Annotated in this window: 48 protein-coding genes and 1 pseudogene (2 of these 49 cut by a window edge); 19 read left to right on the forward strand and 30 right to left on the reverse strand. The window is 73.6% G+C overall.

Annotation, left to right across the window (positions count from 1 at the left end; genetic code table 11):
• The 15 genes and pseudogenes from BCD49_RS16870 to BCD49_RS16940 form a co-directional block, all read right to left on the reverse strand.
• A protein-coding gene (locus BCD49_RS16870) for a nucleotide disphospho-sugar-binding domain-containing protein (protein ID WP_007514285.1) crosses the window boundary here: on the reverse strand, window positions 1–783 show its 5' portion. The gene continues 366 nt to the left of window position 1, outside the view; 783 of the gene's 1,149 nt are visible here — the first part of the coding sequence; its start codon is at window positions 781–783; its stop codon lies off the left edge, out of view.
• 138 nt (window positions 784–921) lie between these two features.
• Window positions 922–1,251: an antibiotic biosynthesis monooxygenase family protein gene (locus BCD49_RS16875; RefSeq protein ID WP_007514286.1), complete on the reverse strand. Its 330-nt coding sequence runs from the start codon at window positions 1,249–1,251 to the stop codon at window positions 922–924.
• Window positions 1,248–1,715 carry an antibiotic biosynthesis monooxygenase family protein gene (locus BCD49_RS16880; protein WP_007514287.1) on the reverse strand — a complete coding sequence of 156 codons (468 nt, stop codon included), beginning with the start codon at window positions 1,713–1,715 and terminating at the stop codon, window positions 1,248–1,250. Before BCD49_RS16880 ends, BCD49_RS16875 begins: the two co-directional genes overlap by 4 nt.
• Window positions 1,715–2,449, reverse strand: a complete 735-nt coding sequence (locus tag BCD49_RS16885) for an SDR family NAD(P)-dependent oxidoreductase (protein WP_007514288.1) — start codon at window positions 2,447–2,449, stop codon at window positions 1,715–1,717. The genes BCD49_RS16880 and BCD49_RS16885 overlap by 1 nt, the downstream gene beginning before the upstream one ends.
• Before the next feature lie 141 nt (window positions 2,450–2,590).
• Window positions 2,591–3,991: a beta-ketoacyl synthase N-terminal-like domain-containing protein gene (locus BCD49_RS16890; RefSeq protein WP_116439405.1), complete on the reverse strand. Its 1,401-nt coding sequence runs from the start codon at window positions 3,989–3,991 to the stop codon at window positions 2,591–2,593.
• Complete coding sequence (locus BCD49_RS16895; RefSeq protein ID WP_071041658.1) at window positions 3,988–5,280, reverse strand: beta-ketoacyl-[acyl-carrier-protein] synthase family protein; 1,293 nt, start codon at window positions 5,278–5,280, stop codon at window positions 3,988–3,990. The genes BCD49_RS16890 and BCD49_RS16895 overlap by 4 nt, the downstream gene beginning before the upstream one ends.
• On the reverse strand, window positions 5,277–5,723 hold the full coding sequence (locus tag BCD49_RS16900; protein WP_007514291.1) for a cupin domain-containing protein: 447 nt from the start codon (window positions 5,721–5,723) through the stop codon (window positions 5,277–5,279). Before BCD49_RS16900 ends, BCD49_RS16895 begins: the two co-directional genes overlap by 4 nt.
• Window positions 5,720–6,214 (reverse strand): SRPBCC family protein, encoded by a 495-nt coding sequence (locus tag BCD49_RS16905; protein ID WP_007514292.1) that lies wholly within the window; start codon window positions 6,212–6,214, stop codon window positions 5,720–5,722. The genes BCD49_RS16900 and BCD49_RS16905 overlap by 4 nt, the downstream gene beginning before the upstream one ends.
• A gap of 223 nt (window positions 6,215–6,437) precedes the next feature.
• Window positions 6,438–6,686, reverse strand: coding sequence for a phosphopantetheine-binding protein (locus tag BCD49_RS16910; RefSeq protein WP_071041659.1), 249 nt, complete (start codon window positions 6,684–6,686; stop codon window positions 6,438–6,440).
• 647 nt (window positions 6,687–7,333) lie between these two features.
• Window positions 7,334–7,669, reverse strand: a complete 336-nt coding sequence (locus BCD49_RS16915; RefSeq protein WP_007514294.1) for a TcmI family type II polyketide cyclase — start codon at window positions 7,667–7,669, stop codon at window positions 7,334–7,336.
• Window positions 7,670–8,082: 413 nt separating this feature from the next.
• Window positions 8,083–8,271: pseudogene (locus tag BCD49_RS46400) on the reverse strand (LuxR C-terminal-related transcriptional regulator); the annotation flags it as partial.
• A gap of 1,278 nt (window positions 8,272–9,549) precedes the next feature.
• A complete protein-coding gene (locus tag BCD49_RS16925) occupies window positions 9,550–10,176 on the reverse strand; it encodes a GTP-binding protein (protein WP_071041661.1) in 627 nt (208 codons plus the stop codon).
• Window positions 10,157–10,528, reverse strand: coding sequence for a DUF742 domain-containing protein (locus BCD49_RS16930; protein ID WP_007514297.1), 372 nt, complete (start codon window positions 10,526–10,528; stop codon window positions 10,157–10,159). The genes BCD49_RS16925 and BCD49_RS16930 overlap by 20 nt, the downstream gene beginning before the upstream one ends.
• Before the next feature lie 130 nt (window positions 10,529–10,658).
• Window positions 10,659–11,078 carry a roadblock/LC7 domain-containing protein gene (locus tag BCD49_RS16935; protein ID WP_007514299.1) on the reverse strand — a complete coding sequence of 140 codons (420 nt, stop codon included), beginning with the start codon at window positions 11,076–11,078 and terminating at the stop codon, window positions 10,659–10,661.
• Window positions 11,078–14,062, reverse strand: coding sequence for a sensor histidine kinase (locus BCD49_RS16940; RefSeq protein WP_007514300.1), 2,985 nt, complete (start codon window positions 14,060–14,062; stop codon window positions 11,078–11,080). The genes BCD49_RS16935 and BCD49_RS16940 overlap by 1 nt, the downstream gene beginning before the upstream one ends.
• Before the next feature lie 918 nt (window positions 14,063–14,980).
• Here BCD49_RS16940 and BCD49_RS16945 point away from each other — a divergent pair.
• The 5 genes from BCD49_RS16945 to BCD49_RS16965 all read left to right on the forward strand — a co-directional run bounded on the left by BCD49_RS16945 (window position 14,981) and on the right by BCD49_RS16965 (window position 21,946).
• Window positions 14,981–15,913 carry a TetR/AcrR family transcriptional regulator gene (locus BCD49_RS16945; protein ID WP_157845318.1) on the forward strand — a complete coding sequence of 311 codons (933 nt, stop codon included), beginning with the start codon at window positions 14,981–14,983 and terminating at the stop codon, window positions 15,911–15,913.
• Window positions 15,914–16,296: 383 nt separating this feature from the next.
• Window positions 16,297–17,976 carry a FadD3 family acyl-CoA ligase gene (locus tag BCD49_RS16950; protein WP_007514307.1) on the forward strand — a complete coding sequence of 560 codons (1,680 nt, stop codon included), beginning with the start codon at window positions 16,297–16,299 and terminating at the stop codon, window positions 17,974–17,976.
• 162 nt (window positions 17,977–18,138) lie between these two features.
• Window positions 18,139–19,962, forward strand: a complete 1,824-nt coding sequence (locus BCD49_RS16955; protein WP_007514308.1) for a methyltransferase domain-containing protein — start codon at window positions 18,139–18,141, stop codon at window positions 19,960–19,962.
• A gap of 47 nt (window positions 19,963–20,009) precedes the next feature.
• Window positions 20,010–21,005 (forward strand): MarR family transcriptional regulator, encoded by a 996-nt coding sequence (locus tag BCD49_RS44135; RefSeq protein ID WP_198939445.1) that lies wholly within the window; start codon window positions 20,010–20,012, stop codon window positions 21,003–21,005.
• A gap of 221 nt (window positions 21,006–21,226) precedes the next feature.
• On the forward strand, window positions 21,227–21,946 hold the full coding sequence (locus BCD49_RS16965) for an MBL fold metallo-hydrolase (RefSeq protein WP_007514310.1): 720 nt from the start codon (window positions 21,227–21,229) through the stop codon (window positions 21,944–21,946).
• A 9-nt stretch (window positions 21,947–21,955) separates the two neighbouring features.
• Here BCD49_RS16965 and BCD49_RS16970 read toward each other — a convergent pair whose 3' ends face one another.
• Window positions 21,956–23,833 (reverse strand): helix-turn-helix domain-containing protein, encoded by a 1,878-nt coding sequence (locus BCD49_RS16970; RefSeq protein ID WP_071041662.1) that lies wholly within the window; start codon window positions 23,831–23,833, stop codon window positions 21,956–21,958.
• A gap of 176 nt (window positions 23,834–24,009) precedes the next feature.
• Between BCD49_RS16970 and BCD49_RS16975 the strand changes: the two genes are divergently transcribed.
• Window positions 24,010–24,819 (forward strand): SDR family NAD(P)-dependent oxidoreductase, encoded by an 810-nt coding sequence (locus BCD49_RS16975; RefSeq protein WP_007516119.1) that lies wholly within the window; start codon window positions 24,010–24,012, stop codon window positions 24,817–24,819.
• An 18-nt stretch (window positions 24,820–24,837) separates the two neighbouring features.
• Here the strand turns inward: BCD49_RS16975 and BCD49_RS16980 are convergent, their stop codons facing one another.
• Complete coding sequence (locus BCD49_RS16980; protein WP_027141251.1) at window positions 24,838–25,773, reverse strand: hypothetical protein; 936 nt, start codon at window positions 25,771–25,773, stop codon at window positions 24,838–24,840.
• Between the two features lie 227 nt (window positions 25,774–26,000).
• Window positions 26,001–27,047, reverse strand: coding sequence for an isopenicillin N synthase family dioxygenase (locus BCD49_RS16985; RefSeq protein ID WP_007516121.1), 1,047 nt, complete (start codon window positions 27,045–27,047; stop codon window positions 26,001–26,003).
• A 208-nt stretch (window positions 27,048–27,255) separates the two neighbouring features.
• Here BCD49_RS16985 and BCD49_RS16990 point away from each other — a divergent pair, with 208 nt between their 5' ends.
• Window positions 27,256–27,672, forward strand: a complete 417-nt coding sequence (locus tag BCD49_RS16990) for a VOC family protein (protein ID WP_007516122.1) — start codon at window positions 27,256–27,258, stop codon at window positions 27,670–27,672.
• Window positions 27,673–27,682: 10 nt separating this feature from the next.
• On the opposite strand, the gene BCD49_RS16995 is transcribed toward BCD49_RS16990, so the two are convergent.
• Entirely contained in the window at window positions 27,683–30,178 is a 2,496-nt protein-coding gene (locus BCD49_RS16995; protein ID WP_071041663.1) for a CoA transferase, read from the reverse strand.
• Between the two features lie 213 nt (window positions 30,179–30,391).
• The gene (locus tag BCD49_RS17000; protein ID WP_035931118.1) at window positions 30,392–30,889 is read right to left on the reverse strand and encodes a protein-tyrosine phosphatase family protein; all 498 of its coding nucleotides are present in this window, start codon (window positions 30,887–30,889) and stop codon (window positions 30,392–30,394) included.
• Between the two features lie 431 nt (window positions 30,890–31,320).
• On the opposite strand from BCD49_RS17000, the gene BCD49_RS17005 reads away from it, so the two are divergent.
• From BCD49_RS17005 to BCD49_RS17015, 3 genes are all read left to right on the forward strand, one after another.
• Window positions 31,321–32,661: a sensor histidine kinase gene (locus tag BCD49_RS17005; protein ID WP_007516126.1), complete on the forward strand. Its 1,341-nt coding sequence runs from the start codon at window positions 31,321–31,323 to the stop codon at window positions 32,659–32,661.
• Window positions 32,662–32,720: 59 nt separating this feature from the next.
• Window positions 32,721–33,578, forward strand: coding sequence for a DUF4097 family beta strand repeat-containing protein (locus BCD49_RS17010; protein ID WP_232794357.1), 858 nt, complete (start codon window positions 32,721–32,723; stop codon window positions 33,576–33,578).
• A gap of 298 nt (window positions 33,579–33,876) precedes the next feature.
• On the forward strand, window positions 33,877–34,524 hold the full coding sequence (locus tag BCD49_RS17015) for a hypothetical protein (RefSeq protein ID WP_083401513.1): 648 nt from the start codon (window positions 33,877–33,879) through the stop codon (window positions 34,522–34,524).
• On the opposite strand, the gene BCD49_RS17020 is transcribed toward BCD49_RS17015, so the two are convergent.
• Window positions 34,521–35,300, reverse strand: a complete 780-nt coding sequence (locus BCD49_RS17020) for a sporulation protein (RefSeq protein WP_007516129.1) — start codon at window positions 35,298–35,300, stop codon at window positions 34,521–34,523. The two genes, BCD49_RS17015 and BCD49_RS17020, sit on opposite strands and share 4 nt — an antisense overlap.
• Window positions 35,301–35,458: 158 nt before the next feature.
• Complete coding sequence (locus tag BCD49_RS17025; protein WP_007516130.1) at window positions 35,459–37,081, reverse strand: hypothetical protein; 1,623 nt, start codon at window positions 37,079–37,081, stop codon at window positions 35,459–35,461.
• A 231-nt stretch (window positions 37,082–37,312) separates the two neighbouring features.
• On the opposite strand from BCD49_RS17025, the gene BCD49_RS17030 reads away from it, so the two are divergent.
• Window positions 37,313–37,867, forward strand: coding sequence for a hypothetical protein (locus BCD49_RS17030; protein WP_007516131.1), 555 nt, complete (start codon window positions 37,313–37,315; stop codon window positions 37,865–37,867).
• A 28-nt stretch (window positions 37,868–37,895) separates the two neighbouring features.
• Here the strand turns inward: BCD49_RS17030 and BCD49_RS17035 are convergent, their stop codons facing one another.
• The gene (locus BCD49_RS17035; protein ID WP_027141252.1) at window positions 37,896–38,903 is read right to left on the reverse strand and encodes an aldo/keto reductase; all 1,008 of its coding nucleotides are present in this window, start codon (window positions 38,901–38,903) and stop codon (window positions 37,896–37,898) included.
• A gap of 186 nt (window positions 38,904–39,089) precedes the next feature.
• Between BCD49_RS17035 and BCD49_RS17040 the strand changes: the two genes are divergently transcribed.
• The 3 genes from BCD49_RS17040 (at window position 39,090) to BCD49_RS17050 (ending at window position 41,887) form a co-directional block, all read left to right on the forward strand.
• Entirely contained in the window at window positions 39,090–39,905 is an 816-nt protein-coding gene (locus BCD49_RS17040; protein WP_007516134.1) for a crotonase/enoyl-CoA hydratase family protein, read from the forward strand.
• Between the two features lie 105 nt (window positions 39,906–40,010).
• Entirely contained in the window at window positions 40,011–40,523 is a 513-nt protein-coding gene (locus tag BCD49_RS17045) for a hypothetical protein (protein WP_007516135.1), read from the forward strand.
• A gap of 179 nt (window positions 40,524–40,702) precedes the next feature.
• The gene (locus tag BCD49_RS17050) at window positions 40,703–41,887 is read left to right on the forward strand and encodes an amidohydrolase family protein (RefSeq protein WP_007516136.1); all 1,185 of its coding nucleotides are present in this window, start codon (window positions 40,703–40,705) and stop codon (window positions 41,885–41,887) included.
• Window positions 41,888–41,942: 55 nt separating this feature from the next.
• Here BCD49_RS17050 and BCD49_RS17055 read toward each other — a convergent pair whose 3' ends face one another.
• From BCD49_RS17055 to BCD49_RS17080, 6 genes are all read right to left on the reverse strand, one after another.
• On the reverse strand, window positions 41,943–43,259 hold the full coding sequence (locus BCD49_RS17055; RefSeq protein WP_007516137.1) for a vWA domain-containing protein: 1,317 nt from the start codon (window positions 43,257–43,259) through the stop codon (window positions 41,943–41,945).
• Window positions 43,256–44,473 (reverse strand): AAA family ATPase, encoded by a 1,218-nt coding sequence (locus BCD49_RS17060; protein WP_051467581.1) that lies wholly within the window; start codon window positions 44,471–44,473, stop codon window positions 43,256–43,258. The genes BCD49_RS17055 and BCD49_RS17060 overlap by 4 nt, the downstream gene beginning before the upstream one ends.
• Window positions 44,474–44,648: 175 nt before the next feature.
• Window positions 44,649–46,007, reverse strand: a complete 1,359-nt coding sequence (locus BCD49_RS17065) for a hypothetical protein (protein ID WP_007516139.1) — start codon at window positions 46,005–46,007, stop codon at window positions 44,649–44,651.
• 122 nt (window positions 46,008–46,129) lie between these two features.
• On the reverse strand, window positions 46,130–46,555 hold the full coding sequence (locus BCD49_RS17070; RefSeq protein WP_007516140.1) for a GNAT family N-acetyltransferase: 426 nt from the start codon (window positions 46,553–46,555) through the stop codon (window positions 46,130–46,132).
• Between the two features lie 113 nt (window positions 46,556–46,668).
• Window positions 46,669–48,450 carry an N-acetylglutaminylglutamine amidotransferase gene (locus tag BCD49_RS17075; protein ID WP_071041665.1) on the reverse strand — a complete coding sequence of 594 codons (1,782 nt, stop codon included), beginning with the start codon at window positions 48,448–48,450 and terminating at the stop codon, window positions 46,669–46,671.
• A 52-nt stretch (window positions 48,451–48,502) separates the two neighbouring features.
• The gene (locus BCD49_RS17080) at window positions 48,503–51,310 is read right to left on the reverse strand and encodes a carboxylate--amine ligase/circularly permuted type 2 ATP-grasp protein (RefSeq protein ID WP_071041666.1); all 2,808 of its coding nucleotides are present in this window, start codon (window positions 51,308–51,310) and stop codon (window positions 48,503–48,505) included.
• A 433-nt stretch (window positions 51,311–51,743) separates the two neighbouring features.
• Here BCD49_RS17080 and BCD49_RS17085 point away from each other — a divergent pair, with 433 nt between their 5' ends.
• Window positions 51,744–53,138 carry a cation diffusion facilitator family transporter gene (locus BCD49_RS17085; RefSeq protein WP_007516143.1) on the forward strand — a complete coding sequence of 465 codons (1,395 nt, stop codon included), beginning with the start codon at window positions 51,744–51,746 and terminating at the stop codon, window positions 53,136–53,138.
• Here the strand turns inward: BCD49_RS17085 and BCD49_RS17090 are convergent.
• Window positions 53,118–54,059: a hydrogen peroxide-inducible genes activator gene (locus BCD49_RS17090; protein WP_007516144.1), complete on the reverse strand. Its 942-nt coding sequence runs from the start codon at window positions 54,057–54,059 to the stop codon at window positions 53,118–53,120. The two genes, BCD49_RS17085 and BCD49_RS17090, sit on opposite strands and share 21 nt — an antisense overlap.
• Window positions 54,060–54,172: 113 nt before the next feature.
• Here BCD49_RS17090 and BCD49_RS17095 point away from each other — a divergent pair, with 113 nt between their 5' ends.
• The 4 genes from BCD49_RS17095 to BCD49_RS17110 form a co-directional block, all read left to right on the forward strand.
• Window positions 54,173–54,751, forward strand: coding sequence for a peroxiredoxin (locus BCD49_RS17095; RefSeq protein ID WP_007516145.1), 579 nt, complete (start codon window positions 54,173–54,175; stop codon window positions 54,749–54,751).
• Window positions 54,751–55,290, forward strand: a complete 540-nt coding sequence (locus BCD49_RS17100; protein ID WP_007516146.1) for a carboxymuconolactone decarboxylase family protein — start codon at window positions 54,751–54,753, stop codon at window positions 55,288–55,290. The genes BCD49_RS17095 and BCD49_RS17100 overlap by 1 nt, the downstream gene beginning before the upstream one ends.
• A 292-nt stretch (window positions 55,291–55,582) precedes the next feature.
• Window positions 55,583–56,947, forward strand: a complete 1,365-nt coding sequence (locus BCD49_RS17105) for a PaaI family thioesterase (protein WP_007516147.1) — start codon at window positions 55,583–55,585, stop codon at window positions 56,945–56,947.
• A 251-nt stretch (window positions 56,948–57,198) separates the two neighbouring features.
• Window positions 57,199–57,671, forward strand: the 5' end (the start) of a protein-coding gene (locus BCD49_RS17110) for a FadR/GntR family transcriptional regulator (RefSeq protein WP_071041667.1). 529 nt of this gene lie beyond the right edge of the window; 473 of the gene's 1,002 nt are visible here — the first part of the coding sequence; the start codon lies at window positions 57,199–57,201; the stop codon falls past the right edge of the window.

Genomic DNA, 57,671 nt, shown 5'->3' on the forward strand with positions numbered 1-57,671 from the left:
GCCGAGGCGCTCGGCGAAGGCCGGCTCCACCCCGACGACGACCTCCGCGCCGAGCGCGGGCAGGCCGGCGGCGAGCTCGCCGAGCACGGCGACGAAGTCGCGGAACCGCATGTGCGGCACCAGGCTGCCGAAGGTCAGCAGGATGCGCGGCCCGCTCCGCTTCGCCAGCGCCCAGTCGGGCAGGACGCCCGGGCCGTTGTAGGGCACGTACCGCGACGGCAGGCCGTCGGGGTCCTCGTCGCCGGCGATGCTCGCCGGGGCGACCTTCACCACCGCGTCCGGCTCCGGCAGGCCGTCGAGGCCGAGCTCGGCGAGTTCGCCGGCCAGCTCCTGGGCGGTGAACGGCAGGCTGCGCGGCAGCGAGGTGATGCCCCAGTTGTGGCGCACCCAGGGGATGCCGCGCAGGGCGGCGACCAGCGGGCCGGCGATCTCGCTCGGCTCGGCGACGACCAGGTCGGGGCGCCAGCCATCGATGATCGCCTCGGTCGCCGGCAGGGTGCGGGCCGCGAGCCGGCCCCACGCCTTGCCGCCGGAGACCATCAGCTCGTCCGGGGTCGCCGGCGGCGGCACCGGCCGGCCCTCGCGGTCCACCATCATGATCTCGGTGAGGCCGAGYGGCGGCCCGGTGACGGCGACCGGGAGACCGGCGGAGGTGACCGCGTCGACCAGGCTCGCCGGCGTGGCGACCAGGACCTCGTGACCCGCGGAGCGGAAGGCGTGCGCGAGCGGGACCATCGGGTAGAAGTGGCCGTGCATCGGAACGGTGGTGAACAGCACCCTCATTGGGTTCCCCCTTGTAGATCGGTGGTGGTCAGCTCCCCGCGCGGGCGGGGCGGGCGCGCCGCGGCACGGGGACGAGCGCGCGGCGTCGTGATGGATGGCCAGGCTGGTGAACCGGCGGGATGCCGGCCAGCGGGCGGGTCAGATGGTGACGTCCGTGAGCCGGCCGGTAGCACCGTAGGCGGCGACCTCCTCGTAGATCACCGGCCGGCGGTCGGGGTCGTGCAGGGAGCGCAGCGGTGACGTGGTGGGCTTGTGCCTGGCGTCCTGCTCCCAGGCGACGAAGTCGGCCATGTTGGTCCACTCGCTGACGACGACGAACCGGCTGGGGTCGTGGATCGAGCGCATCAGGTGGTTGCCGAGCAGGCCAGGGGTGCCGACCAGCTCCGCACTGATCTGGTGGTAGACCTCCTCGACGGCCTCCGGCCTGTCCTCCGGCGCGGCGGCCCAGATCATGACTCGGACCTTCATGCGGCACCCACCGGCGTGCGCAGCGACTCCACGGCGGGGGTCTCGGCCTCGGTCGCCGTCGGGGCGGTGGCCGGGGCCGGGGCCGGGGCCGCGCCCGCGGCGCCGGGCAGGTAGGCCAGCAGGGCACCGCTGACCATGGAGCCGCGGGCCCGCAGCGGGTGCAGGATCTTCCGGTGCTCCAGGTGGCCAGGGGTGGCCTCGAACTCGCGGAACAGCCGCTCGTTCACCCAGTCGCTCACGATGTAGTAGGTGCTCGGCTCGTCGGCCGAGCGGACGAGCCACTGCCCGAGGTTCGCCGGGTGGCCGGTGACGCCGTCACCGATGCGCAGCCAGGTCCGCTCGAACTCCTCCTCGCGCCCCGGGTGGATGTGCATGGTCAGCATCACCCGGAACGGCAGGTCCGCGGCGGGTGGCCCCGCGCCGGGGCCCTCCGTCATCTCGGCGTCGTAGTCGCTTCTGGCCATCAGATACCTCCATCGACTGAGTAGTTGGCGCCGTTGACGTAGCTGGAGACGTCGCTGGCGAGGAACAGCACGACCGCCGCGACCTCCTCGGACGTGCCGAGGCGGCCAAGCGGGATCCGGCTGACGTAGCCCTGGCGGACCGCGTCGGGCATCCCGTTCGCGTGGTCGGTCTCGGTGATGCCGGGAGTGACCAGGTTGACCCGGATCCCCCGGGCGCCGAGCTCCTTGGCCAGGGACCGGGTCAGGCCGATCAGTCCCGCCTTCGCCGCCGTGTAGTGCGCGCGCAGCGGCACCCCGACGACGCTGCCGGAGCCGACGTTGACGACCGCGCCGGAGTCGCCCAGCAAGGGCAGCGCCCCCTGGGTGACCAGGTGGGTGACGGTCAGGTTGGTGGTGAGGACGGCGTTCCACTCGTCGAGCGGAAGCCGGTCGTAGGGGACATGGCTGATCGTGCCGACGTTGTTGACGACGATGTCGAGGCCGCCGAGGTGCGCGCCGGTCGCGTCGAGCAGCGCGGTGATCGCGGCCGGGTCGGCCGCCTCGGCGATCATGACCAGGTGGTTGCCCCCGGTCTCCTTCAGCTCGCGGCGCAGGCTCTCGGCCGCTTCACTCTCCTGTTGGTGACTGACGACGACGTGGGCGCCGGCACGTGCCAGGCCGAGGGCGACCGCGCGGCCGATGCCACGGGTCCCGCCGGTCACCAGCGCGCGCTTGCCAGCCAGGTCGGCGAACATTGGGCTCCTTGTCTCGGGGTCTGCGTCTGAGGCTGTGGAGAGTGCTCAGCCAGTCGTTGTCGGTCGGGCCGGTCGGGCCGGTCGGGCCGGGTGGTGCGAGGTTGTCGTGCGGGGTGGGTCGTGCGGGGTGGGTCGTGATCTTCAGGCGGGGCGGCGCAGGATGAGGACGCTGTTGAAGCCGCCGAAGCCTCGGGCGACGACCATCGCCACCCTGGCGGCGCAGGGCCGCGGCTCGCGGACCAGGTCCAGCCCGTAGGCGGGGTCCGGCTCGTCCAGGTTGCCGACGGCTGGCAGCACCCCGTCGCGCAGCGCGAGCAGCGCCGCCGCCGCCGCGAGCGCCGAGCCACCGGCGCACAGCCGGCCGAACAGGCCCTGCGGCGCGGTCACCGCCACCGAGCCCGCGCCGAACACGTCCCGCAGCGCCGCCGCCTCCAGCGCGTCGAGGTCGCGCGAGCCGGCGCCGTCGGCGAAGACGACGTCGACCTCGCCCGGCGCGACGCCCGCGTCCGCGAGGGCCCGGCGCATCGCGGCGGCGAGCCAGGCGGGGCTGGCGGCCRGGCGGCTGTGGTGGTGGGCGTCGTGCGTGGCGGCGTAGCCGGCGATCTCGCCGTAGACCTTCTGCGCGCCCCGCTCGGCGGCAGCGGCCGGGTGCTCGACGAGCAGCGTCGCGCCGCCCTCGCCGGGCAGGTAGCCGCCCGCGCGCACGTCGAACGGCTTGTACGCCAACCGTGGGTCGGCGGCGGTGCTGACCCGGCCGCTGGAGAGGTGGCAGGTCAGCGCGTACGGCGTCAGGCCCGACTCGGCGGCGCCGGCGAGCACGCTCGCCGTGCCCCGGCGGATCGTGCGCCTGGCCTGCGCGAGGCTGTCGATCCCGCCGGTGCCGTCGGCGACCACGACCCCGCTCGGACCCTTCAGGCCGTGGCGGATCGAGGTCTGGCCGGTGGTCGCCGCGTAGAACCAGGCGATCGACTGGTAGACCGACACCGCTGTGCGGCCCCGGGTGTGCAGGCGGGACAGCTCCTTCTGGCCGAAGTCGTTGCCCCCCGAGCCGGCCCCGAAGATCACCGAGGTCTCGTAGGGGTCCCGCGTCGCCGGGTCGTAGCCGGCGTCGGCGAGCGCGAGCCTGGTCGCCGCCATGCCGAACCACGTCCAGCGGTCGGTCTGCACGATGAACCGGTTGTCCAGGTGGTCGACCGGGTCGAAGTCAGGGACCTGGCCGGCGAGCCGGGCGGCGTAGGGGGACGCGTCGAACCGGGTGATCGGGGTGATCGCCAGCTCGCCGCGCAGCGTCGCCGCCCAGAACTCCTCGACGCCGACGCCACCCGGGGCGACCACGCCGAGGCCGGTGATGACCGGCCGGGCCAGCGGCGACTCCTCCCCCGCCGCCGGCCCCGTGCCTGGCGCCAGAACGGTGCCCGGGGTTCCCGCAAGATCGTCGAACGGGGTCCCTGCCGGATCGGCGAAGCCCGGGGTCCCTGCCGGATTGGCGAAGCCAATCTGGGAGGTCTGCTGGGAGGTCGTGATCTGGGAGGTCGGGGTCATGCCGCCCACCCCGGGGCGGTGAGCACGATCGCGGACTGGAAGCCGCCGAAACCGCTGCCGACCGAGAGCGCCACGTCCACCCTGTGGTCGCGGGCGATGTTGGGCACGTAGTCGAGGTCGCACTCCGGGTCGCGAGTGGTCCAGTTCGCGGTCGGCGGGACGACATCGTGCTCGATCGCCAGGGCGCACGCGGCGAGCTCGATCGAGYCGATCGCGCCGAGCGAGTGCCCGACCATCGACTTCAGCGAGCTGACCGGCACCTGGTAGGCGTGTGCCCCGAGCGACCGTTTGAAGGCGGCCGTCTCGTGCCGGTCGTTCTGCTTGGTGCCCGACCCGTGCGCGTTGACGTAGTCGACGGCGCTCGGGTCGACCCGGGCCTCGTCGAGGGCGAGCCGGATGGCCTCGGCCATCTCCCGGCCGTCCGGACGCAGGCCCGTCATGTGGAAGGCGTTCGAGCGGGACGCGTAGCCGCCGACCTCGGCGTAGATGTGCGCGCCACGGGCGACGGCCCGCTCGTACTCCTCCAGCACCAGGACGGCGCTGCCCTCACCCATGACGAACCCGTCCCGGCTCGCGTCGAACGGCCGGGAGGCGTGCTCCGGGTCGTCGTTGCGCGCCGAGGTCGCCCGGATCGCGTCGAAGCAGGCGATCGAGATCGGCGACAGCGGGGCGTCGGAGGCACCGGCGATCATGATGTCCGCCTCGCCGTCGACGATCAGCTGATGGGCGTAGCCGACCGCGTCGATGCCGGAGGTACAGCCGGTCGACACGACGAACGCCGGGCCGTGCGCCCCGAACCTCGTCGCGACCTCGGTGGCCAGACAGCTGGGAACCAGCGCGTGGTAGAGGAACTGGCTGCCGTAGCGCGGGTCGACCTCCCAGTAGCGGCCGCCGTCGCTGACCGCGACGTACTCGTTCTCCAGCCGGGTGGTCGCCCCGACGGCGCTGCCGAGGCTCACCCCGACGACCGGGCCGGCGCCCGGTACGGCGCCGTCCACGTCCTGGCTGGAGAACTCCAGGCCGGAGTCCGCGACCGCCTCGGCGGCGGCGACCAGCGCGAACTGGACGAACCGGTCGTTGCGAGCCACCTCGCGGGGACTCAGGCCCGCGACGAGCGGGTCGAAGTCGCACTCGGCCGCGACCTGGGAGCGAAACGGCGTCGGGTCGAAGAGCGACAGCCGCCGCGTCGCCGTGCGACCGTCGGTGATCATCGCCCAGAACTCCTTACGGGTGGTACCGCCCGGTGCCACCACACCGACGCCGGTGATGGCCGTGCGTCTGCGTGTCATGCGGTGCCCACGTGAGGATGCGGTGCCGCCGCCTGGGCGGCGGACAGTACCTCGGTGTCGACGTGCCCGAGGTCGGGCCGGGGCGCGAGCGGGCCGGAGCAGAAGACGAAGAACGCCTCCTCGGCGCCGTTGTTGACCAGCCGGTGCCGGGTCCCGACGGGGAGGTGGACACCGCTCTCGGCGGGCAGCAGGTACTCCTGCCCGTCAAGCTGGATCGTCACCTCGCCGCGCACGCAGAAGAGGAACTCCTCCGAGTACGGGTGCCAGTGCTCGGTGACGATCTCGCCGGGTGCGAGCGTCAGCGTGCCCATGAAGCCGGCCTTCGAGCCGACGGTGGCCGGCGACAAAATCGTGCGGATGTCACCGCCTCGGCGACGGTTGGCGGGGACGTCATGGATCGACTTGATCTTCGGAGCCGCGACCGTGGCGGTGGGCGGGGTCACCGGACGCTCCCGGCGGTGGCAGTGGCGGCGGCGGCGGACGCCTGGCGCGCGGCGTTCTCCACCTTCTCCTTGATGGCCGCCTGCTCCCGCGGGGTGTTGGTGTTGATGCGCACCACCATTCCGGCGGTGTCGACGGGCGCGGCCGGCTTCATGCGGAAGTCCTGAACCCAGCGCATCCGGGTGCCGGTGCCCTCCGGGAAGTACGTCCACTCGATGTGCATGAACTCGAACGGGCCGGTCTCGACGCGGTAGGCACGCACCCGGTGGCTGTCCGGGTCGAGGGTCCGCTCGGAGACCCAGCTCCACACCTGGCCGTTCTCGTCGGGATGCATCGTCAGCCGGAATTTGAAGGTGTTGTCCCTGGACTCGAGAATCTCAACAGACGCGTACTCGGTGAACAGACGGGGCCAGTTCTCCAGGTCGTTGGTGAGAGTCCAGACGGTTTCGATGTCCGCGTCGATCCAGATCGAGTTGTCGGTGTGCCCGTTCACGGGGGTCTCCTCGGGAGTAGGTACTGCCTCAAGGACGGTTGGGCTGGTTTCGCGGGGCATGGGCGCCGGGCCGGCCGGCCGCGCGCCTGAGCCGGCGCCGACGAGCGGGCAAGGGCCTGGTAGCGTCGATTCTTGGCTGGTGACTCTGGGGACCGCTGGTGACTCTGGGGACCAGGGCCGCCGGGTGCGCGAAGGAGGAGCATTTCGCGCACCCTTTGGGCCTCTAGCCGGCGGCGAGCGCGAGGTTCACGGCATCAAGGATGTCGGCCAGGGTGTAGCCGGGCGGCGGGTCGGCGGGCAGTTCCACCCMGCACGAGCCGAACACCTCCGACTGCAGTTGCAGGTAGGCCAGCGAGTCCAGGCCGATGTCCTCGAACGTGACATCGAGCGTCGCCGGCAGGTCGGACTCGGGAAGGCCGGCCTGGGTGACCAGGAAATCGAGCAGAGCGGCGGAGTCCCACTGCTGGGGCACAGTTATCCCTCCTCTGGAGCGTACCTATCCAAGGATTACCACTGACTATGGCCCGTGAGTACCCGAACCAGCGAACAATGTCGCCGCCGTCACTTTCCTGCCAACTCGCCGGGTGCTTGACCGAGAGTAGCGGCAGGTGGGGCCAATAAAGGGCGCGCAAAGACGCCCCGCGGCCACCGACCGGAAAGCAGGCAGCTTGATGCCAGGCACCAGGCGAATGCCGAATTGAAGGAGCAGCCGGCGGGAAGCCGTCGCGACCGATCCGCGCGCGTCTTCTCTCACCTTTGGCGAGAAGACACCCGCGGCATTCGGCGCCGGCCGGGCGGGGTGCGTGGGCCGGCGACCCGGCTACGAGCCCCGGTTGGTCCGGCCAGGGCTGGGAATGGTGACCCGGTCGGTGCTGAACGCACGCGGGTGGCGGGAGTGCTCCCACGGGCKCGAATGGTCAGGCGGCACCTGGGGTCACGAGGCCTCGGCGCGGGAGGTGGGCACCGCCGTCGCCGCGAGGCGTGGCGCGCACGGCGCTGGCGCCGCGCAGGGTGACGCGGCGCCAGCCGGGCTGGCACCGGACGGATCCGGCGCGGGTCAGCTGCCACCACGCGGCGGTGGCGGGCCGGCGGCCGGCGGCGGACCGCCACCGGGCACCGTCAACGGGCGGAGTCCGCCCTCCAGGTGTAGAAGCTCCTGGCCATCGCGTCCCGCGGGCCGCGCCACGTCGCCGGGTCGTACGCGGTGATGTACTTCGCCAGCTTGGTGTTGACGTCGACGAACAGCGGATGGTCCCGCACGTCGGCGAGCGGCGCCTGAATGCTCTCTTCCGCCTCGATGAGGTGGAAGTACAGCCCATGGAAGGCGAACAGCTCCCGGCGCGACACCCCGACGAGGTGGGGCAGCTCCCCGCCGTCGGACTCGGCAAAGACCTCCGCCACGGATTGCTCATCCGACGGGTTCATCCGAGCGACGATCAGCGTGCGGTGGCTCACCGCGCACCTCCCGCTGGGCACTGCGCGGGGGTACGCGGTTGGGTTGTCGACACTTTCTCTCCTCACAGCACTATCTATCGGTCGAGCAGGCCGAGCCGCGAGAACCGCTCCGATGGCCGGCGGCGCGGGGGCCGAGGCGGCCGTTGCGACGCTGACGAGGCCGATGTGCTGTTTGGGCCTGGCRCCGCGTCCGGTCCCGGATGCGGTGTCTCGCAGGAAGTCTGTGCCCAGCCGACCCGCTTCGTCCGGCGTTCCCGGACGCCCCCCCTTGGCAACTAGTTGCGCTGGCACACTGTTGCCACAACTAGTGCCCTTTACCCGGCGGTGTTACAACCGTCCTTACCCGGCCTGGCATCCACCGGGTCCTGCCCGCGCCACCCGCGCCAGCGGCGCCGCCACAACCAACCCCTGCGTTACAGCCAGCCCCGGCGCTTCGCCAGGATGCCGGCCTGGAAGCGGCTGCGGGCCTCCAGGCGGCGCATCAGGTCGGCGACCATCCGGCGGACCGTGCGCACGGAGACGCCGAGCGAACGGGCCGCCGACTCGTCCTTCGCTCCGTCGGCGAGCAACTGCAGCAGGAGCAGCTCCGCCGGCGACGGCGGTGCGTCGGCATCCGCGTCGCCCGACCGGTCGCCCAACCTGCCGTCGGGCTCCTCACCCGGCTCGTCCGACCAGTCGGAGTCGTCCTGGCCGCCGTGCCCGGCCTGCCCCGGCACGCCTCGCGGGTCGCCGAGCTGGCCGGACATCACGCCCGCGGCGGGCCGGGCGCCGGCCAGCGCGAGCTCGCCGCTCTCCTGGCCGAGGCCGAGGCCGCCCGCGCCGCCGGGACCGGAGGTCCTGGTAGCACCAGGGGTACCGGCCGGGCCGGCCGGGGCGCCGAACCGGTCGGCGTTCTCCCACAGCTGCTCGAACAGCGCGGTCGCCAGGCCGGCGAGATCCGTACCACGGACGACCATGGCGGCGAGGTCGGCACCGGGCGCCGCGCCGGCCGGCCCGGGGCCGCCCGGACCGGCCGCACCCGCGCCGCCCGTACCGCCGATGAGCCGCACGACGCCGACCCGGTCGTCGACGATCGTCAGGTCGACCGCCGGGTCGTCGGCGAGCCGGATCTCGGCGCCGGCGGCCACCACCTCGGCGAGATGCTCGACGGCGGTCGACCAGGCCAGCCCGGCCCGCGGCCGGGCGATGACGGCACGTATCCGCACGCCTCGGCGTAGGGCGGCGAGCTCCAGCGGCAGCAGGTCGGCGGCGAGCTCGGCGAGTGTCGCCCTGGTCCGCACCGAGACCACCTCGCGCTGCGCGGCGCCGACCATCCCGACGAGCTCCGTGCGCACCGCGGCGGAGCTCGCGACCCGGTCGAGCCCACCTCCGCCCGGCGTCTCCTGGCGGCTCGCGCGGAACTCCGAGACGAGCGCCGACACCTGTGCCTGCGCTCGGACGAGATGCTCGTGCCTGCGGATCAGCTGCTCGTGCTGGGACTGGATGAGCTGTGCCAGCGGGCCCTCGGGGTGGGCCGCCACCAGGCGGCCCGGCCGGTTCGGCAGCGCGACCAGCAGCGACAGCGCGACAAGCCGGTCACGCGACCGGGTGACCACCGCCACCGGCTGGCGCAGCGCGGCCGCGGCGCCCTCGACGCTGAGGCTCTCATCGCGCAGCCACAGGCGGTAGAGCGCCGCTGTGATGTCATCGAGCCCGAGAAGATCCAACAATGCCCCCTCCGCCCGCCACTCCGCGCCGCCCCCGGCGTATCCCTGCGCGCCGCGCCCCTCGCGCTCCCGGCGCCGGCCGGCAGCGACCGGGTGGACGGCCTGGCCGCGCGGGCCGGGCGACGGGTCGGCAGCCCCGCCGTCCGGCTGTGGCACCGGGCCGTCCACGGCCGGTCAGGTTCCGGCGAGGTCGCGCTCGCGGTTCTCCGCCGAGACCACGTCCAGCGCGTGCCGGACGAGGGACACCAGGGTCTGGCGGACCGACTCGCGCCGCCGGGCGTCGCACAGCACGACCGGCCGGTTCGGCTCGATGTCCAGCGCCTTGCGGACGTCCGCGATCTCGTACCGCTTGGCGCCGTCGAAATGGTTCAGCGCGAMCAGGAACGGGATGTCCCGTTCCTCGAAGTAGTCGATCGCCGGGAACGAGTCGGCCAGCCGACGGGTGTCGACCAGCACCACCGCGCCGATCGCGCCCAGCACCAGCTCGTCCCACATGAACCAGAACCGGTCCTGGCCCGGGGTGCCGAACAGATACAGGATCACGCTGTCCAGCAGGCTGATCCGGCCGAAGTCCATGGCCACGGTCGTCGTCGTCTTGCCGCCGATGGCCGACGTGTCGTCGATGCCGATGCTGGCGGCGGTCATCGCGGCCTCCGTCGTCAGCGGGGTTATCTCGCTGACGGAGCCCACGAAGGTCGTCTTGCCCACRCCGAACCCGCCCGCGATGATGATCTTAACTGGACTCGGGGCGGGTGCGGCGTCGGTTCTGGGCGGCCTCGCACTAGAGGGCCTGTAGTCCACTGAGCACCTTCTCGATCAGGGCCTGGTCAGGTCGGTTCGTGGGACGGGCCGGCCGGTGCACCGTGACGAGGCCCGCGTCGAGCATGTCGCCCACGAGAACCCTGATCACTCCGACCGGAATGTTCAACCGGGCAGAGATCTCCACGATGGACTGCAGCCGCAGGCAGAGCGCCGCGATGGCGCGCTGCTCCTGGTCGAGCGACGCGGCCGCCGCCCGTCCATGCGACGTGGTGGTGACCAGCGCAACCAGTTCGAGCGAGCCCTTGCTCGGTCTGGTGCGTCCCCCGGTGACCGCATAGGGACGCACGACCGGACCGGCCTCGTCGTCGAACCACTCCTCTTCTCGCGACACTCCGACTCTCCTCGGGATGTCCGTGCTGATCTTCAGGATGTCCGTGCTAACTGATACTTTTCCGCCGTCACCCGGGCGCCGTGGTGGCTATCTCAGTTCCCAGGTGAGAGGGAAGAGGTTCACTCGCGATTCAGATGGGTAGCGCCGCCTGCATCTCGGCGCGCAGCTCCGGAGTGAGGAACTCGCCCACCCGGGCAACCAGGAGGGCCATTTCGTAGGCGATCAGGCCAATGTCCGCCCCGGGGCTGGACAGGATCGCCAGACACGCACCGTCACCGACGGCCGTGACGAACAGGAAACCCTGCTCCATCTCCACGATGGTCTGCCGGACGCTCCCCCCACCGAAGAACCGCCCCGCGCCCCGGGCCAGGCTGTTGAAGCCCGACGCGACAGCGGCAAGCTGGTCCGCCGTCGCCCGGTCCATTCCCGCCGACGTGGCGAGCAGCAGACCGTCCGAGGAAAGCGCGATCGCGTAGGTGACCTCAGGCACCTTCTTCACGAGGTTGTTGAGCAGCCAGCTCATGTTCTCGGACGGCCCAAGCGGGCTCATCAGGTCACCTTCCTCTGATCGTCACCGTCACTGGAACCCTGCGCGTCCGCCAGTCCTCGGCCGAAGTTGGACTGGAAGGACGACATCATCGACCGGATTTCCTCCGGCGAGCGTGGCCCGGCCACCAGCGGCGGCGGGCTGGACTGCGCCGGACTGTCCCGACGCAGCTCGGGCGCCAGGTTCGCTCGGCGCGTCCGGCGCGGCAGCCCGACCTCGGTGGTCGGCTGCGGCGCGGCCTGGCCGGCCCGAGGCCCGCGGGTCCGGCCAGCTCCGCCCATCCCACCAGCGGGGGTGGCCGGGCCGAGCGAGTCCGCCGGAGCAGGCGGCGCCGGGAACAGCGGGCCACCGGGCTGGAGGTGGCGCGGCGAGGTCCGGTTCGGCAGGGCACCGAAGCGCGGGTCCGGCGCGCCGTCGGCGGGGTGCTGCGTCGGGGTCATGGGCGCCGAGTAGGCGGTGGGGAACGCCGGGCGCACGGTCGGGCCCGTCTCGGGCGCGGTCGGCGCGCCCAGCAGCGGCTCGCCCAGCAGCGGCTCGCCGAGCAGCGGGTCGTCCGGCGGCGGCACGACGGTGGTGACGGTGCGCCGCGGCCGGTCGGCGATGAACCAGCTGGACCGCACGGTGGCGAACACGGGCAGGTCGTCGAGCAGCGGCTCGTCGTCGCCCCGGGCAACCGGCCCGCCGAACATCGCCCGCGGGCCGGACTCGTCGCCCGGCAGCTCCGGCGGCACCGGTGGCATGGGGGTGGTCAGCGGCGGCGGGGCGGGAAGCTCCCCCGGGTCGAGCGTGCCCGCGGGCGCCGGCAGCGCGAGCGCCCCGGACGACACGCCCGCCGGCATGGCCAGCTCCGTGGTCATCGATCCCGGCTCGTCGGCCGCCAGCCCACGGTCGCCCGCCCGGCCGCCCGAGGTGGGACCGGCGTCCGCCGGCGGCAGGGCGAACATCCCGGCGCCGCGCCCGTTGGCGGTGCCGAGCTCCAGCGGCTCGTTGTCGCCCGCGAGCTCGCGGCCGCCCGCGCCGACGGCCGCGAGCTCGCGGCCGTCGACCAGGCCGCCGCCGGCGCCGACGGGAGTGAGGTCGTCCGGGACGGCGTCGTTCGGCCGCAGCAGCGTCCCCGGGATCAGGACGATCGCCATCGTGCCGCCGTAGGGCGAGGTGCGCAGCCGGACCTTGATGCTGTGCCGCTCGGCCAGCCGGCCGACGACGAACAGGCCCAGGCGCTCGGAGGTCGTCAGGTCGAACGGCGGCGGGTTCTCCAGCCGGTCGTTGAGGGACTTGAACTCGACTGGGCTCATGCCCAGGCCACGGTCCTCGATCTCGATGGCGAAGCCGTTGGAGACCTCGTGGCCGGTGACCTGTACCGGGGTGTGCGGCGGCGAGAACGAGGTGGCGTTCTCGATCAGCTCGGCGAGCATGTGGATGACGTCACCGACCGCGTGGCCGCTGATCGCGCCGCTGCCGACCGGCAGGACCTTGACCCGGGTGTAGTCCTCGACCTCGGCGACGGCACCGCGGATGACGTCCTTGATCGGGACCGGCCGGCGCCAGCCACGGGCGGGCTTGGAGCCGGAGAGGACGATGAGGTCCTCGGCGTGGCGGCGCATACGGGTCGCCAGGTGGTCGAGGCGGAACAGCTCCTCGAGCTCGTCCGGGTCGGTCTCCTTGCGCTCCAGCGCGTCGATGATCTTCAGCTGGCGGTGGATCAGCGCCTGGCTGCGGCGGGCGAGGTTGAGGAACGTGTCCCCGATGCTCTTGCGCATCGCGGCCTGCTCGACCGCGGTGCGCACGGCGACCTCGTGCACGGTGCCGAACGCCTCGGCCATCTGCCCGATCTCGTCGCGGGTGGTCGCCGGGACGGGGAACACCTCGTCCGCGAGGTCGACGGGCTCGCCGCGGTGCAGCCGTTCGACGACGTCGGGCAGGCTGTGGTCGGCGACCTCGAGCGCGCCCTCCCGCAGGCGGCGCAGCTGGCGGATCATCGGGCTCGCGACGAGCAGCGCGATGAGCACCGACAGCGCGAGGACGAGCGCGACAGCCAGCGAGTTGATCGCGGCCTGGCGGGTCGCCTGCGTCGAGATCCGGTCGGCGGTGGCGCCGAGGTCCGTGGCGATCCGGCGCTCGACGTCCTCCATCTTGGAGATCTTCTGCGCCGAGACGGTCAGCCAGGTCTCACGCTCGGTCGTCTGCCGCTGGCCGGTCATCAGCGCCTTGAGTACCGAGTCCCGCATGGTCGCGACGTTCCTGGCAAGCGGGGTGACCGTCGTCTCGTAGGCCTGGCGCTCGTCGGGCGTCGCCGTGACCATGAGCTGCGACAGCCAGCCGTCCTCGGTGCCGGCCTGGCCCTGGATCTGCAGGATCAGGTCCGGGTCGGACTGCTGCAGGAAGAAGATCCGGGCGATGTTGCCGCGCACCTGGGCGGCGGCCTCCTTCGCCCGCGAGATCGCCGTCAGCGTGGCTGCGCCCGAGATCAGGTCGGCGTTGCGGCTACCGGACGCGACCCGCGCGTCCAGCTCCAGCAGGTCGGTGATCAGGCCGTCGTAGTAGACGATGTCCTGCTGGAGATTGGCCTGCCTGCGATCCACCGTCTGGCGGTAGGCCGGCAGTTTGGAAAGCCGGTCGTCGATGCTCGCCAGCGTGCCACCCAGGCTGTTGCGCGCGCTCCCCGGCAGCTGCCGCGCGGCGGTGTTGTAGTCGCCGGCTGCTCGGTCGACGAGCGGACGGACATCGGTGAGAATCTGCTTGACGACGGCTGGCGGCGCCCCGTAGCCCGTACCGATGACGGTGTGCGAGCCATTTCGCTCGGTCTGCAGGGCGGCGATCAGGGCGTTCGCCTTGACGGCGAAGCCGGCGAGCGCCTTGGTTCGGTTCGCGGACGCGACGCTCTCGACGTTGCCGCGCACCTGTATAGCGCTGAGCACGGCCAAGGCCACCAAGGGGACGATGAGAATTACCACCAGCTTCGAGCGGATGGGCCAGTTCTGGAGCATCCGGTCCTCTCGTCCGACGCCCGACCTGCAGGGCGCCTTGGGTGCGGGCCACGTGTGGGGCGACTATGGGGGTGAACGGCGGGCCGCGCCGTCCGCGTAACTGTCGACTGGCCTCACCGGACGACGCGAGCGCACAGGTCGACCACGGTTTCGCGGTGGCCTCCCGGCCGCGTCGCATTGCCTGGAAGGTACGGGCAACTGTACTGACCCCCTGCATCCGCGAGATGACGGGGCATCGGCGAACGGCAACCGCGCGCACTGGAACGATCCAAATCGCATCGCTAGAACAACGGGGCACGGACACCGTTTTGCCAGTGGTGACCTGTCGTCACACACGGTAGTCCCCTTCGCCGGTCAACCATCTCACCCCCGACTCCGGCAGGACCGCCCAGGCGGCCACGAGAACGAACAAACCCGCAGGTCGAACAACGGAGTGGAATGGCGCGCCGTGGGTTCACGCCCCGCTCGGCCACCGTCTTCCCGATCGTCGCCGATCCGTACACGGGCTAATGAGCTTGGCCGCCCGCGCCTCCGTGACGGCGCTGGCCGTGATGGTGGTCACCTTCCCGACCCGGGGCTTCCGCCTCGCGCCGGAGGCGGATAAGGCGGACCGGTCGTGACGTGCACCTCCGCCATAGACCGCGTTGGCAGGACCTGAACACACCTCGCCGCGACCCCGGCGGTGCGGCGGACGCCGCTGCCCGGCTCACCGCCGCGAAACGGCCGTGAGCCGTCTCGTCCGATGTTGCGGACCACCCGTCGGTTCGTTGTGGACCAACAGCGAGAACGAAATCATTCCGGTAACGGCCACCCGGTCGCCGCTGGCGCCGAAGGGCTGGCTGGACGTCGGGCGGATCCTGGGCCGACGGCCGACGGCGGGCAGGGAGGCCCGGTGCCGTGGTCAGGTGCCTCGGTCAGGTGCCTCGATCCGGTGGCGGGCGCGCGGGCGCGCTCGGCCTGGCCGAGGCCGCCGGTCGCGTCGGGTGCGACACTGGGGACATGGCCGCCACGTCGCCGGGGAGGACGTCCCGTCCCACCTCGGCCATCCCCACCGAGGGCAGCCCGGCCGCCACCCGCGTCGCCGGTGCCCGTGCCCGCGGCGCGGACGCGGGCACCGGCCCGGCCCGGGACGAACCCAGCGCGGCCGGGAACGGCGCGCGCGAGGCCGAAAACAGCGCGGACAAGGCCGAAAACGGCGCGGGCGGACCCGCCGCCCTCAGCCCGCGCGAGCTACGTCGTCAGGAACGGCTGCGCGTCGGCAGGGAGCAGATTCTGGACGCGGCCGAAGAGCTGTTCGGCCGGCAGGGCTACCGCGGCACCAGCCTGCAGCAGGTCGCGAAACGGTGCGAGTTCTCCATCGGCGCTCTGTACCTGTTCATCGACAGCAAGGAGGAGCTGCTGCGCGCGGTACTCACCCGGCGCACGGCCGAGCTGATGGAGCTGATGGCCGGCTTCCTGACGGCCGAGGGCACCGGTGCAGAGCTACTGGCGCGGCTCGCCCGCACCCAGGTCGATTTCCACCGTCGTTACCCGGAGTTCGGTCGACTCTCGATCCAGATCATGTCCGCGCCCGGCGTGCCCGGAACACCCGGTTTTCGCGAGGGTTTCGCCCGCGGCTATGACGCGGCAATCGAGCTGGAGGCCGAGCTGTTCGTCAGGGGCCAGCGTGACGGCACCTTGCGACCCGGCGACCCCGGCTGCCTCGCCCGGCTGTTCTCGGCCATGGTCACCGCGTATCACGCAATGGACCCCGAGGTCTCCACGGATGGCGTAGCGCTTCCCGACGACATCTTCCTGTCCACCATCGCCGCCGCCTTCGCGCCGCCGCCGGACGGCCCGTCGACGCGTTAACCGGTCCGACGTTTTCTGTCCTCGCCGCCGGGATGCGGGACCCGGTCCACGCACGTGGCCGGCGATCTCCGCCCGGTGCCTCGACAGTCCTCGGATGACCATAGACCTAATATGTATAAGATAGACAAATCCGGGCACGGAGCGTTGCCGCGTTACCACGGTGAGCGCCAGCCGACGCCTCCCGGCCGCCCGCCAAACGATTGGCCTGCGGTCGCGGAGCGCATATCGTCATGTGCCGCGCGCGGGAGTCCAGGCACGGGGGCCCACGCCAGCCTCCTCTGGTCATCACCGTGGCAGCCAGCAACGGCCCGCGAGCGGGCGCCCCGGCAGAGCGGCCCCGCGCCCGCCAGCGAGCCATCGAGCCACCAGGAGTGGAGCGTCGGATGACCACCGCTGAGAGCGTCGACGACTTAGGCCAGAACCCAAGCGACAAGGACGAGACCCGCGCGGGCGGCGCCGCGGGGGCGCCCGGCGCCGGGGACGGTCCGCCGGCCACGATCCCGGCCGTGTTGGAGCGGGCCGCCCGGCTGTGGCCGGGTGACGAGGCGGTCGTCGACGGCGACGTCCGGCTGACGTTCTCCGAGCTCGCGGCCGCCGCCGACGAGGTGGCCCGGGCGCTGGTCGGCAGCGGTGTCGCGGCCGGCGACAGGGTCTCGATCTGGGCGCCGAACGGCTACCGCTGGATGGTCACCGCGCTCGGGATCTACCGGGCCGGCGCCGTCCTCGTCCCGGTGAACAGCCGGTTCAAGGGAGGCGAGGCGGCGGGGCTCCTGCGCGCGACCCGGGCGAGGATCCTGTTCACCGTCACCGACTTCCTCGAGACGGACTACGCGGCCGCGATCCTCGCCGAGCCGGACCTGCCGGACCTCGCCGAGGTCGTCGTGCTCGATGGACCGGCGAGCCCCCGCACCACCCGCTGGGACGACTTCGCCGCCCGCGCCGCCGCCGTTCCCGCCGAGGCCACCGCCGCCCGCGCGGCCGCGCTCACCGGCGACAGCCTCAGCGACATCATCTTCACCTCTGGCACCACCGGGAAGCCGAAGGGCGCGATGCTCGCCCACGGGCCGTCGACCCGGCTCTATACGGCCTGGGCGGACGTCATCGGTCTCGGCCACGGTGACCGCTACCTGCTCGTCTACCCGTTCTTCCACACCGCCGGCCTCAAGGCGGGCCTGCTCGCGACCATCCTGGTCGGCACGACGCTCGTCCCGTACCCGGTCTTCGACGTGCCCGCCGTGATGCGGCTGGTCGGCGAGGAGAGGATCACCATGCTGCCCGGCCCGCCGGCCGTGTACGAGACGATCCTCAACAGCGACCTGACCGGTTACGACCTGTCGAGCTGGCGGCTCGCCGTCACCGGTGCCGCCCCGGTGTCGGTCGAGCTGGTCCGCCGGCTGCGCGCCGACCTGGGCCTGCGCACCGTCGTCACCGGCTATGGCCTGACCGAGACCACGGGAACTGTCGCCATGTGCAGGCACACCGATGACCCGGAACTGGTCGCGCGCACCTCCGGCCGTGCGCTCGAGGGCGTGGAGATCCGCGTCGTCGACGACGCCGGCAAGGAGGTGCCGCGGGGCGAGCCCGGCGAGATCCTGGCCCGCGGGTTCAACATCATGAAGGGTTACCTCGACAACCCCGGGACGACCGCCGAGACCATCGACGCCGACGGCTGGCTGCGGACCGGTGACATCGGGGTGATGGACGACGGTGGCAACATCGCCATCACCGACCGGAAGAAGGACATGTTCATCGTCGGCGGCTTCAACGCCTACCCGGCGGAGATCGAGGGCATGTTGGCGGAGCACCCGGCGATCGCCCAGGTCGCCGTCGTCGGCGTCCCCGACGAGCGGCTCGGCGAGGTCGGCATGGCCTACGTCGTCTCACGGGCCGGCGAGCCGGTGCCGGAGCCCGCGGAGATCATCTCCTGGGCCCGGCGGAAGATGGCCAACTACAAGGCGCCGCGCTACGTCGAGATCGTCGACGCGCTCCCGCTCAACGCCACCGGGAAGGTCGTCCGCTACGAGCTGCGCGCCCGCGCCGCCACCACCGTCCGCCGCTCCTGAGCGCTCCTTCTGAGCACCCGGCCCACCCGTCCGGAACACCCGTCCCGAACTCCCGTCCGGAATTCCCGTCCCGAACACCCGTCGTGAGCCGGCCGCCCTCCAGGTGGCGGGCCGCCGGCTCCCGCGCGCACGATGGGATGCGAGGGTCCGGGGGGTGACCACATGGCGGACCAGGCTCACCACGACGGCAACGCCGGCGGCGCGCGACCCAGCGACACCCGGTCCGACGACAGGCGGTCCAACGACTGGCTGTCCGACGACCGGAGGGCCGACGACACGCGCCGCCCTGGTCTGACCGAGCCCGGCCAGGCCCCGGTGTCCTCGGTCTGTCCGCCGGCCGCCGAGCACCGACCGGACCCCCTGACCGACCCGCTCCCCGAACTCCCCACACCTGGCGACGATGGCGACCCCGGAGCCTGGCCGTGTCCGGACGAGTCCCCGCCCGGACACGGCCAGAGCGCCGGTGACCGGGCCGCGCACCATACCGGCGCCGCGGGGCAGACCGGCGAGGGCTGGCGGCTCGCCGGTACTGGCACCGCGGCCACCCGGCTCGCCTGGCCCGCGGCCGGTCCGGGGCCATACGGCTCCGGCCTGTCCAGCCCATACGGTCGCGACCCCTACGCCCAGTTCGGCGCCCGGCACTGGGACGAGCCTTCCCGCGGGGACAGCGGCATCGCCGACCAGGACGCCGATGACCACGACGCCCACGACGCCGACGCCCACGACGCCGCGGCCGGCGTGCACGCGGAGCATCCGCACCTGGCCGAATGGGCGGAACGGGCCGACCGCGCGGCCGAACGCGCCTGGTCCTGGTTCGGCAGGCTCGCCGACCAGGCCGCGGCCAGGCTGCCCGCCCACTCGCCGGAGACGACCGGCCCGCGGGAGATGCCGGCGCCGGCACCCGGGATACCGGCGGGCAGCCCGCAGGAGTCCCCGGCCACCGCGCGGTCCGGCGCCACCCCTTTGCCCGGCGCCACCCCACCCGGCGCACCCTCTGGCCGCCCCGCGAGCCAACACGTCGGTCCGGACCAGCCCGGCGACCAGGCCGGCGAGATCACCGTCGACCGTTTCGCGCCGCCTGCGCCATCGGTGCTCCCGCCCAGCGAGGTCCCGCCCAGCGAGGCGACCGTCGGCGCCCGGACCGTGCGACCGACGGTCGGCTACGCGCTGCACGGTGGCGAGGCGGACGCGCATCGGCTGGCCACGCAGTCCCGGGCGCTGGAGCCGGGCACGGAGGCGTTCCTGACCGGGCTGGGCCTGGGGCCGGGCTGGCGCTGCCTGGACGTGGGGTGCGGGCATGGCCAGGTCAGCGTGCTGCTGGCGGGCCGGGTCCGGCCCGGCGGGCGGATCGTGGGCGTCGACGGTGACCCGGCGTCGCTGCGGGTCGCCCGCCACAACGCGGCCCAGGTGGGTGCACGGGTCGCGTTCCTGAACGCGGACGCCGGCGGGCTGCCGGCCGCGCGCGGCCGATTCGACCTGGCCTACTGCCGGCTGCTGCTGGGGCACCTCGCGGACCCGATGGAGACGCTGCGCGCCATGGCCACGGCTGTCCGTCCCGGTGGTGTGGTCGCCGTCGAGGACGTCTACTTCACCGTCCCGACGACGCCGCCGCCCGACGACGCGCCGCCGGAGGTCCTGACCGAGCTCATCGAGCTTCTGACCATGACGATCCGCGCCCAGGGCGGCGACCCACAGATCGGCCCGCGGCTGCCCGCCCTCTTCAGCGCCGTCGGCCTGACCGACATCTCGGCCGGCCTCAGCGCCGCTCCGTTGCCGTTGGACTCGCCACTCCTGCTGGCCGAGGCTCTGGACGCGACCCGGGACGCGACCCTCGACGCGGGCCTCGCCTCCGCCGCCCATCTGGACGACCTGCGCGCCGCGCTGCTAGCCCTCCCCCGGCCGGTCCTCACCGCCACGGCCGGGACCGCCCGCCTCTACCAGGTCTCCGGCCGCCGCCCGCCCCGCACCTCGGCCCGGGCCGCCTGACACCTGTCCTCACGGCTACTCCTTCGAACGCTCCTCAGATAGTTGCCATGGACATTATTGCCATGTACTTTTTTTGTGTGAGCATGATCGAGCGGGCGACGACCGGCTTCCTGCTGTGGCGGGTGACGATGAAGTTCCGCGCCGGGGTGGACCGGGTGCTCGCCGACCTCGGCCTGACCCACGCGCAGTACTCGCTGCTCGCGTCACTCCGTGGCATGACCGGGGACTCGGGCGCGCGGCCCAGCCAGCGGGAGCTGGCGGATCACACCGGTCTCGAGCCGATCTTCGTGTCCAAGCTCGCCCGGGCGCTGGAGCAGGCCGGCCTGCTCACCCGCGCCACCAGCGACCGCGACTCCCGGGCCGTCGAGCTCGCGCTGACCCCCCAGGGCGTCGAGACCGCCACCGCCGCGGTCGAGCGGGTCCAGGGGCTGCACCGAGAGCTGCTGGCGCCCATCGGCGGCCCGGGAGGCGCCACCGATCACCAGCTCGCGGACACCCTGCGGACGCTCCTGGGCGCGCCGCCGCCCGCCGCCCGCACCGATCCCGAACGAGAACCATCACGACAGGTAGGGAGCAGGAACATGACCACACCAGCGGGGCCGCCGCCCCTGACCGGCCAGGACCTCGGCGAGGCCGAGGGCGCGGTGCACGGCCTTCTGGAAACGATCGTCGCCGGCACCGAGGTCAGCGCCGAGGAGTACGTCGTGCTGCGTGTCGTCACACTGCGCCCGCCGATGACGTTCCCCGAGCTGCGGGCGTTCCTGACGAGCCAGCGCCAGCTGCGCCGCGACGAGGACCAGGTCGACGCGCTGCTGCGCCGCCTCGATGGCGCGGGCCTGCTCACCGGACTCGACGGCGCCGGCCCGGTGAGCGTGACCGCGCGCGGGGCGAACCTGCACGCGGCCGTGTTCGCCTCGGTGCAACGGGTCGGCGGGCAGGTCTTCGGCGGTTTCGACCCCGCCGAGCTGGCGGTCACCAAGCGTGTCCTCGCCGAGGTCACCCGGCGGGCGCTGCGGCTGCGGACCGAGCTCGCGGCGGCCTGAGGCCCGCGGGGCGCGGGGCGCGGGACGCCGCCACCAGACCGGCCCGGGCCTCACACGCCGGCGTCAGAAACCTAGGGGGCCGGATAGGGGATCCACCCGACGCCTGACGGGCGCGGTCGGCGAGACAGTCACGGTGGCACACGGCGGACGTTCCGGGAGGGGGGGCGCCGCGAGCCAGCCGCGGGCACGAGACCCGCTGCCGCCGACAAGGAGGTCGCGCCATGGAAACCACGATCGACGAGATCGCACCGGACACGTTCCGGCTTTCGACCTGGGTCCCCGACGTCACGCCCGCCGGGTTCACGTTCAACCAGTTCCTGATCCGCGACGAGCAGCCGTTCCTGTTCCACACCGGGATGCGCGGGCTGTTCCCCCTGGTACACGCCGCGGTGACGAAGCTGGTGAAGCCGACAGACCTGCGCTGGGTCGGCTTCGGGCACGTCGAGGCCGACGAGTGCGGCGCGATGAACCACTGGCTCGCCGCCGCGCCGGACGCTCAGGTCGCGCACGGGGAGCTGGCCGTCATGGTGTCCGTCGACGACCTGGCCGACCGGCCGGCGCGGGCGTTCGCCGCCGACGAGGTGCTCGACACCGGCGGCCACCGGCTGCGGTTCCTGCCCACCCCGCACGTCCCGCACAACTGGGAGGCGGCGCTCTGGTACGACGAGACAACCCGGACGCTGCTCGCCGGCGACCTGTTCACCCATGTCGGCGACGGTCCGGCGCTGCTCGAGGACAGCGTGGTCGGCCCGGCGATGGAAGCCGAGGCCATCTTCCACTCCACCGCCGGCGGGCCAGGGCTGGTCCCGACGCTGCACCGGCTGGCCGATCTCGAGCCGACCACCCTCGCGCTGATGCACGGCTCCTCGTTCCGTGGCGACGGCGGCGCCGAGCTGCGCGCCCTCGCCACCGCCTACGCCGACGCCCTCGCCGCGGCCTGACGGAGGAGGTCAGGTCGAGGCGCCAGGAGGCGGGCCGTGGCGGGCCGCTTCCGCGAAGGCGGCGGCCTCGGCGCGGCCGCGCACACCCAGCTTGCCGAGGATCCGGCCCACGTGGTGCTCGGCGGTCTTGGGTGTGATGTAGAGCCGGGCGCCGATGTCGGCGTTGCTCAGACCCTGGCGGACGAGTTCCAGCACCTCACGCTCGCGCGCCGTCAGCGCCGCGAGCGCCGTCAGCAGCGAGTCCGGACGCCGCGCCGGGCCGCCGGCGGCCCGGCGGCCGGCCTGCCCAGCGGGACCGAGCGAGCGCAGCAGGGCGAGCGCCCGGTCCCTGCCGGGCGCGGCGCCTAGCCGTTCGAGGACGGCGAGCGCGAGCCCCGCGTCCACCGCCGCGTCGTCCGCCCGCCCGGCGGCGGCGTACGCGAGCGCGCACTCCAGGCCGGCGGTCGCCGCCAGCAGTGGCCGCTCGCCGCCGGCCAGCCGGGCCCGGGCGTCCTCGAACGCGGCGACGGCGCCGCCGTGGTCGCCTCGGCCGGCGAGCACCCGGCCGCGAGCGAGCGCCGCCCGAGCGGCGAGCACGCCGCCGTCCGCGGCGTGGGCCAGCTCGGCGAGCCGGCGCGCCGCGTCGTCCGCCGCGGCCAGGTCGCCGCGGGCCAGCTCGGCGCTCACCAGCAGGTCCAGCAACTCGCCGCCACGTACCCGGTCGCCGACGAACTCGCGCAGCCCGCGCCGCACGACGGCGGCGGCGACGTCGGCCTCGCCTCGGGCGAGGTGCACGGCGGCGCTCGGAGCCCGGGTCGTCGGCCGGTCGAGGTAGGGGACGATGAGCTCAGCGGCCTCGTCGACACGGCCCTGGGCGACCCGCATCGTCGCGAGCGCGGCGGCGGTGTCCGCGCGGTGGCCGTAGCCGGCCCACGCGCCGGCCGGCCCGAGGACCGCCAGCATCGCCTCCTCGGCCTCGGCCCAGCGGCCCGCGCCGCAGAGCAGCGAGCCGTAGGCCGCCTGGCAGTGGGCGTGCAGCACCCGCGGCCGGCCGCCGAAGCGGTCGAGCAGCGCGGTCCGGACCAGCTCGATCCACTCCTCGGCGCGAGCGAGGTCGCCGGCACGGTCGCAGGAGGACAGCAGCGAGCAGAAGCTGCGGCCGATCACGCCCGCGTCGCGCACCTCGCCGGCCGTGATCGCGACGAGCGCCTCGTCGAGGCGCGCGAAGCCATCCCGCGCCCGGCCGCGGCTGACGAGGGCCAGGCCGCTGYCAGCGAGCGCCCTCGTGTGCAGGTCGGGGTCGGCGAACTCGGCGGCGATCGCGAGGGCGCGCTCGGTGCCGCGCAGCAGGTCGTCGATGTCGGGCCGGTCGCAGGCTATCCGCGCGAGCTCCAGGTAGCCCCACTCCACGCACGGCCCGACCTGTTCGAGCACCCGCCGAGCGCGCGCTGCCCAGCCGTTGCCGACGGCCGGCTGGCCGAGCAGCCCGGCATACAGGTCGACGAGCTCGGTCGCGACCCGAGCCGCCGCGCGCGGCTCGCCGGCGTCGCGCAGCCCGCGGAAGGCGAGCTCCCACGCCCCGCGCGCCTCGTCGAGCCGGCCGTCGAGGTAGGCGAGCTGGCCCAGCAAGAGGTGCCCGGCCGGGTCGCCGACAAGCCTGGCGCGCCGGCGCGCCAGTTCCTCCGCCTCGGCGAAGGCGCCCCGCTCCAACGCGGCATACGCGTCACTTACGGCTGGCACGTCAGCCGATGCCGCCACCGCCCGGGCAACCGGTTGGACCTCGCCGGTCCGCGAGGCCGGGTCGACCGCGGTGGCTTCCTCGATCGTTACGCCCCGGGTGGCCCGGCTGGCGCCCTGGCCCATCACGGCCGGGTTGGCGCTTTGGCCCGTCGGCGAAGCCTTGACCACAATCCGATCATAGGACCGCCCGCCACGTCCGGCCGAGCCTCGCGACCCCCCGCCGGTTGGCGGCGGCCCGGCGATCCGGAGCACGGGCCGCAATGAGTGCGGGCGGCCGCGATCCGTGCTGGTATGAGGACGCTCGCGGCGGGGGTCAAGGGGCGTTCACAGAGACGAGGTTCGGCGTGGACACGGGTCTTCTGGGGCGGACGGCTGTCGTCACGGGCGGGAACTCCAACATCGGCCGGGGCATCGTGCTGGCGCTGGCTGCCGAAGGCGCGAACGTCGTGATCGCCGCGAGAGACGCGGCCGCGGGCGAGCGGGTGCGCGAGCAGGCCCTGGCCGCGGGCGCGAAGAACGCCGTGTTCCACTCCGTCGACGTCGTCGACCGCGCGCAGGTCGGCCGGATGGTGGTCGCGGTCGAGGAACGGTTCGGCGCGGTCGACCTGCTGGTGAACAACGTCGGCGGCAATGTCGCCTTCGCCTACTTCGTGGAGTCCGACCCGGACACCTGGCGCCGCGACATCGACCTGAACTTCACCAGCACCCTCAACTGCGCGCACGCCGTGCTGCCCGGCATGATCAACCGAGCCTCCGGGCGCATCATCAACATCGGGTCGACGGCGGGGCTGATCGGCGACCCGACGCTGGCCGTGTACTCGGCGATGAAGGGCGCGGTACACACGTTCACCAAGATCCTCGCCAAGGAGGTCGGGCCGCACGGGATCACCGTCAACGCCGTCGCCCCCTACGGCACGCTTCCCGACGACTGGGCGAACGACGTGAGCGCGGGCAGCCGCTGGCATGCCGACGGGGTCATCGCGAAACGGGCGAACGGCGGCGACTCGCCCAGCATCGGGCGCCGTACGGTCCTCGAACGGCAGACCGCGACACCCCGGGAGATCGCCGCCGCGGTCGTCTACCTGGCCTCCGACGCGGCCGCCTTCGTCACCGGCCAGATCCTCGCCGTCGAGGGCGGCACCCTCCTGGCCTGACAGGCGCAGGTCCGTACGTCAGGCGCATTCCTGTCGTCGAGCGCGTCCGGGCTGTTCGCGGATGACGTCGTCGATGGTGGTGGCGGTGATCGCGCGGCGGAACCACGTGTCAAGCTGGTCCAGGTCCGTACAGGAGTGGACCCGCCCGCGGACATCGTCGGGGACATTTATCCCGCGCTCCTCGAGCACGGTCAGGAGCATTCGCCCCGCGCCGAGAGCCTCACCCTCGGCCCTGCCTTCTGATTTGCCCTCGGCGTGAGCGCGAGCGGCGGTCTCGCCGAGCAGCTTGCTGCGGTACGGGCGACCAAGGGCGCTGTTCACATACATCTCCCACCGATCCCAGAGCGTCGCTGGCAGCCCAGCCAGAACGATCTCATGATACAAGGGCCTCTTCTTCGGGCCGAGCGCCCGCAGCGCCTCCGCGAGAGCGGGAAAGGCCGCCTCGATGTCGGCGTCCCCGCCGTGGCAGAGAACGGAGAACAGAGCCAGCGCCGGCTCGGCTCGCGCTCGCTCGATCTCGACCACCAACGGCACATCGCCCGGCGTGAACAGAAGCGGGCGCAGGTGCAGGCTTACACCGTCCGACTCGAACAGGTCCCGGTAACGGCGGGCCACCGTCGGGCCGGGGCAGTAGACCAGCAGCGCGGCATTGATCTCCAGCTCTGCCTCCAGGTGCGCCACGTAGGTCTTCCAGGTCCAGCGCTTGCCCGGGTCCCAGTCACGCTGGACCTCCAGCACCACCGACAGCAGTGACCTGTCGGTGGCATCGCACAGCAGCGTCATCCCGTCGGCGCGATAGGTGCTGGGAACCAGCTTCCGGACCTCGGTCGGCTGCGATCGGGCGTGGTGATAGTCCACCACCTTGACGTCGAAGAGCTTCTCCAGCAGCCAGACGAGGACCTCCGGATTCCGCTCGGCCAGCTCCAGCGGCGACTCATGTTCCCCACTCGGCATGCCGCCAACCATAAAGAGTATCGACAGGAAACGGCAAACACGGGATATGCCGCCTAAATCAATTCCGCCTTCTGCGGCGACTTACGCTCACCTATTCTTTCCCTGGCGAGAAAACAGCGCGACGAGCCTCCAACGAGCTTTCCCCGCGGAGGATTCAGGTTGGTGGTTCTCTGCGACGTCGCGTCGTCAAGGAAGCGGAAAGCCGCTGCTTGCGACCGGAAACCGGGTCACGGGGTTACCGCGTCGGTTCGGTCGCCCAGCGTCGAGGTGGCTGTGGTCGGGCGGTGCAGCCGCGGCGCGACGAGCTTCGCGGTCAGGTGCTCGCCCGCGACGACCGGCGGGTAACGCGGCGGGTCGTCCGGCCCGGTACACGTGGGCAGGCACTCGACGACGGCGTCGTGGTTGCCGTCGTGGAAGAACGCGATCGAACGGCGCCGGGTCGCGCGGCCGGCCACCGGCGCGGGCAGCACCACCCGGTGCACAGTCGAGCGCCAGCGGTCGTTGGTCCACTGGGCGAGCAGGTCGCCCAGGTTCACCAGCAGCCCGCCCGGCCCCGGGACGACCGAGTGCCAGACGCCGTCGGGGCCGACGATCTCCAGGCCGGGCACCCGGTCGCCGTAGAGGACGGTGAGGATTCCGTAGTCGGTGTGCGCGCCCATCCGGGCCGGCTCCCCGGGTTCGCCGGCGTCCGGGCGGGCGGCGGTCACGTAGCTCAGCGCGCGCAGGGTCTCGGTCGAGTGGTCGGTGAACGGGGCGAAGTAGCCCTCGGGAAGCCCGAGCGCGACGGCGAAGATCTCGGCGAGCCGGCGGGCGAGCCGGGCGACGGCGCCGAAGTAGGCGGTCAGTGCCGGGCGCAGCGCCGGAACCTCGTCCGGCCACAGGTTCGCGGCGAAGACGCCGTCGCGCTCGCGCTCGTAGACCGGGTCGCCGGCGGGCCAGCCCTCCGGGCCGGTGTTGAACGCCTCGAACGTGTCCGGACCGGCGTCGACGCCGAGGCTGTAGGCCAGCGACTCGGCGCGCGGCGGGCTGTAACCCCGGTTCGTCATGACGTCGGCGGGGACATAGCGCAGTTTCAGGCTCGCGGGCAGCGCCCAGAAGGTGTCGAGCGCGGCCAGCGCCGCCTCGATCGTCGCCGGCTCGATGCCGTGCCCGACGATCTCGAGGAAGCCGACCCGCCGACAGCCGTCGTCGACCTCGGCGGCGATCTCCCGGCGGCGGTCGGCGCCGCCGGCACGCCATCCGGACAGGTCGACCAGCGGGACCAGACCGGCCATCCGCACACCTCCGTCGTCCGGTCACCATCGCCTGCCGACGAAGGCGAATATAGGCAGGAAGACGCGGTCAGGCCTGGAGAAGTGGCCACCGTCGCGGTGGGTGACAGCCGTCCGAAGGCATGGCACGGGCAGGGCGCGGACCGGACACGGACGGGGCGACGAACCTAGGCTGGGGCCGCGGGGACAGGGCGTTCAGGGAGGCAGCCGCGTGACCAGCAGCGCCAGTACGGCCACCGCCGTCGACGAACCGTTCACGGGCCTCGTCGGTCTCCATCACCTGCAGCTGGCGATCCCCGCCGGCGCGGAGGATGCCTGCCGGGCGTTCTGGGCCGGGCTCCTCGGCCTCTCCGAGGTGCCGAAGCCACCGCCGCTGGCCGCCCGCGGTGGTGCCTGGTTCCGCGGCACGGGCTTCGAGCTGCACGTCGGCGTCGACCCGGCCTTCACCCCCGCGACCAAGGGCCACCCGGCGATCCTCGTCGGCGACCTCGACGCGCTCGCCGAGCGGCTGGCCGCCGCGGGCGTCGCGGTGACCTGGTCGCACGACTTCCCCGGTCACCGCCACTTCTACAGCCCCGACCCGGTCGGCAACCGGATCGAGTTCATCTCCCCCGACCCGGCGTCCTAGCCGCGGCCGGTCAGCCGCCGCCCGCGCGGGACGACGGCGGGGCCGGTGGACCGTAGGGGGAGCCCTCGGGGACGTCACGCAGGTCGATGTCCGCGACCGTCCTCGCCGCGAACAGGGCCTCGACCTCGGCGGGCGGGCAGCCGAGCTCGGCGAGGATCTCGCGGGTGTCGTGGCCGACGAGCACGGAACGCGACGGCGGGCGGCCCGCGTCGCGGCTCCAGGTGCCATAGCCGCGGACGACGTGGAACCGGCCGAACCGGGGGTCGTCGATGAGATGGGTGAAGCCGTTCGCGCCGAGGTGCTCGTCGGTCACGTGGTCATCCCCCATGACGGCGCGGACGGCGGGAACGCCACGCGCCGCGAGCTCGGCCGCGGCCGTCCGGACCGTCCGCGCCGCGAACGCCGCGGCGACGGCGTCGACGAGCTCGTCGGCCTCGAGGACCCCGTCGCCGCCGAGGGCCCCGAGGGCGGCGAGCAGGTCGCGGGTCCGCGCCGCGGTCACCGCGGCGACGGCGATCCAACCGTCGGCGCACCGGTAGTAGCGGTGCCCGCCGGTGGGGCCGGGGAAGTTGGTGGCGCCGCGGGCCGGCTCGGGGCGGCTGGCGAACTCGGTGAGCTCGGGCGCCTGCAGGTAGGTCGCCGTGTTCGCCAGGCTCAGGCTGAGCCGCTGGCCCGCGCCGTCGCGGTCGCGGGCGTAGAGCGCGGCGAGCACCCCGAGGGCGCCGAGCACGCCGGTGCCGGTGTCGTTGAGCGGGATCGGGGTGAGCACCGGGTCACCGTCCCCGCCCTGCGCGTCGGCGAGGCCGGACAGGCCCTGGAACACCGGGTCGAAGCCGGGCGCGCTGGCATAGGCGCTGGCGTGGCCGTACGCGGAGACGCTGCAGCGCACCAGGTCGGGCCGCGCCGCTGCGATCCGCTCGGGTGGGAGGCCGAGCTTCTCCAGCCGCCCGGGCCGCATGTTCTCGACGAGGACATCCGCGCTGGCGAGCAGCCGCAGCAGCAGGTCCGCGCCGCCGGGGCGGGCGATGTCGAGCGCCAGGTCGCGCTTGTGCTGGCTCGCGACCAGCACCGACATCGGGAACGCGCGGAACGGGTCGCCGTCCGGTGGCTCGACCTTGATGACGTCCGCGCCCCAGTCGGCCAGGACCTCCCCGATCAGGGGTCCCGCGAGGTAGGAGGACAGGTCGACGATGGTGACGCCGCGCAGCGGCAGGTCCGCGCCGTCGCCGGCGGCCGGCTCGCCCCCGCGGGTGCCGGTGGCACCACCGGCGGCAGGCGTCTCGGCGGCGGACGTCTCGGCGGCGGACGTCTCGGCGGCGGACGTCTCAGGGGCCCGCCAGAGCTCGTCGTCGGGGCCGAGATCCAGGCCGGTGACGGCGAAGGCGCCGGGGGTCGCGGGGGTGCCGCCCAGGTCGACCGGGAAGCCGGGCATCCTGACGGTGCCCAGCGCGGGGTGCTGGCGCTGGACGAAGCTCCGGTTGGCCTCGGTGATGTCGCGGTCGGCCCATTCGGCGCGGGTCGCGATCGGCGCGCAGGGCACGTCGGCGGACGCGAACAGGTCGAGCCACTCACGCAGCGRCCGCTTGCGGAACTCCTTCTCCAGCTCGTCGGCGACCAGCTGGCCGCCCTCGTCGTACACGAGGACCTTGTTCCAGTCGCCGTCGACGCCTGGGAGCACGAGGACGTCCATCCGGTCCATGGCGTCCAGGGCACGGAAGAAGATCTCCGGTACGAGCGCGGCCAGGTAGAGCCAGCGGCCGTCGCCGGCCTGGTAGATACGCCAGAACGGAACGCCCCGGCCCGAGCGGTTGCCCTTGACAACCGGCTGGTCGAGGCCGACCTGCGTCATCATGCCCAGCTGGGCGGCGGCGGCGTGCAGCCCGCTGACGGTGACGGCATGCCCGCGGCCGCCCTCCCGGCGCCGGCCGAGCAGCGCGGCGACGGCCGCGGCGGCGGCGAGGGCGCCGTGCAGCTGGACGATCGTCGCGGCGACGGGAGCGACGGGGCAGTCGCGCGTCGCGGGGTTGCGGGCCGCGGCCCCRCCGAGGCCGGCGAGCAGCAGCGGGTCCTCGGCGACCTCGCGCCATTCGCCGTGCTCGCCGTAGGGCGGCAGCCACACCTGGTTCAGCCCCGGGTGCCGCTCGGCGAGGGTCGCGGCGTCAAGTCCCAGCTCGGCCAGCCGGCCGGGGGTGTGGTCGACGATCAGCACGTCCGCCCCGCCGGCCAGCCGGGCGACGTCCTCGGCGGTCATCCGGGCGACGCGCTTGCCCCGGTCCCACAGCAGCCCCGCGGCCAGCTCGTCGGGCTCGGCCGGCTTGTCGGCCAGCGTCGAGCCGGGTGGAGCCGCGAACCGTGCCCTGACCACGTCGGCCCCAAGGTCCGCGAGCAGCATCCCCGCGACCCGGCCGGCCCGGGTCACCGAGGCCTCGAGGACCCGGACCCCGGCTAACGCGGGAAGCCGATCACCCGCCTGTGCCTCGCCGGCCGCCCCAGCTCCAGCCGCCATGCGCCCCACCGCCTCACGACTCGTGCCCACCCGGAGCGGCGCCGGCTCCACCAGGCACGGCCGCCGGCACCCGCGTCGTCCCCTGTCGTATCAGCGAACCGCCTGACCGGCATCAAAAGGCGTCGCCCGTCCCCCGCTCCGGGCCATCCGACCCCAACGCGCGCGCCCACGAGCCGCCGCGAGTTCGCCGCCGCGACGCGGCCTCCGGGCCGCTCAGGACTGGCCTTCGTCGGACTGGCCTTCGTCGCCTTCCAGGGCGGCGAACCAGCCGACCCAGCGGCGCTGGCCCGGGGTCTCGACAGCGCGAGGGCGGTAGTGACGCCGGGTCCAGGCCACGGCGTCGGTCGCCGGGTGGCCGGCGAGGATCGCCATGCAGGCCAGCACGGTGCCGGTCCGGCCGGTGCCGCCGCCGCAGGCGACCTCCACCCGCTGCCCAGCGCGGGCGAGCGCGTACGCCTGCCTGATCGCCACGGCCGCCGCCCGGGGGTCGCGCGGCGTCCGGAAGTCCGGCCAGTCGAGCCACGCCGCCGCCCACGCCGGCTCCTGCTCGACGGCTCGGCGCGCCGACGCCCGCCGCGGCAGCCCCCGCGACCGTCCGAGATAGAGCCCGAACTCGGGGAGTGGCCCGCCCGGCAGTCCCTCCCTGCGCCCGCGGCCTCGGATGTACGTGCCATCCGGGAGTTGGATGGCTCCGGTCAGTCGCGAGGTCACACCCGTAGTGTGCCTGCCGGTCACGCACCGCCGTCGCGGGGTGGTCAGTATGCGGGCTAACCGGGTCACTTCCGCCACGTCTCCGGGCCCACACCGCGCCCGCCGCCCTGCTGACCGGACAGGCATCGTCTCCGCTCCGCGTCCGGGGAAGCGGGCGGGACGGCGGTGACCCGGAGGCTCGTGGGTGAGGTTTTCCCCAGTACGGATTGGTGGGTCTGCGCGGTCGTGCGGCCGGGCACGGCGATCTACGGTCGAGACGACGTTCCGGCTGACGGGACGGACGGCGCGCGCTGGACGCGCGCCGGCGACGACAGATAGCGGGACGCGAACGATATGACGACGCGACGACTCCCCCGGCGGGCGCAGCCCCGCGCGGGCACGGACAGGCCGGCCTCGGCGGCCTCCGAGCCGGGGACCGGCGGGTGGGCCCGATGACCGGCCCGGCCGGCGGCGGCCTCGAGGCCGGGCCACGCCCCCCGGGGGCTCCCGTGCATGCCCTGGCCGCCGCGCTGCGCGCGACCTACTCGCGGCGCAACTGGCTGGCGACGGTGTTCACCGCGCAGACGTTGCTCTTCGGGACGGTCACGTTCGCCGTGACGCTCGCGTTCGGCATCGCCGGCGTGTCGTCCTCGTTCTTCATCGTCATCGGGCTGCCGCTGCTGTGGGTGGCGCTGGCCGCCGCCCACCAGTTCGCGCGGTTCGAGTCGTGGCGGTACCAGGCCTACCTGGGCGAACGGCTGCGCCTGCGGGCGAAGCCGGTGCCCGCGGGAACGCCGGCCGGGAGGATCGGGCGGGCCTGGTCGCGGATGTGGGCCCGGATGTCGGCCGGCGGCAGCTGGCTGGAGCTCCTGTGGGCGCTGATCGTGCTGCCGGTGCTCGGCTGGGCTGGCGGCTGGATCGTCGCTACCGCCTGGGGCGGAGGTCTCGCGTTCCTGCTGTTCCCGGCCTACGGGCACCTCCTCGGCAACGGCGGACGGCTGGTCGGGCTGGACCTCGGCTACGGCGGTTCCGTCGCCGTGCACGTGGTGGTCGGCGTCGTCGCGCTCCTCGCCGCGCCGTGGCTCGCCCGCGGGCTCGCCGCCCTGCAGCTGGCGATCGGGCGCAGGATGCTCTCGCCCAGTGAGACCGCCGCGCTGACCCAGCGGGTGGCGGACCTGGAGTCCAGCCGCGCCGGCATCGTCTCGGCCACGGCCGCCGAGCGCCGCCGGATCGAGCGCGACCTGCACGACGGCGCGCAGCAGCGGCTGGTGAGCGTCGCGATGACGCTCGGCCGGGCGCAGGAAAGGTTCACCGAGGACCCTCAGGGAGCGCACGAGCTCGTCACCGAGGCGCACGCCGAGACCAAGCGCGCCCTCGTCGAGTTGCGTGACCTCGCCCGCGGCCTGCACCCGGCGGTGCTCACCGACCGGGGCCTGGACGCCGCGCTCGCCGGCCTCGCCGCCCGCTGCCCGATTCCGGTGACGCTCGAGGTCGACGTGACGCCGCGGCCGTCGGCCGAGGTGGAGGCGGTCGCCTACTTCTTCGTCGCCGAGGCGCTGACGAACGTGGCCCGCCACGCGGACGCCGCGTCCGCGCGGATCACGGCGCGCCGGGTCGACGGCCGACTGGCGGTCGAGGTCAGCGACGACGGCCACGGCGGGGCGAACGAGCGCGGCGGCACCGGCCTGTCGGGGCTGCGCGACCGGGCCCTCGCGGTCGACGGCACCCTCTCGGTACGCAGCTCCCCCGGCGAAGGCACGACCCTGCGACTGGACCTGCCATGCCAGAACTGAACCAGCCCGAGCCAGTCCCCACGCCGGCCACCCGGCCCGCCTCCGAGGGAGACCGCACGATGGCCGCCACGGCCGACCCGACGTCCACCGCCACGGCCACCCCCACGCCAGCGCCAGCGCCAGCGGCCTCGCACCGCGGCGCCCGCGGCACGCTGCTCGTCGTCGGGGCGCTGCTCGCCGTCGCGCTGGCGATCGGCGCCGGTCTGCAGGCCGTCAACCTGACCACCGGGCAGGAACGGCGCGACGAGCACGTCACCCTGCCTGCGTCGGTCGACCGGCTGGAGGTGCGGGCGTCGTCCGGCAACCTCACCCTCACCGCCGCCGCGGGCGACCAGGCGGTCGTCGACGCCAGGCTCTCCGGCACGGTCCACCCGCCCGCCCTGAAGGTCGACATCGACGGGCACACGGCTCGGGTGCACACCGACTGCTCCTGGCAACTGCTGCTCAGCTGCGACGCCACGCTGCGGCTGGCCGTCCCGGCGGGGGTGACCGTCGTGGCGCGATCCTCGTCCGGCGACGTCCGGGCGGTCGGCCTGACCGGTTCGATCGATCTGCACACCTCGTCGGGCAACGTGGTTGCCGACGGCTGTTCCGGCACGGCCAGGCTGACCACGTCGTCCGGCGACGTGCGCGCCACCCGCCTGCGCGCCCAGACCGTGTACGCGCACTCGTCGTCGGGGGACGTGACCGTCAACCTCACCGTCGCGCCGACGGACGTGGAGGCCGCGACGTCGTCCGGCGACGTCCGGGTAACCGTGCCATCCGGTTCGGAGACGTATGACGCGACCGCGCACACCTCGTCCGGGAGCGACTCGGTCCGGGTCGCCGCCGACCCGCGGTCATCCCGCCGGATCGAGGTGAGATCCAGCTCCGGCGACGTCTCCATCCGCTACGCGGGCGCCGATGAGGCGTCGTAGCGGGTGCGGATCAGACCCAAAGGCCCGAGGTGTCGTACAGCGGACACCGCGGCGGTGATCGGGCCCGGTGAGCAGGGGCACTACGATCGCCGGTATCGCACGGCGGTCGCCGATGCCGAGCCGAAATACGCAATAACCGCTGCCACAGCTCTGTGGAAGCGCGAAAATATACTTTTCGCACCCCTGATGGCCCAAGGATTGCGTGGGTGGTCCCATGCCTCACGACCGTGGTCCGCACCACCAGGAAGACCCAGACCATAGACACGACGCGCTCCATCAGGGCGACGAGGCGCCCCACGTGACTCGGTCCGTCGTGGGCCGGYGGTTCTTTCTCGCCGACCCACGTTCGCAGACCGCGCCCGGACGCGTCCGGCTCAGCGAGATCGCGGACGARCTGGCCGACCCGGCCGCCGCCGTCCGCTGGTACCGCAGGCTCGACCTCGGGCCGCTGACCGAGGTCGCCGCGCCGCACGCCCGGCTCGCGGCGCTGCTGTCAGGCGACCCGCCGGGGGATGACGCCGACGCGGCCGGCCGGTGGGTGCGGGCCGAGCTGGAGGCGCGCGGCCTCGGCTGGCTGCGCGACACCGACCAGCGGTTCGCGCACGCCAGGCGGGCCTGGGACGCTCTCTACGCCGCGCATCATGGCGTCGCCGAGGCCGTCGCCCAGGTCGAGCCGATGGGCAACGCGCTGCGGGTGTGCCGACTCGGGGAGCTCGCCTACTCGGCGTCCGAGCCGGGCTGGCGCGAGCTCGCCGACGCGGCGGCCGCCAGGCCGATGGTCCCCGCGGAGATCTACCGCTCCCAGCGGGAACGCCGGCTGCGCCCGCCCGACCAGGTGGTCCAGACGGTCGCGGTCCCGCTGGCCGGCGGTGAGCTCGACCGGGCCGCGCTCAGCCCGGCCGCGCTCACCGCCGGCGCCGGTGCTGGCACCGGCGAGGACAGCTAGAACCAGCCGCGGCGGGCGCCGAGGTGCTGGAGCTGCTCCTGGATCTGGTGGGTGAGGCGGCCGCGGTCGAGGTCGCCGTGGCCGACCCGCAGGCGGCTGAGCGCGTCGCCACCGGAGTGGAGCAGCCCGCCGCGGCGGTCGGCCTCCAGGACGATGTCCATGCCGTGGTCGTCTACCAGGAAGGTGACCTCCAGCTCCTTGATCCGGCGGCTGTACTCGCCGGACGGCTTGAGCTCGATCTCCTGGTAGAACGGCAGCGACGAGCCGCCGACGTGGCCCTTCTCGACGTCCGCCGAATGGAAGTGGAAGCCTAGGTCGCCTAGCGCGGCGAGCACCGCCTCCTGGATCGGCAGCGGGTGGATGGAGACCGGGTCGAGGTCACCGGGGTCGATCGCGCCGGGGATCGCCAGCCTGGTGCGGACGCCGACCTTCATGCCCTTCAGGTGCCAGCCACCGACGTCGGTGATCGGCGTCTGCCACGGGACCGGCAGCTGGAACCGGCCGTTGACCTGCTGGCCGGGCGCGATCGTCAGGTTGCCGCCGATCTGCTGGGTGCCGAACGGGACCTGTTCGTAGTAGGTGCTGTCGTCGCGCTCGATCTCGACGGTCGCCTCGAGCGCGACCGTGATCGACTCGATGCGCTGCTCGACCTTGCCGCCGGTCACCGTCGTCGTGCCGGTGACGACCGCCCCCGGCCTCGTCTGGTCGTGGTCCAGCACGGTCTCCACCTCGGCGGCCCCGACGCCGAGCCGAGACATGAACCGCTTCATTCCCATCGCGCAAACCTTCCGACCGAGCGGAGTACCACCCTGAACTTCTATTCGGCACTCGTTGTACCGGGCGGCGTCCATGGGCCGCCAGCGGGGGTCGGTCAGGCGACAGCGGCCAGGTGGATCAGGCGCGCGGCGCGGGTTGGGTCGGCCCGCCGTCACCGTCAGGCGGGCAGGACCCCGGCGGCGCCGGCGAGCAGGGCGTGGCCGGCCGCGGGGTCGCCGCTGACGGTGGTCACGCACGCGGCGGTCTCCGCCGGGGTGCGCCGGCCGGCCGCGAGCAGGCAGAAGTCGACGACGTCCAGCCGCAGCTCGGCCACCGGTGGCGGATGGCCGGCGGCCGGGTCCGGCGCCACCAGCGGCGGACGGCCAGGGCCGACCAGCCAGCGGCCGACCACGACCGGGTCGTCCCCGGGCCGCTCGCGGTCGGCGCGGTCGCGGTCGCGGTCGGCACCGGCGTCGCGGTCGTCCGGGCCCTGGTCTCGCCCCGCCGGGCGGCCGGTGGTCAGCGTCAGCGCCAGCGGGCCGTCCGCGAGGCCGGCTCCGCGGTTCGGTCGCCAGCGAATCCGGTGGAGCGCGAGCGTGGTCGCGGCGCGCAGCTCGGCCGCGTCGAGCGCGGGGAGCCGGACTCCGGCCACCGCCGCGAGCGCGTCCCCGTCGAGCCAGGTGGCGAGCATGCGGGAGGTCAGGTGGTCCTCGACGGGCGCCGTCCAGCCGAGCGCGTCGACCAGGATGCTCGCCGACTCCGGCTCCCGTCCCGCGAGCCACGCGCACAGACCGCGCGCGCCCTCGTGCCAGGTCTGCCACAGCAGCACCGGCGGCCAGAACACCGGGGGCCAGAACACCGCCGGCCAGTAGGAGGCCGACCGGCCCGGCCCCGTCCGGGTCGCCTGGCCGCCCGCGCGTGCCGCACCGACCCCGTCGGCGGTCGCGCCGGCGCCACCGCCGGCGGTGGCGCCCGGCTCGGCCTGGTCCGTCGACCCGGTTTCGCCGTCCGGCACCGTTGCGCCGCCGAGGCCGGTGCCGGCACGGGGGATGCCCTGCTCCCGGTCGTCGGCGGCCGGGTGGGCGAGGACGCCGGCGACCGGGATGCCGATCGCGCCGGCCAGCGCGGCGTCCAGCCCGGCGAGGCGGGCGACCACCTCGCGGGGCGTGCGGCCGTCGCCGTCCGTCGGGCGGTCCCAGTCGCCGGGGGTGAGCTCCGCGAGCACCCGGTCGACGGCCGCGATCCAGGCGGCGAACGGGGCGGCGTACGAGGGCGCGGCCGCGACGGCTGGCCGCCGCGCGAGCGCCGCGGCCAGCAGCGCCGTCCGTGGGTCGGCCTGGACCTCGCCCATCGGGCCGGTCGACGGCCGGGCCGGGCGAGAGCGGGCCCCAGACCTGCCCGATCGGATTCGCCAATCCGGCAGGAACCCTGGCACGGCCTCGGGCCCACCCGGTCGCGCCGGCTCGTCGGCTGCCCGCGACCGCTCGGTGGCGAGCCGGCCGACCTCGGCGGCCAGTGCCTGGGCGAGCGCGTCGTCGTCGGCCGGGAAACGCAGCGGATGCTCCCAGACCTCGACAAGCGCGGCGCGCGCGACGGCCGCGGCGGCCAGCGGCGGCTGGCCGCCGGCGGCGGCGATGGCGAGCAGTCGGTCGCCGTGGCGGGTGTAGGCGTCGGCGAGCGCTGTCGGGTCGCCGACGACCAGCTGGTGCCGCGGCGAGACGCCGACCGCGGCCGGTCCCACGCCGAGATTCGCCGGCGGGTCCGCCGGGCGCTCGGGGCGTTGGGAGCCGGTCGTCGCCACCGGCGCAGTGTCGCATGCAACAACGCCCCGATCGCCATACGATCGCGATCTGCCCGACCAGAGCAACGCGGAGCCACAGCTCCACCCCGCCAACACGCTCTCCCAACCCCTCGCGGCGTCGAAACGCCGCAAGGGCCACCGCGACACCGACCGGTCGAAGGCAGGAGGACCGCCTGCAGCGGCGCGAAATCCGCGGACATCCCCGGACGTAACCCGATAGAGTTCGCCTTCGTGACCTGCATCGTCGGGGTGGAGAACAACGGGCGGGTCGTGATCGGCGGTGACAGCGCCGGCATCGCCGGCTGGTCGGTGACCGTCCGCGCGGACACCAAGGTCTTCCGCAACGGGCCGTACGTCATGGGATTCACCGACTCGTTCCGAATGGGCCAGCTGCTGCGCTACAGCCTGGTCCCACCGGTGCCGCACACCTGGGACGTCGACCGTTTCATGGCGACCGACTTCGTCGCCGCGGTCCGCGACTGCCTGCGCGACGGCGGCTACGCGCGCAACGACTCGGGCAACGAGAGCGGCGGTTGTTTCCTGGTCGGCATCCAGGGCCGGCTCTACCGGATCGACTCGGACTTCCAGATCGGCCGCAGCGTCGACGACTACTTCGCCGTCGGCGCCGGCGAGGACTTCGCCCGCGGCTCGCTGCACGGCAGCGCCGACCTGCCGCCCGACGAGCGGGTCCGCAGGGCGCTGGCCGCGGCCGTGCACCACTCCACCGACGTCCGCGGGCCATTCCACCTGGTCTGGGACCCGGAGGAGTCCCCGAACCAGAGCTGACGGCGCGCCCCGCGGGCTGACCGCCCCGTCAGCGGTTGCCGCGGCCGAGGCGTTCGGCGGCCAGGGCGGCCCAGGCGGACGGGCCGGTGAGCGGGGTGAACCTGGCCGCGGCGTCGGTGAGGGCGGCGTACTGGTCGTCGGTGAGCTCGAGATCGGCGGCGGCCGCGTTGGCCTCCACCTGGGCGACGCTGGACGCACCGGGAATGGCGATCACACACGGCTGGTGGATGGCCCAGGCGAGCGCGACCTGGGCGCAGGTCGCGTCGTGTGCCGCGGCGACCTCGCGCAGCACGTCGAGCAGCGGGGCGAGCCGGGCCAGGTTCTCGGTCAGGAACAGCGAGTTGGTCGCCCGGATGCCGCCGGACGGGCGATTGGTGACGTCGTAGCGGCCGGAGAGCAGGCCCTGCGCGAGCGGGCTGTATGCGATGATCAACCGGCCGGTGCGCTGCGCGTACGGGATCAGCGCGTCGTCGGCGGCGCGCCGGACGAGGCTGTACTCGACCTGGTTGGACAGCACCGGCGAGCCGAGCGCCGCCTCGGCGGCCTGCCACCGGGCCAGCGAGTAGTTCGAGACGCCGACCTCGCCGACCAGCCCGACGTCGAGCAGCCGGCGCATCCCGCGCATCGTCACGGAGTCGGCGACGATCGGGTTCGGCTGGTGCACCTGGTAGAGGTCGATCGTGCGGACGCCGAGGCGCCGCGCGCTCGCGACGCCGCGCTGCTCGACGACCGCCGGCGCCGGCACCAGCGGGAGGAGCTTCGTCGCGAGGAACACGCCCTCGGTCGCCTCCTCGCCGGCCTCGCGTAGTGCCTCGCCGACGATGCGCTCGCTGCGGCCGAACGCGTAGATCTCGGCGGTGTCGATCACGGTGATCCCGAGCTCAAGCGCCCGGCGCAGGATCAGGCGGGCCTCCCGGTCCGCGTAGTCGGCGCCGTAGCCCCATTCCCGCGACCCGAACTGCCAGGTCCCCAGCCCGATCTTCGAGAGCTTCTTCCCGCTCCTGACGGCGTCCCCGAGCCCCGTGACGTAGCGCATGCCCCAAGTCAACGCCAAAACCCGGCCGGCCGTCCCCCGACCGGCGAACCATTCCGGACCGGGCGGCCTCAACCACCTCAATCGCCCGAGCACCACGGCTTCCCCGGTCCGCTTGTGGGTGGCCGGAGGGTCGCATATCGTCCGGGCCTGTCACTGAAACGCGTTCTAGTTTGCTGGGAGGACCCGTTGTCTGAGCCCGGGACGGAGCCGGTGGTTCTCGTCGAGGCCGACGGGCCGGTGCTGACGGTGACGCTCAACCGGCCCGAGAAGCGCAACGCGACGAACGCGGAGGTGCTCTGCCGCCTGTACGACGCCTGGCGGCGCCTCGACGAGGACGACACCCTGCGGGTGGCGATCCTGACCGGGCGGGGCGGCACGTTCTGCGCGGGCATGGACCTGGCCGAGATCGGCCGGTTGCGCGCCGGGGTGCGGGACAACGAGTGGATCATCCGGCTGCAGGACGACCCGGGCATCTCGCTGAAGGCTTACCTGAAGAGGTACCGCCCCACCAAGCCGGTCATCCTGGCCGCCGAGGGGTATGCCCGCGCCGGCGGCACCGAGATCCTGCAGGGAACGGACATCCGTGTCGCCGGCGAGAGCGCCGTGTTCGGGGTGACCGAGGTGCAGCGCGGACTCTTCCCGATGGCCGGGTCGGCGGTCCGGCTGCGACGGCAACTGGGCTACGCCGTCGCCGCGGAGATGCTCCTCACCGGCGAGGACCTGCCCGCCCGGCGCGCCCACGAGCTCGGCCTCGTCAACCATGTCGTGCCGGACGGGCAGGCGCTGGCGAAGGCCCGCGACGTCGCTGACCGGATCGCCCGCAACGGCCCGCTCGCCGTGCGGGCGATCCTCGCCACCCTCCGCGAGACCGAATGCCTGCCAGAGGCCGAGGCCTTCCCCATCGAGGAGCGCCACGGCAACGCCGTGATGCGGTCGAAGGATGCCGTCGAGGGCCCGACGGCCTTCCTCCAGAAGCGCGAACCCGCCTTCACCGGCTCCTGACCCGCGTCTCCCCGATGCCCGACCGCGACCTGCCGCGCCGACCGTACACGGGTCGACATTCACGCGCCGGCGGGTGACGCTGGCGAGGCGAAAAGGAGGTCGGAGATGCTCAGCGTTTTCTGTTTCGACCGGCTGGCGGTGACGGTTCGGGACATGTACTTCGTCGACCCTGACCCGGCCCCGGGTCAGGACGGGCCGGAGCGGGGGGTGCGCCTCGAGCTGCGGCTCGTCGAGCCACAGCCGTGGCGCGGGACGATCTACGCGTCGCAGCGGATCGTCGTCGACACGTCGCTGCTGCGCGTCGACCTGTTCGAGTCCGTCGAGCGCGGGCCGGGCAGCCGCGACCGGGTGCACCACCACCCGACGATGACCGACAACGAGCCCGGCGGCCGCGTCTTCGACCGCGGCCTCACCGCCGACCCGATCAGTTGGCTGCGCCAGCGCCTGGCCGACCCGATGGGGCTGCTCGCGGCGGCCGGCGTCGAGGACCTGGCCGAGTATCAGGAGTCCGCCGACGAGCTGGCCGCTGGCGTGCCCCACGTCGTCGACGCGGTCGCGGCGAACCTCGAGAAGGTGCGCGCCGGCGAGCTGGCCCTCACCCGGACCCGCGGCACCTGAACGGCCTCGGCGGGCAGGCGCTCCGGCGCTCCGGCGGGCTGAGGCTCCGGCGGGCTGAGGCTCCGGCGACCGAACGACCGGACACTCCGACGACTGGACCCACCGGCAACCGAACTCTCGGGTGCGACTTCCCCGCGAAGTACGGGCGCATCAAATAGAACGCGTTCTAAGATTCGAGGGTGGACCAGCTCGGGCACCCGGTGTGGGACGCGGACAACCACTACTACGAGGCCGTCGACGCCTTCACCCGCCACCTCGACCCGCGGGACGGGCCAAGGTGCGTGCAGTGGGCGACCATCAACGGCCGGCAGTACCACGTGCTGGGCGGCCGGGTCAGCCGTGCGGTGTCCAACGCGACGTTCGACCCGATCTCCAGGCCCGGCTGCCTGTCCGAGTACTTCCGCGGCAACCCGAACAAGGTGAACCCGCTGGACCTGATCCGCGACAGCGAGCCGATCCGCGCGGAGTACCGCGACCCGGCCGCGCGGCTGCGGGTCCTCGACGAGCAGGGCCTCGCGGGCTGCTTCCTCTTCCCGACCCTCGGGATGATCTACGAGGAGCCGCTGCGGCACGACCCGGTCGCGGTCACGAAGACCTTCCGCGCCTTCAACCGGTGGCTCGCCGAGGACTGGACCTTCGACTACCAGGGCCGGATCATCGCCGCGCCGTACCTCTCGCTCGCCGACGTCGACTGGGCCGTCGAGGAGCTGGAGTGGGCGATCGGCCAGGGCGCCCGCATGATCGTGATGCGCGCCGCGGCGCCGACGACCGCGACCGGCCTGCACAGCCCCTTCGACGAGATGTTCGCGCCCTTCTGGGCGCGGCTCAACGAGAGCGGGCTGACGCTGGTGGTGCATGCCGGCGACAGCGGCGTCTCGACCGACGGGTACGCCGGCGGCGGGCACAGCTTCAGCTTCTCGGGCACCAGCTACGGGCCGACGATCGCGAGCTTCGCCATCGAGAAGGCGGTGCACGACTACCTGCTCTCGATGCTGCTCGCGAACCAGTTCGCGAGGTACCCGAACCTGCGGGTCGCCTCGGTCGAGAACGGCGCCGAGTTCCTCCCCGACCTGTTCCGAAAGGCGCGCTCGCAGGCGAAGAAACTGCCGGGCTGGTTCACGGAGGACCCGGTCGAGATCTTCCGGCGCCACGTCTGGGTCAACCCGTTCTGGGAGGACGACCTGGAGTCCGTCGTGCGCTGGGTCGGCGCCGACCGCGTCGTCTTCGGCTCCGACTGGCCGCACATCGAGGCGCTCCCGCACCCCCTCGACTACCTCCCCGAGACCAAGCCCCTCTCCCCCGCCGACCGCCGCCTGGTTCTTCACGGCAACGCCCTCGACCTGGCGACGCCCCGCCCCGCCTGATCGCGGGGCGGGGCGTCCCAGACCCGCGGGGGGCGGAGCATCGCGCGGGAACCGCTCACGTACCGGCGCCGATGGTGACCACCGTCGCCCAGGCGGGCGGCAGATCCCACCTGGAGGACTCCCGCCCCGGCGACGGCCGCCGGTCGAAAAGGCCGATGACGGTGCGACACGACGGGCTCAGCCGCGGCCAGGGGGTCTGCCCGTCGGTCAGGACGACGAGAACGTCCGGGCGCGGCCGGGCCCGCAGCGCCGCGTCGAGACCGGCGCACAGGTTCGTCCCCCCGCCGCCGATCAGGGGTATGCCCTCGGCGTGGCACAGCGAGCGCACCGCCTGGGCGGCCGCGTCGCACGGCACGACGGTCACCAGGTCGCCACGTCCGCCGACGGCGCGGCCGATCGCGGTGACCTCGAGCAGGGCGCTGCCCAGCTCGGCGTCACTCACCGACCCGGACGTGTCGATGACGACGCCGACCCGGGGAGGCATGCGACGCAGGCTTGGCAGGACCGCGCCGGGAACGGCCGCGCCGCGCCGGGCCGGGCGGCCGTAGGTGTAGTCGTCGCCGGCACCGGAGGCGGACAGCGCGGCCCGGACGGCCGCGCCGAGCAGGTCCCGCCATGCCCGCGGCGGGTGGAACGCGTCCTCGGCCCATCGCCGCCAGCCGGCCGGGACACTGCCCGGGCTGCCGGTGATGCCCTGCGCGACTCGGAAGCGGACCGCGTCCCGTTCCTGTGGGCTCAGGGCGTGCGCGCCGACGGACCCAAGGTCCCAGTCCCGTTCCAGGCCGTCGGCGCCGCTGCCGCAGTCCAGCCAGGCGAGGCTCTCGGTATACGGGTTCAGCCGGAACATGCCCAGGTACTCCTCCATGAGCTTCCCCTCGGGCAGCCGGAGAAGGTCGGGCCGGACGGCGCCGACGGGACGGGCGAGGCCGTCACCGTAGACGTCGTCGTTGATCTCGCAGTCGGCCGCGATGTTCATCCGCAGCCGCTCCCCCGGCCCGTCGACGCCGTGCTCGCGCGCGTACCGGTCGCCACGGCCGGGATGGTCGCGCAGCAGGTGCGACACCTCGTGCACCCACACACCGGCGAGCTCCTCCAACGACATCCGGTTTACGAACGTCGGCGAGACGTAGCAGCGCCAGTGCCGGTCGACGGCCATCGTCGGCACCCGGCGTGACTCGACCGGGTGCAGCGCGAACAGCGCGGTCGCCAGATAGGGACGCGCCTGGACGGCGAGCAGCCGCGCGGCGAGCAGCTTCTCCCGGTCCAGGGTGATTCGCCCGCTCACCGCCGCCGTCGCGCCTGCCGGCACCCACGCGCCCGGCTTGGCGCGCGGGCCCGCCGCGGCCGGCACCCCCGGCGTCGCCGGCGTCATCGGGCAGTCCCGGCGGCGTCCGCCCGCCGGGCCAGGGAGACCACGCCGGCGAGCCGTTCGATCGCCTCGGGGACCTCCCAGTCCGGCTGGCGCAGCGCGGCGAGCGTGGTCGCCGGGACGACCACGAGGTCCGGCTCGCCGGTGTCCAGCGCCCGGACGAGCAGCGCCCAGGCCGCGTCCCAGCGGTCCTTGCCCGGGCGGCGGCGGACCGCGTCGACGACGCCGTCCAGGACGGCCTGCCGCAGGTCGCCCCGTTCGGGCAGCTCGGCCCCCGCCGGGTCGGCGAGCAGCGTCTCGGGATCGGGCAGGTCCAGCCGGTCCAGGCTGGCGAGAAGCTCCAGCCCCGGGCCATCTCCGACAGTCCCCCGGGCCAGCGTCGACAGGACCTCCCGCGACGTGCCAGCGGCCGTCGCGAAGGCGACCAGCCGCAGCGTCATGTCCCAGCTACGGGGCGACGGCCAGGCGCCGCCTCGGCGGGCCTCCCTGTCCGGCAGCCGGTGCACGAGCCCGGGACGGGCTGCGAGCAGCCCGCACACGGCCCGCCGGGCGAACGCCACGGCCTCGGGCAGTCGCGCCTGGTCGAGCAGCGGCAGCGTCGCCGCCGGCCAGGTACCGCCGAGGCCGCGCACGACGACGTCCGGTTCGTGCACCCAGGGAAGGTGCACGAACCGGTTGGCGAGCGGCGGGCTGAGCTCCCAGCCGTCGGCCGCTGAGGACCGGGGATTGGCTGCGGCGACGATCCGCACCCCGGCCGGCAGCCGCAGTGCGCCGACGCGCCGCTCCAGGACCAGGCGCAGCAGGGCGGCCTGGACCGCCGGCGGCGCGGTCGACAGCTCGTCGAGGAAGAGCAGCCCTCGGCCCGCCTGGACCAGGCGCACGGCCCAGTCCGGCGGTGCCATCGGGACGCCCTGGACGGCCGGGTCGTCGCCGACGACGGGCAGGCCGGCGAAGTCGGACGGCTCGTGCACGCTCGCGATCACGGTCGTCAGCGGCAGGTCGAGGGAGTGGGCGAGCTGGGTCAGCGCGGAGGTCTTGCCGATTCCCGGCTCGCCCCAGAGCAGCACCGGCAGGTCGGCCGCCACCGCGAGCATCAGGGCCTCCAGCTGTGGGTCCTGGCGCGGTTCGCTCGCGGTGGTGGTCAGCAGGGCGAGCAGGTCGTCCGCGACGGCGAGCTGGTCGGTACGCCCGCGGGATGAGGCGGCCAGGGTCGACATGGGCGGTGGGGTCGTGGGCCGCGCGGTCCCGACCGGCATGGACGTGGCCAGCGTCGGAGTGGGCAGCGTCGATGTGGACAGCGTTGGTACGGGCATGAGTGATCACCTGTTGGGGTGGGCGCGGCGGGCGCGCGAAAGGCGAGTGCGTCAGGGGACGGACGGCCGAGGMCGGCCGTCAGTGGTGCTGCGCGTGCCGGGGGTGACGCCGGCGGTCGCGGGGCTTCGGGGCGCGCTGCGCCCGGCGGTCGGACAGCCCCGACCGGTACAGCCCGTAGGCGACGCGCCCGCGCGCGGCCGCCACCAGCTCGTCGCGCAGGGGGCCGTCCCGCAGGACCGCCGCCGGCCCGAGGAGCGTCTCCACCGCTGCCAGGGCTCCGGCGATGTCGCCGTGGTCCAGCCGGGCACGAATGTCGTCGAGGTTCGCCGGGCGCCGATGAACGTCGTCGATCATCTGGAGGCACGGTGCCGGCGGGCCGGTCAGCGCGGTGAGCAGCTCCTCACGGCGGATCTCGGCCGGGTCGTGGTCCAGCGGGACGAGCACCCCGTCGACCAGGCCGATCCGGTGCCGCTGGCCGCGGCAGTCCACGAACCGGGTCACGAAGCCGCCGTCGGTCGCGAAGCCGCCGTCGGCGGCCGGACTCGGCCGTGGCTGGGTCGGTACCAGTGCTTCGGCCACCAGCGGGTGCAGCTGGTCGGGGGCGATCAGCCCCGCCCGCAGTAGCAGCAGATCGGGGGGAACCCACGTCGAGGCGTCGGGAAGCACCGGCAGGTCCGGCGGCCACGACGAGCCCCGCGAGGCGCCGGCGAGCCGAGGCCCGGACCTGGCGAGCCGCAGCGCCAGCAGCCGCCGGGCGCCGAGCCGGACCGACACGGCGTCCTCGGCCCGGCGGTCCGCGCGCAGCAGGATCTCCGCCTCCGCCGGCCAGCGGTCCACGGCGCATTCCGGCGGCAGCGCGCGGTCCGGCCACAGGTCGTCCCGCGCCTGGGTGATCGCATGGTCCGCGCCGGCTCTGGTACGCAGCTCACCGGCGCGGCGGGCGTCCCACAGGTGCCGGTGCAGGTCCAGGCGGAAGCGCCGATGCGGGCGAGGGCGCGGATGCCCTCCGGCACCCACCGACGACCCGTCCCACAGCCCGAGGCTGAACCGCTGACCGCCGCTCGCCGGCGCCGGTGGTGTGCGGGCGACGAGGTGCAACGGCGCGCCGTCGCCCGTCGGGTAGCGGGCCAGCGAGATGGTCAGGCCCGGGCGCACCAGCCCGTCCGGCACCGCCCGCGGCAGATGCCAGCGAAGCAGGTCGGGCGCGAGATGGCGTAGGTCGTCCCGAAGCCGGGTCGCGATCTCCTGGCCGTGGGTACGGGCCACGGACCGTGGATGTAGATCGACGTCGATGTGGGCCGCGGCGCACGCGCCGGCCCAGTCGCCGACCACCCGGCGGGCGGCCGACCGTTCGATCATGGGCGGCGGCACCGCGAACGCGCGCACCCGCCGCCAACAGGAAAGACGGGGATCCTCGGTCACGTCCGATGAGCGCATCAGCACTCACCTTCGATGAACCAAGCCCCCAATCCGCCAGAGAAACCGCCAGAGAAGGTACTCATCGGACATAGCGTACAGCGCCCCGGCCGACGCTCCCAGCCCTCGACCGTCCCCGCGGCTCACAGCTGGCGCATCAGGCGGAAGGACTTGATGGCGAAGCCGTGGCGCAGGTAGAGGCGGTGCGCGTCGTAGCGGTGGGTGCCGGCGTCGAGGTGGACCTGGGCGCAGTACTGGTTGCGGGCCTCTCGCTCGAGCCAGGCGAGCAGGCGGGAGGCGTGACCCTGTCCACGGGCCGACGGAACGGTCGAGAGGTCGTCGACGACCAGGACGCGACCGTGCGCCAGCATGTGCAGGACGCGGAAGCCAGCGGCGGCGACGACCCTGCCCGACGTCGGCTCCCAGGAGCCGACCAGCCGGTAGCCCTGCGGGCGCTGCACCTCGTTGACGAGCCGGACGAAGCCGGCCGAGGTCAGGTGCGGGCGCAGCTGGCGCATGGCGTCGTATGCCTGCTCGGTCCCGTCCGCACCCAACTCCTCGATCTTCACAGTTGGTATTTTGTCAGTTGCGGGCCGTGATACCTGGTATCCGGCCACACGGGACTGTCAACACCTGTTGCCAGACAGTCACCCAGAGGAGACCATCGCGCGGGATCGTCCGGCTAGATGCCGTGGTTCTGGAGCCACATCTCCAGGAGGGCGGCCTGCCAGAGGGCATTGGCGCCGAGCCGGGTGCGGTTGTCGTTGGGAGCCGCGAGCATGGTCTGCACCCAGTCGGGGCGGAACAGCCCGCGGCGCTGGGCGGCCGGGTCGGACAGCGCCGAGGTGACCCGGTCGAGGAACGGGCCGGACAGGTGGCGGATCGCCGGCACCGGGAAGTAGCCCTTCGGACGGTCGATGACCTCGGCGGGCAGCAGCGAGCGGCTGATGTCCTTGAGCACGCCCTTGCCCCCGCCGGCGAGCTTGCGCTCCGGCGGGCAGGCGGCGGCGAGCTCGACCAGCTCGTGGTCGAGGAACGGCGTCCGCGCCTCCAGGCCCGCGGCCATCGTCATGTTGTCGACCCGCTTCACCGGGTCGTCGACAAGCATGATCGTGGAGTCGATCCGCAGCGCCGCGTCGACGACGGTCTGGGCACCGGGGGCGGCGAAATGTCCCTGGACGAAGGCCCGGCTGGCGTCCGCGTCGAGCGCGTAGGCCGGCGCGAGGATCGCGGTGACGTCGGCGTGCGAGCGGTCGGAGAACACCCCCAGGTAGGCGTCGACGGCCTCGTCACGCGGGACGCCCGCCAGCGGCGGGTACCAGGAGTAGCCGGCGAACACCTCGTCGGCGCCCTGGCCGGACTGCACCACGGTGACGTGCCGGCTGACCTCCTGGGAGAGCAGGTAGAACGCGACGCAGTCGTGGCTGACCATCGGCTCGCTCATCGCGTCGACCGCCGCGTCGACGGCCGGCAGCAGCGCCTMGCCCGGGACCATGATCTGGTGGTGGTCGGTGCCGAAGTGCTTGGCCACGATGTCCGAGTACTGGAACTCGTCGCCGGACTCGCCGGCGGCCGCCTCGAAGCCGACGCTGAAGGTCGCCAGGTCCGTCTGGCCGGCCTCGGCGAGCAGCGCGACGATCATGCTGGAGTCGAGGCCGCCGGACAGCAGCACGCCGACCGGGACGTCGGCGACCATGCGCCGGCGCACCGCCGTACGCAGCCGCTCGCCGACGGCGTCGCGCCAGTCGGCCGGGCTCCAGCTGGACTGCTCGGACTGGCGGGTGAAGTCGGGCCGCCAGTAGACCTCGTCGGTGCTGGTGCCGTCGGGCTCGATGACCCGGATGGTCGCCTGCGGCAGCTTGCGCACGCCGGTGAGGATCGTGCGCGGCGGCGGCACGACGGCGTGGAACGACAGGTAGTGATGCAGCGCGACGAGGTCGATGTCGGTGTCCACCCCGCCGCCGGCGAGCAGCGCCGGCAGTGTCGAGGCGAACCGGATCCGGTGCGCGTCCGCGGTGACGTAGAGCGGCTTGATGCCGAGCCGGTCGCGGGCGAGCACCACCCGGCCGGAGTCCCGCTCGTGCACGGCGAAGGCGAACATGCCCGCGAAGTGGTCGACGCAGCGGGTGYCCCAGCGGTGGTAGGCCTTGAGCACGACCTCGGTGTCCGACGTCGAGAAGAACCGGTAGCCGGCGGCCACCAGCTCGTCGCGCAGGTCACGGTAGTTGTAGATGCAGCCGTTGAAGACGACGGTGAGGCCCAGCTCGGCGTCGGTCATCGGCTGGGCGCCGCGCTCCGAGAGATCAATGATCTTCAGCCGGCGGTGGCCGAGGGCCACCGGTCCCGCCGCGTGGATCCCGACGCCGTCCGGCCCGCGCCGTTGCATCGCGGCGGTCATCCGCGCGACCGCCGCCACGTCGGCCGGCCGCCCGTCGAGTCGTAGTTCACCGCTCAGCCCGCACATGTCCGCTCCTGTCGGATTTCCCCGAATCGACCTTGAAGGGTGTACGCCGCCGTCAGGCGCGCAGCAGCCAGGTGTCCTTGCAGCCGCCTCCGCGCGAGGAGTTGACGACGAGGCTGCCGGCGGGGGCGACCCGGCTGAGCGCCGCCGGGGCCACCACGGTCTGCTCGCCCTCGTAGACGAAGGCCCGCAGATCGACCGCGCGCGGCTCGAGCCGGCTCGCGTTCCCGTTGGCCCGGCCATTGGCGGCCGCGGCCGCCGTGGCGCCGGGTACCGCTTCGTCGCCCGGCGGGTCGATGCCGGGCCAGGTCGGATGGGTGGACAGGGAGACGACCTCCTGCGCGATCCAGTGGCGCGGCTCGGCCAGCAGGCGCTCGCGGGCGGCCGTCAGCTCGTACGGCTCGGCCGCCGGGCCGATCAGCACGCCGGCGCCGCCGTAGCCGTCGGTGGGCTTGACGACCAGCTCGTCGAGGTGTCGCAGCACGTGGTCGAGYTGCTCGGGGTCGCCGCAGAGATAGGTCTGGACGTCGTCGAGCAGGGGGCGTTCACCGAGGTAATAGTTGATCATCCGGGGGACGTACGCATAGACGACCTTGTCGTCGGCGACGCCGTTGCCAGGGGCGTTGGCCAGGGAAAGCGTGCCGGCGGCGAGCGCGCTGACGAGCGCGGGACCCAGCGGCACGCCATCCGCGCCGACGGCGGCGAACAGCTCGTCCTCGTCGATCCGGCGGTAGAGCACGTCGACCCGCCGGCGCCTGCCGCCCGGCACCCGATGGCTGACGACGTCGTCCTCGATGAGGAGGTCCGCCGGCTGTACCAGCGGAACGCCCATGCGGTCCGCGAGGAAGGCGTGCTCGAAGTAGGCCGAGTCATGGGGGCCGGAGGTGAGCACCGCGAGCGCCGGTTCACCCAGCCCGTCCCGGCCGCCGGCGGCGGCCGGGGCGGCGGCCAGGAGCGCGGTGCGCAGCAGCGCCGGCACCCCTTCGAGGCCGAGAATGCCCGACGGCGAGGACAGCTCCGGCAGCGTCGCACGGGTAAGCCGGCGGACCGCGACCGCGTAGCCGGCGCCGGACGGGACCCGCAGGTTGTCCTCGAGCACCAGCCACCGACCGTCCTGGTCGTGGACCAGGTCGATGCCGCTCACGGTCGCGCGGATCGTCCCCGCGGGGACGGCGTGGCCCCAGTGGCGCAGGCCGGGCGAGGCGGTGACGATCCAGTCGGGGACGATCCCGTCGGCGATGGCGAACCGGTCGGAGTAGACGTCGCGCAGGAACGCCTCCAGCGCCCGGACGCGCTGGACGAGGCCGGCGCTGATCGTCGCCCAGTCGGCGGCGTCAACGATGCGCGGGACGAGGTCGAACGGCAGCGGACGGCCCTCGGCCTCGCCGGCGACCCGGAACACCATCCCCCGGGACTCCTGCTCGGCGACCAGGGCGGCGCAGCGCGCGGTGAGGACGTCCGGGCCGAGCCGCTCCAGGGCCCGCAGCACCCCCCGGTACGGCGAGCGGACCGGGCCCCGGGCGTCGACCGCCTCGTCGACGCCGCCGGCGTGGAAACCGGGATGGGCCAGGTAACCGGCGAGCAGCGTCGGCGCGACCCGCTCGGCGCGCGCCAGCCCCGTGGAACCCTCGGCTGCCGCCGCGCCGTCCGCTTCAGCCTGGTCGGCACCCCCGCCGGTGCCGGCGATGGCTCCGCCGCCGGCGGGAACGCGGGCGGTGACGGGCACGCCGACGGGAGCGTGCCGGGCGGTGGTGGCGGGTTCGGCCTGACGGGTCCGCGCCAGCACGAGGTCGGCGACGTCGGTGAGCAGGCCGCGCCGGTGGAACGCGCGCCTGGCCGCGGCCGCCGCGCTACCCCGGTCGACGGCCTGCTCCGCGAGGCCGCCGACCAGCTCCCAGTCCCCCGCCGCCGCGAGCTGCGGGCGGATCTGGGCCAGCAGCCGGACCAGCAGGTCCTCGGCCGGCACCGGCCCGGCACCGACGCCGGACAGCTCGATCAGGTCACCTTCCAGCCCGGAGCGGGCCGCGCGCCAGGTGGCCGCTCGCAGCAGCTCGGGACGGGGGGCGCTGAACGGCGCGTCGGCCTCGATCGCCTCGATGGCGTGGCTGACCAGGCCGCGGAACAGGCCGGCGACGAGCACCACGGTGTCCACGTCCGGGCAGGCGTCGCAGACGCGCATCTCGAGGGTGGGCAGATGGGCCGACGGGCGGATGTCGAAGTAGACCATGCCCGGGTCACTGATCACGCCCGACTTCACCAGGTCCGCGACCAGGTGCTCGTACTCGGCGGCCGTCTGGAACATCCCGGCGACACCGGCGGTCGGCCAGCGCCCCCAGACCATGGTCCGCATGCTCGCGTACCCGCTGTCGGCGCCCTGCCAGAACGGTGAGCTGGCCGAGACGGCGAGCAGCAGCGGCAGCCATGGGGCGACGCGGGCGATCACCGCCATCGCGGTCTCCCGGTCGGGGATGTCGACGTGCACGTGGGCGCCGCAGATCACCTGCTCGCGGGCGAGGATCTGGTACTCCTCGGTCATCTGCAGGTAGCGCGGGTCGCTGTTTATCTCAAGGATCGTCGGGTCGACGATCGGGACGGTGCCGGCCGCGGCCGGGCCGAGGCCGAGCGGCTCGGCGGCGGCGGCGAGGCGCTGCCGCAGGTCGACGAGGTCGGCCCGCAGCGCGGYCAGATCCCGCGTCGGAGCGCTGTTCGTCTCGACCACGGAGTTCAGCAGCTCGGGGGCGAAGGGGCCAGCTGGCAGCTGTTCCAGGATCTCGCCTGCGCGGGGCACGAGCTGCCGGGTCGCCAGATCGAGGATGTGGAACTCCTCCTCGACGCCGACGGCTGGAATGGGCGCGCCGCTCATGTTCTCCCACGCTACGTCGAGGCCGTTACAACGGCATGTCCACTGATCGGGACCTTCCCGGTGTTCCCACCGTTAAACGTACATTCTCGGCGTCACGATAGGTGACAATGTTAACAGTTTGCCACTTTGTCTGGTGCCCCGGCACCGCCGGGCAGGGCCGCACGGAGGCGTCGAGACGGAGGCGTCGAGCAGGCCTCCACCCGGCGGCCGGCAGACCCGCGCAGGGCTTGGCGGCCGTCACGAGCAGCGGTAGCCACCGCGAACGGTCCGGCTCCGCGCGCCCGCGGCGTAGTGTTGCGAGCATGCCCGCGAATACCGGTCCGAATGCAATGAAAATGGTTTCGGAAACCGAATCGGCGCGCATTCCGACGGAGGTCCGGGAAATTGCGGCGCGCACGGCCGGCCGGCGCGTTCCCGCGAGGCCCGCGCACCCGTGAGCATCCAGGACGGGACGGGAGCCGACGGCGCCCGCGCGCTCGCGGGCCAGCGAGGCGGCACTCCCCGCGACGACCGTCCCCGCACGGACGACCCGATCGCGGACCCGGCGGGCGGGCGAGGAACCACGGGGCCCCGCACCGGCGCTCACGCAGGCCATCCACCCCGCGACGGCTACGCGACCCCCGACCGGTACGAGCACCACGAGGACGAGCACCACGATCACGAGAACCACCAGTACGAGGGCCGTCAGGACGGGCGCCCCGAGCCCGAGCACCGCGATCACGGATCCGGTGATCACGGGCACGGTGATCACGGGCACGGTGGGCACGGGCACGGTGGGCACGGGCACGGTGGGCACGGGCACGGCGCGCATGTGCACCGACCGTCGGCGACGGCGGACGCGCGGCTGCTGTGGGCGGCGCTCGCGCTGATCGGCGGCTTCCTGCTGGTGGAGGTCGTCGTCGGCATCATCGCCGGCTCGGTCGCGCTGCTCTCCGACGCGGCGCACATGCTCACCGACGCCGGCGCGCTGGTGCTGGCGCTGGTCGCGATGCGGCTGGCGGCCCGGCCGGCCGGCGGGCGCCTCACCTACGGGTGGCGGCGGGTGGAGATCCTGTCGGCACAGGCGAACGGCTTCGCGCTGCTGGCGCTCGCCGCGGTGCTCGCCGTCCAGGCCGGCCAGCGCCTGGCGCACCCGAACGAGGTGTCCGGCGTCCCGGTGCTCGTCACGGCGCTGGTGGGCGTCGTGGTCAACGTCGCCGCGACGGCGCTGCTGGCCCGTGCCGACCGGCGCAGCCTGAACGTCGAGGGCGCCTTCCAGCACGTGCTCACCGACCTGTTCGCGTTCATCGCGACGGCCGCCGCCGGGCTGGTGATCATACTGACCGGCTTCACCCGGGCCGACCCGCTGGCGGCGCTGGTCGTCGCCGGCCTGATGGTCCGCGCCGGGGCCGGGCTGATCCGCGACACCGGCCGGGTGTTCATGGAGGCGGCGCCGGTCGGCGTCGACCCGGCCGAGATCGGCCAGGCGCTCGCCTCGATCGACGAGGTGGCCGACGTGCACGACCTGCACGTCTGGGAGGTCACGTCCGGCCTGCCGGCGCTGTCCGCGCACCTGCTGGTGGACGAGGGCGGTGACTGCCACCGGGTCCAGAACACGGCGCGGCTGCTGCTGCGGGAACGCTGGCACATCGACCACGTCACGCTCCAGGTCGACCACGCCGAGCCGACCGTCCTCACGATCACGTTGGGCCCCCGCTGGCAGTGCGCCGTCACCCCGGTCACCTTGACGCCGCCCCCCGCGCGGCCCGCGCCGCCGCGGGGGCCCTCACCGACCTCACCCGTGGCTCCGCCCCCTGTGGCTCCGCCGTCAGGCGGCGACCGAGGCTAGCGGTAGGGCGGTGCCGGGCAGCGAGGCCCGAACGTCGGCGGCGAGCAGGGACCAGTCCCGGGCGCGGGCCGAGGTCTCGCGGTAGGCGAGGCCGATCCGCCGCCGCGGCGCCGGGGTGCGGAAGGTGGCCACGGCGAGCCCCCTGCCCCGGCCCTCGCCGACCTCGACGGTGACGGCGGAGGCGGGCAGCAGCGTGACGCCGAGGTTGCCGGCGACCATCTGCACGACGGTCGACAGGCTCGCCGCCCGCAGCGAGGAGCGCTCGCGCGCGCCGGCCTCCTGGCAGACCTCGAGCGCCTGCGCCCGGAAGCAGTGGCCGTCCTCGAGCAGCAGCAGGTCCTGGCCGCCGAGTGCCGCGACCGGTACGGCCCCGGCGCCGGCCAGCGGGTGGCCGTCGGGGGTCACGAGCACGAAGTCCTCGTCGTAGATGGGGATCTCGGCGATCCCCCGCTCCTCGATCGGCAGGGCCAGCAGCGCGACGTCGGTCGCGCCGGCGCGCAGGCTGGCCAGCAGCGGGGCGGTCTGCTCCTCCCGCAGCGCGAATCTGGCGTCCGGCCGCAGGCCGCGCAGCATCGGCATGAGCCGCGGCAACAGGTACGGCGCGACCGTCGGGATGACACCGAGCGTGATGTCGCCGGTGAGCGGGGCCTGGGCACGCAGCGCCACCGTCACGATGTCGTCGACGGCGGTGAGCACGTCGCCGACGCGGCGGACGACCTCGTCTCCGACGGGGGTCAGCAGCACGCTGCGGGTGGTGCGCTCCACGAGCTGGACGCCCATCGTCTTCTCCAGCGCGGCGACGGCGCTGGACAGCGTCGGCTGGCTGACGTGCAGGGCGGCGGCGGCTCGGCCGAAGTGGCGGTGCTCGGCCACGGCGACGAGCGCGCGCAGCTGAGCCAGCGTGGGCTGAGGCTTGGCCATAGGGAAACACTATCAGTTCTTCGGAATCTTTCGATTTCTCTTCTAGGTCGGGACGATCCACAGTGGACTGACGACCTCTTGTGGATCAGCCGAGAGACAGGACACCCACTACCGTGCTTACCGTCGGTGACGCTTTCCCCACATACGACCTGACCGCCGTCGTCTCCAACGACGCCGACACCGCGTTCGTCCAGGAGACCTCCGCCAGCCGTTCCGGCCAGTGGCGCGTCGTCTTCTTCTGGCCGAAGGACTTCACCTTCGTCTGTCCGACCGAGATCGCCGCGTTCGGGCGACTCAACGAGGAGTTCGCCGACCGGGACGCCCAGATCCTCGGCGTCTCCACCGACAGCGAGTTCGTCCACCTGGCATGGCGCCAGAACCACGAGGACCTGCGCGACCTGCCGTTCCCGATGCTCGCCGACATCAAGAAGGAGCTCACGGCGGCGGCCGGCGTCCTCGGTGATGACGGCGTCGCGCAGCGGGCGACCTTCGTCATCGACCCGGACGGCGTGATCCAGTTCACCATGGTCACCGCCGGCAGCGTCGGCCGTAACCCGAACGAGGTCCTGCGGGTGCTCGACGCGCTCCAGACCGACGAGCTGTGCCCCTGCAACTGGCAGAAGGGCCAGAACACCCTGTCGGTCGGCGGCAAGATCGTTCCCGAGCAGGGCAAGGTGGAGGTGGCCGCCTGATGAGCGTCGAGACGCTGCGCGCCGCGCTGCCCGAGTACGCCAAGGACCTGCGGCTCAACCTGGGCTCGGTCACCAGCCAGACCCAGCTCACCGAGCGGCAGCTGTGGGGCACGGTGCTGACCGCCGCGCTCGCCAGCCGAGGCCGTACCGTCATCGCCGAGCTCGACGCACAGGTACGCGAGCACCTGTCGCCGGAGGCCTACCGCGCGGCCAGGACCGCCGCCGCGCTGATGGCGATGAACAACGTGTACTACCGGTCGCTGCACCTCCTCGAGGACGAGGAGTACGACCGGATGCGGGCCGGGCTGCGGATGAACGCGATCGCCAACCCGGGCGTCGACAAGGTCGACTTCGAGCTGTGGTCGCTCGCGGCCTCCGCGGTCAACGGCTGTGGCCGCTGCCTGCAGGCACACGAGCACGAGCTGCGCGGCCGGGGGGTGACCCGCGAGGTCGTCCAGGACGCGCTCCGGATCGCCTCCGTGGTCCACGCCGTCGCCGTGACCCTCGAGGCCGAGGAGTTCACGCCCGTCGCCGCGTGACTCCGTCCGCCGCCAGCTCGCCCTCCCGCGTCTCGTCGCCCCGCCGGTTCCGCCTGAAGGACGGGATCGGCGGGGACGGGCCGCGGAACCGGCCCCCTCGGCCGGTTCCGCCACTCCGTCCGTCCGGAGCCGGGATCGCGAGCCCGGCTATTCCGGCTAATCAGACATAAAGCAGAAATAGCTACGACATTGGCGGCACTCTAGGTATCCGAAGAGTTCTCAAACGTGATACCGGTCACCCGGGCAAGGGCGGTCGTTCTGGTGACGGCTCGATCCTGCTAGACAGAACCCCGTGATCGGGGACGAGGCGGGCATCCTGGCCGCCGACGACGCGCCAGCAGCCGACGCCCGCTCGCTTTCCGACGAGCTCCCCAGCGCCGACGGCCTCGCCGTGGCCGGCGGCGCCGAGCGGCTGGAGAGCCTGCGGCGGCTGGGCAACTGGTCGCGTCATCTCTCCGGAGCGGCCGATCACCCCGCCAGCCCCCCGCCGCCGGCCGATCCGGTGCCAGCCGAGGTGGAGCGCGGCCGGGCGGAGCTCGCCGAGACAGAGACAGAGTTGACCGAGGAGATGGGCGCGCCGCCCGGCGACCCGTTCGGGGACGCGGCCGGCACCCGGGTGCTCACGGCCGCGGAGGGGCTCGCCAGCCTCACGATGACCGTCCCCGCGTGGCTGACCGGCCCGACGCCCGGCCCGCGGCTCAGCACCACCGCCGTCGCCGCCCTCGCCGAGATGGCGCTCGCCTCCGCCGCCGGAACCTCCCTGCGCCCCGGCGACCTGACCGTGACCACCGCCCTGCAGCTGCGTACCCAGGGTCCGGTCGCCGGCTGGCCCGACGCGGACGACGCCGACGAGGCGCGCCCGCCGGCGTCGATGTTCGTCCCCGACCCGGTGGCAGCCCGCCAGCGCGAACGGCCGGTCCGGCTGCGCGCCGAGGCCTCGGTCGCCGCTGGCGACGGCGACGAGCCGGAGGCTCGGCTGCGGCGCGCGACCGCGACGATCAGTACGCCCGACGGCCGCCCGCTGGCCGAGGCGTCCGCGATCTGCGCGATCGTCCGCCCGGCCGACTCGTCACCGTCGGCGTCGGCGTCACCAGCGCCGTCGGCGTCGGCGTCGGCGTCGGATGCTGGCACCTCCGCGGCCAGCCACTCGGCCGAGCCCGTCGGCAGTGGCCAGGATCATCCGGCGGACCCGGTGCCCGTGGGGGGCGTCACCGCCGGGAGCGCGGTGCCGGGCGGGCCAGTCGGCCGCGCGTCGGTCAGCCACCTGCCCCCGTCGCACCCACTGCTCGGCGCGCTCGGCGCGGAGGTCCACGGCGACGGCGACCGGCTGCTGCTGCGCCTGCCACCGGCCGGCTGGCTCGCGAACCGGCTCGGCCGGTTCCACGCGGCCGCCTGCTGCGCGCTCGCGGACGCGGCGGTCAGCACCGCGCTCACCCGCCGGCTGCCGACCGGGTCCGCCGTCCACGTCCTGTCGCTGGACCTGACGGTGATCCGGTCACTGCCACTGGAGGACGACGTGGCGGCCGTGGCCACGGTCCGACATGTCGGGCGGCGACTGGCTGTGGTCGACGTGGAACTCGGACCCGCCGATGCGCCACCGAGCGTGCTCGCCCGGACCATGGTCGCCCTGAGCGCCCATCACCGTTCGCAGCCATAGAATCGCAGGTCGTCAGCCATCGGCAAGGGCCGCCAGCCTGGGACCGTCGACGGTCAGCGCTCCATCGATATACACAGATAGTAATCAGGTATCTTCACAGTGTGTTACATTATTCGTATCACACCGTGGTATTACCTAACCCGTAACCGGGCGACTACAACACCCCCTGTAAGACTCGCGGCGACATCGCGTCAGCGATCCACGCGGTCTGGCGACAGGCCGGCCGCCGCCACCTACAGGGGGACGACGTCATGGCGTTACTGCAACCGGCCACGAACCTGGACACCGCCCGGCGGTCCGTRCACCCGGTCCGCGTGACCCGGGTGGCTGGCGGCCYCGGCACGGCCGGCGCCGCGCGCCCGACCCCGACCAGCGCGCTCGACGACGGGCGTGTCGGGCGGCACGTGCGGGTACCCAAGACCGCCGAGCTCGTGGCAGCGCACCTTCGCCGTCAGATCGTGCGCGGCGAGCTGGTCGAAGGCGACGCGCTGCCACCTGAGGCCGTGCTGATGGAACAGTTCGGGGTCTCCAGACCGACCCTGCGCGAGGCGTTCCGGGTACTGGAGTCCGAGGCGCTCATCTCGGTCCGCCGGGGGGCCCACGGAGGCGCCCGGGTCCACCGGCCGGACGGCCACGTCGCCGCGCGCTACGCGGGCCTGGTCCTCGAGCACCGCCGCACCACCGTCGCCGACGTCCAGCGCGCCCGGGCCTCCCTGGAGGCGCC

The sequence above is a fragment of the Pseudofrankia sp. EUN1h genome (assembly GCF_001854645.1).
Classification (GTDB): domain Bacteria; phylum Actinomycetota; class Actinomycetes; order Frankiales; family Frankiaceae; genus Pseudofrankia; species Pseudofrankia saprophytica.

Bases quoted from the DNA above. Each gene is read 5' to 3' on its own strand.
- BCD49_RS16880 (WP_007514287.1), bottom strand. From the start codon at position 1,715: ATGGCCAGAAGCGACTACGACGCCGAGATGACGGAGGGCCCCGGCGCG.
- BCD49_RS16980 (WP_027141251.1), bottom strand. From the start codon at position 25,773: ATGCCGAGTGGGGAACATGAGTCGCCGCTGGAGCTGGCCGAGCGGAAT.
- BCD49_RS16950 (WP_007514307.1), top strand. From the start codon at position 16,297: ATGACCACCGCTGAGAGCGTCGACGACTTAGGCCAGAACCCAAGCGAC.
- BCD49_RS17010 (WP_232794357.1), top strand. From the start codon at position 32,721: ATGGCCGCCACGGCCGACCCGACGTCCACCGCCACGGCCACCCCCACG.
- BCD49_RS17020 (WP_007516129.1), bottom strand. From the start codon at position 35,300: ATGGGAATGAAGCGGTTCATGTCTCGGCTCGGCGTCGGGGCCGCCGAG.
- BCD49_RS17065 (WP_007516139.1), bottom strand. From the start codon at position 46,007: ATGCGCTCATCGGACGTGACCGAGGATCCCCGTCTTTCCTGTTGGCGG.
- BCD49_RS16985 (WP_007516121.1), bottom strand. From the start codon at position 27,047: ATGGCCGGTCTGGTCCCGCTGGTCGACCTGTCCGGATGGCGTGCCGGC.
- BCD49_RS16940 (WP_007514300.1), bottom strand. From the start codon at position 14,062: ATGCTCCAGAACTGGCCCATCCGCTCGAAGCTGGTGGTAATTCTCATC.
- BCD49_RS17060 (WP_051467581.1), bottom strand. From the start codon at position 44,473: ATGTCGACCCTGGCCGCCTCATCCCGCGGGCGTACCGACCAGCTCGCC.
- BCD49_RS16885 (WP_007514288.1), bottom strand. From the start codon at position 2,449: ATGTTCGCCGACCTGGCTGGCAAGCGCGCGCTGGTGACCGGCGGGACC.
- BCD49_RS17100 (WP_007516146.1), top strand. From the start codon at position 54,751: ATGAGCGTCGAGACGCTGCGCGCCGCGCTGCCCGAGTACGCCAAGGAC.
- BCD49_RS17045 (WP_007516135.1), top strand. From the start codon at position 40,011: ATGCTCAGCGTTTTCTGTTTCGACCGGCTGGCGGTGACGGTTCGGGAC.
- BCD49_RS17055 (WP_007516137.1), bottom strand. From the start codon at position 43,259: ATGACGCCGGCGACGCCGGGGGTGCCGGCCGCGGCGGGCCCGCGCGCC.
- BCD49_RS16875 (WP_007514286.1), bottom strand. From the start codon at position 1,251: ATGAAGGTCCGAGTCATGATCTGGGCCGCCGCGCCGGAGGACAGGCCG.
- BCD49_RS16935 (WP_007514299.1), bottom strand. From the start codon at position 11,078: ATGAGCCCGCTTGGGCCGTCCGAGAACATGAGCTGGCTGCTCAACAAC.
- BCD49_RS17035 (WP_027141252.1), bottom strand. From the start codon at position 38,903: ATGCGCTACGTCACGGGGCTCGGGGACGCCGTCAGGAGCGGGAAGAAG.
- BCD49_RS44135 (WP_198939445.1), top strand. From the start codon at position 20,010: ATGGACATTATTGCCATGTACTTTTTTTGTGTGAGCATGATCGAGCGG.
- BCD49_RS17090 (WP_007516144.1), bottom strand. From the start codon at position 54,059: ATGGCCAAGCCTCAGCCCACGCTGGCTCAGCTGCGCGCGCTCGTCGCC.
- BCD49_RS16965 (WP_007514310.1), top strand. From the start codon at position 21,227: ATGGAAACCACGATCGACGAGATCGCACCGGACACGTTCCGGCTTTCG.
- BCD49_RS17005 (WP_007516126.1), top strand. From the start codon at position 31,321: ATGACCGGCCCGGCCGGCGGCGGCCTCGAGGCCGGGCCACGCCCCCCG.
- BCD49_RS16955 (WP_007514308.1), top strand. From the start codon at position 18,139: ATGGCGGACCAGGCTCACCACGACGGCAACGCCGGCGGCGCGCGACCC.